Origin of the sequence: Amycolatopsis sp. NPDC058278, assembly GCF_042881395.1 — a bacterium.
Lineage (GTDB): Bacteria > Actinomycetota > Actinomycetes > Mycobacteriales > Pseudonocardiaceae > Amycolatopsis.
The window spans coordinates 1-55722 of the sequence record NZ_JBHVXZ010000011.1 but is presented as its reverse complement, the minus strand read 5'-3'; the positions used below and the strand labels follow the sequence as shown (position 1 = coordinate 55722).

53 protein-coding genes (1 of these 53 only partly in view) are annotated in these 55722 nt (G+C 73.1%); 31 read left to right on the top strand and 22 right to left on the bottom strand.

The window, feature by feature from the left end; translation table 11 throughout:
• The 4 genes from ACFVYA_RS07990 to ACFVYA_RS07975 form a co-directional block, all read left to right on the top strand.
• A protein-coding gene (locus ACFVYA_RS07990; protein WP_387043591.1) for an SRPBCC family protein crosses the window boundary here: on the top strand, positions 1-332 show its 3' portion. It extends 157 nt beyond the left edge of the window; 332 of the gene's 489 nt are visible here — the last part of the coding sequence; its start codon lies beyond the left edge, outside the window; the stop codon is at positions 330-332.
• 1 nt (position 333) lies between these two features.
• A complete protein-coding gene (locus ACFVYA_RS07985; RefSeq protein WP_387043589.1) occupies positions 334-894 on the top strand; it encodes a maleylpyruvate isomerase family mycothiol-dependent enzyme in 561 nt (186 codons plus the stop codon).
• Between the two features lie 189 nt (positions 895-1083).
• Positions 1084-4176 (top strand): discoidin domain-containing protein, encoded by a 3093-nt coding sequence (locus ACFVYA_RS07980; RefSeq protein ID WP_387043587.1) that lies wholly within the window; start codon positions 1084-1086, stop codon positions 4174-4176.
• A gap of 119 nt (positions 4177-4295) precedes the next feature.
• On the top strand, positions 4296-5615 hold the full coding sequence (locus ACFVYA_RS07975; RefSeq protein WP_387043585.1) for a cellulose binding domain-containing protein: 1320 nt from the start codon (positions 4296-4298) through the stop codon (positions 5613-5615).
• A 3-nt stretch (positions 5616-5618) separates the two neighbouring features.
• Here the strand turns inward: ACFVYA_RS07975 and ACFVYA_RS07970 are convergent, their stop codons facing one another.
• Both ACFVYA_RS07970 and ACFVYA_RS07965 read right to left on the bottom strand, forming a co-directional pair.
• The gene (locus tag ACFVYA_RS07970) at positions 5619-6371 is read right to left on the bottom strand and encodes an alpha/beta fold hydrolase (RefSeq protein WP_387043583.1); all 753 of its coding nucleotides are present in this window, start codon (positions 6369-6371) and stop codon (positions 5619-5621) included.
• On the bottom strand, positions 6371-6739 hold the full coding sequence (locus tag ACFVYA_RS07965; RefSeq protein WP_387043581.1) for a DUF1330 domain-containing protein: 369 nt from the start codon (positions 6737-6739) through the stop codon (positions 6371-6373). Before ACFVYA_RS07965 ends, ACFVYA_RS07970 begins: the two co-directional genes overlap by 1 nt.
• Before the next feature lie 71 nt (positions 6740-6810).
• On the opposite strand from ACFVYA_RS07965, the gene ACFVYA_RS07960 reads away from it, so the two are divergent.
• The 4 genes from ACFVYA_RS07960 (at position 6811) to ACFVYA_RS07945 (ending at position 9664) form a co-directional block, all read left to right on the top strand.
• Complete coding sequence (locus ACFVYA_RS07960; RefSeq protein ID WP_387043579.1) at positions 6811-7410, top strand: TetR/AcrR family transcriptional regulator; 600 nt, start codon at positions 6811-6813, stop codon at positions 7408-7410.
• Between the two features lie 32 nt (positions 7411-7442).
• A complete protein-coding gene (locus ACFVYA_RS07955; protein WP_387043577.1) occupies positions 7443-8441 on the top strand; it encodes a LacI family DNA-binding transcriptional regulator in 999 nt (332 codons plus the stop codon).
• 342 nt (positions 8442-8783) lie between these two features.
• Positions 8784-9230: an ABC transporter substrate-binding protein gene (locus ACFVYA_RS07950; protein WP_387043575.1), complete on the top strand. Its 447-nt coding sequence runs from the start codon at positions 8784-8786 to the stop codon at positions 9228-9230.
• Positions 9227-9664 carry a carbohydrate ABC transporter permease gene (locus ACFVYA_RS07945; protein WP_387043573.1) on the top strand — a complete coding sequence of 146 codons (438 nt, stop codon included), beginning with the start codon at positions 9227-9229 and terminating at the stop codon, positions 9662-9664. The genes ACFVYA_RS07950 and ACFVYA_RS07945 overlap by 4 nt, the downstream gene beginning before the upstream one ends.
• A gap of 27 nt (positions 9665-9691) precedes the next feature.
• Here the strand turns inward: ACFVYA_RS07945 and ACFVYA_RS07940 are convergent, their stop codons facing one another.
• From ACFVYA_RS07940 to ACFVYA_RS07925, 4 genes are all read right to left on the bottom strand, one after another.
• On the bottom strand, positions 9692-10702 hold the full coding sequence (locus ACFVYA_RS07940) for a DUF5914 domain-containing protein (RefSeq protein ID WP_387043571.1): 1011 nt from the start codon (positions 10700-10702) through the stop codon (positions 9692-9694).
• A gap of 108 nt (positions 10703-10810) precedes the next feature.
• Positions 10811-11701, bottom strand: coding sequence for a MerR family transcriptional regulator (locus tag ACFVYA_RS07935; RefSeq protein WP_387043569.1), 891 nt, complete (start codon positions 11699-11701; stop codon positions 10811-10813).
• Positions 11702-11883: 182 nt separating this feature from the next.
• Positions 11884-12771 carry a MerR family transcriptional regulator gene (locus tag ACFVYA_RS07930; RefSeq protein ID WP_387043567.1) on the bottom strand — a complete coding sequence of 296 codons (888 nt, stop codon included), beginning with the start codon at positions 12769-12771 and terminating at the stop codon, positions 11884-11886.
• Positions 12772-12905: 134 nt separating this feature from the next.
• Positions 12906-13781 (bottom strand): YhjD/YihY/BrkB family envelope integrity protein, encoded by an 876-nt coding sequence (locus ACFVYA_RS07925; RefSeq protein WP_387043565.1) that lies wholly within the window; start codon positions 13779-13781, stop codon positions 12906-12908.
• Positions 13782-13787: 6 nt separating this feature from the next.
• Here ACFVYA_RS07925 and ACFVYA_RS07920 point away from each other — a divergent pair, with 6 nt between their 5' ends.
• Positions 13788-14480 (top strand): CDP-alcohol phosphatidyltransferase family protein, encoded by a 693-nt coding sequence (locus tag ACFVYA_RS07920; RefSeq protein ID WP_387043563.1) that lies wholly within the window; start codon positions 13788-13790, stop codon positions 14478-14480.
• Positions 14481-14599: 119 nt separating this feature from the next.
• Here ACFVYA_RS07920 and ACFVYA_RS07915 read toward each other — a convergent pair whose 3' ends face one another.
• Genes ACFVYA_RS07915 through ACFVYA_RS07905 form a run of 3 tightly spaced genes read right to left on the bottom strand, consistent with a single transcriptional unit; the run spans position 14600 to position 18005 of the window.
• Entirely contained in the window at positions 14600-16111 is a 1512-nt protein-coding gene (locus ACFVYA_RS07915; RefSeq protein ID WP_387043561.1) for a phytoene desaturase family protein, read from the bottom strand.
• Positions 16108-17208, bottom strand: coding sequence for a glycosyltransferase (locus ACFVYA_RS07910; protein WP_387043559.1), 1101 nt, complete (start codon positions 17206-17208; stop codon positions 16108-16110). Before ACFVYA_RS07910 ends, ACFVYA_RS07915 begins: the two co-directional genes overlap by 4 nt.
• A complete protein-coding gene (locus tag ACFVYA_RS07905) occupies positions 17187-18005 on the bottom strand; it encodes a carotenoid biosynthesis protein (RefSeq protein ID WP_387043557.1) in 819 nt (272 codons plus the stop codon). Before ACFVYA_RS07905 ends, ACFVYA_RS07910 begins: the two co-directional genes overlap by 22 nt.
• A gap of 404 nt (positions 18006-18409) precedes the next feature.
• On the opposite strand from ACFVYA_RS07905, the gene ACFVYA_RS07900 reads away from it, so the two are divergent.
• The 9 genes from ACFVYA_RS07900 (at position 18410) to ACFVYA_RS07860 (ending at position 28300) form a co-directional block, all read left to right on the top strand.
• Positions 18410-19510, top strand: a complete 1101-nt coding sequence (locus ACFVYA_RS07900; protein WP_387043555.1) for a polyprenyl synthetase family protein — start codon at positions 18410-18412, stop codon at positions 19508-19510.
• On the top strand, positions 19507-20982 hold the full coding sequence (crtI, locus tag ACFVYA_RS07895) for a phytoene desaturase family protein (RefSeq protein WP_387043553.1): 1476 nt from the start codon (positions 19507-19509) through the stop codon (positions 20980-20982). The genes ACFVYA_RS07900 and crtI overlap by 4 nt, the downstream gene beginning before the upstream one ends.
• A complete protein-coding gene (locus tag ACFVYA_RS07890) occupies positions 20979-21941 on the top strand; it encodes a phytoene/squalene synthase family protein (protein WP_387043551.1) in 963 nt (320 codons plus the stop codon). The genes crtI and ACFVYA_RS07890 overlap by 4 nt, the downstream gene beginning before the upstream one ends.
• Entirely contained in the window at positions 21942-22283 is a 342-nt protein-coding gene (locus ACFVYA_RS07885) for a lycopene cyclase domain-containing protein (RefSeq protein WP_387043550.1), read from the top strand.
• Positions 22280-22600 (top strand): lycopene cyclase domain-containing protein, encoded by a 321-nt coding sequence (locus tag ACFVYA_RS07880; protein WP_285991142.1) that lies wholly within the window; start codon positions 22280-22282, stop codon positions 22598-22600. The genes ACFVYA_RS07885 and ACFVYA_RS07880 overlap by 4 nt, the downstream gene beginning before the upstream one ends.
• The gene (locus ACFVYA_RS07875; RefSeq protein WP_387043548.1) at positions 22597-23328 is read left to right on the top strand and encodes a class I SAM-dependent methyltransferase; all 732 of its coding nucleotides are present in this window, start codon (positions 22597-22599) and stop codon (positions 23326-23328) included. Before ACFVYA_RS07880 ends, ACFVYA_RS07875 begins: the two co-directional genes overlap by 4 nt.
• Positions 23325-24866: an FAD-dependent oxidoreductase gene (locus ACFVYA_RS07870; protein WP_387043546.1), complete on the top strand. Its 1542-nt coding sequence runs from the start codon at positions 23325-23327 to the stop codon at positions 24864-24866. Before ACFVYA_RS07875 ends, ACFVYA_RS07870 begins: the two co-directional genes overlap by 4 nt.
• Positions 24863-26119 carry an NAD(P)/FAD-dependent oxidoreductase gene (locus ACFVYA_RS07865; protein WP_387043544.1) on the top strand — a complete coding sequence of 419 codons (1257 nt, stop codon included), beginning with the start codon at positions 24863-24865 and terminating at the stop codon, positions 26117-26119. Before ACFVYA_RS07870 ends, ACFVYA_RS07865 begins: the two co-directional genes overlap by 4 nt.
• 306 nt (positions 26120-26425) lie before the next feature.
• Complete coding sequence (locus tag ACFVYA_RS07860; RefSeq protein WP_387043542.1) at positions 26426-28300, top strand: Calx-beta domain-containing protein; 1875 nt, start codon at positions 26426-26428, stop codon at positions 28298-28300.
• 103 nt (positions 28301-28403) lie between these two features.
• Here the strand turns inward: ACFVYA_RS07860 and ACFVYA_RS07855 are convergent, their stop codons facing one another.
• Entirely contained in the window at positions 28404-29165 is a 762-nt protein-coding gene (locus tag ACFVYA_RS07855; protein ID WP_387043541.1) for a PaaX family transcriptional regulator C-terminal domain-containing protein, read from the bottom strand.
• Positions 29166-29316: 151 nt separating this feature from the next.
• Here ACFVYA_RS07855 and ACFVYA_RS07850 point away from each other — a divergent pair, with 151 nt between their 5' ends.
• The 3 genes from ACFVYA_RS07850 to ACFVYA_RS07840 all read left to right on the top strand — a co-directional run bounded on the left by ACFVYA_RS07850 (position 29317) and on the right by ACFVYA_RS07840 (position 32676).
• Complete coding sequence (locus ACFVYA_RS07850; protein WP_387043539.1) at positions 29317-30630, top strand: MFS transporter; 1314 nt, start codon at positions 29317-29319, stop codon at positions 30628-30630.
• A complete protein-coding gene (locus tag ACFVYA_RS07845; protein WP_387043537.1) occupies positions 30627-31970 on the top strand; it encodes an alpha/beta hydrolase in 1344 nt (447 codons plus the stop codon). The genes ACFVYA_RS07850 and ACFVYA_RS07845 overlap by 4 nt, the downstream gene beginning before the upstream one ends.
• A 106-nt stretch (positions 31971-32076) precedes the next feature.
• On the top strand, positions 32077-32676 hold the full coding sequence (locus ACFVYA_RS07840; protein ID WP_387043535.1) for an NAD(P)-dependent oxidoreductase: 600 nt from the start codon (positions 32077-32079) through the stop codon (positions 32674-32676).
• 25 nt (positions 32677-32701) lie between these two features.
• Here the strand turns inward: ACFVYA_RS07840 and ACFVYA_RS07835 are convergent, their stop codons facing one another.
• A complete protein-coding gene (locus ACFVYA_RS07835) occupies positions 32702-33598 on the bottom strand; it encodes a LysR family transcriptional regulator (RefSeq protein WP_387043533.1) in 897 nt (298 codons plus the stop codon).
• Between the two features lie 34 nt (positions 33599-33632).
• Between ACFVYA_RS07835 and ACFVYA_RS07830 the strand changes: the two genes are divergently transcribed.
• Entirely contained in the window at positions 33633-34412 is a 780-nt protein-coding gene (locus ACFVYA_RS07830) for an inositol monophosphatase family protein (RefSeq protein WP_387043531.1), read from the top strand.
• A gap of 10 nt (positions 34413-34422) precedes the next feature.
• Here ACFVYA_RS07830 and ACFVYA_RS07825 read toward each other — a convergent pair whose 3' ends face one another.
• On the bottom strand, positions 34423-35589 hold the full coding sequence (locus tag ACFVYA_RS07825) for a serine hydrolase domain-containing protein (protein ID WP_387043529.1): 1167 nt from the start codon (positions 35587-35589) through the stop codon (positions 34423-34425).
• Positions 35590-35675: 86 nt separating this feature from the next.
• Between ACFVYA_RS07825 and ACFVYA_RS07820 the strand changes: the two genes are divergently transcribed.
• Entirely contained in the window at positions 35676-36332 is a 657-nt protein-coding gene (locus ACFVYA_RS07820) for a response regulator transcription factor (protein ID WP_387043527.1), read from the top strand.
• Positions 36329-37435 carry a sensor histidine kinase gene (locus ACFVYA_RS07815; protein ID WP_387043525.1) on the top strand — a complete coding sequence of 369 codons (1107 nt, stop codon included), beginning with the start codon at positions 36329-36331 and terminating at the stop codon, positions 37433-37435. Before ACFVYA_RS07820 ends, ACFVYA_RS07815 begins: the two co-directional genes overlap by 4 nt.
• A 57-nt stretch (positions 37436-37492) precedes the next feature.
• Here the strand turns inward: ACFVYA_RS07815 and ACFVYA_RS07810 are convergent, their stop codons facing one another.
• The gene (locus tag ACFVYA_RS07810) at positions 37493-38425 is read right to left on the bottom strand and encodes an alpha/beta hydrolase family esterase (RefSeq protein WP_387043523.1); all 933 of its coding nucleotides are present in this window, start codon (positions 38423-38425) and stop codon (positions 37493-37495) included.
• A 198-nt stretch (positions 38426-38623) separates the two neighbouring features.
• On the opposite strand from ACFVYA_RS07810, the gene ACFVYA_RS07805 reads away from it, so the two are divergent.
• Together ACFVYA_RS07805 and ACFVYA_RS07800 are read left to right on the top strand one after the other, a co-directional pair.
• On the top strand, positions 38624-39460 hold the full coding sequence (locus ACFVYA_RS07805; RefSeq protein ID WP_387043521.1) for a PaaX family transcriptional regulator C-terminal domain-containing protein: 837 nt from the start codon (positions 38624-38626) through the stop codon (positions 39458-39460).
• Between the two features lie 73 nt (positions 39461-39533).
• Entirely contained in the window at positions 39534-41042 is a 1509-nt protein-coding gene (locus ACFVYA_RS07800) for a hypothetical protein (RefSeq protein ID WP_387043520.1), read from the top strand.
• Here ACFVYA_RS07800 and ACFVYA_RS07795 read toward each other — a convergent pair.
• From ACFVYA_RS07795 to ACFVYA_RS07770, 6 genes are all read right to left on the bottom strand, one after another.
• Complete coding sequence (locus tag ACFVYA_RS07795; protein ID WP_387043518.1) at positions 41039-41584, bottom strand: 2'-5' RNA ligase family protein; 546 nt, start codon at positions 41582-41584, stop codon at positions 41039-41041. The genes ACFVYA_RS07800 and ACFVYA_RS07795 overlap by 4 nt on opposite strands.
• 177 nt (positions 41585-41761) lie before the next feature.
• The gene (locus ACFVYA_RS07790; protein WP_285991124.1) at positions 41762-42007 is read right to left on the bottom strand and encodes an ATP F0F1 synthase subunit C; all 246 of its coding nucleotides are present in this window, start codon (positions 42005-42007) and stop codon (positions 41762-41764) included.
• A gap of 633 nt (positions 42008-42640) precedes the next feature.
• The gene (locus ACFVYA_RS07785; protein WP_285991098.1) at positions 42641-43084 is read right to left on the bottom strand and encodes a MarR family winged helix-turn-helix transcriptional regulator; all 444 of its coding nucleotides are present in this window, start codon (positions 43082-43084) and stop codon (positions 42641-42643) included.
• Positions 43085-43163: 79 nt separating this feature from the next.
• On the bottom strand, positions 43164-43325 hold the full coding sequence (locus tag ACFVYA_RS07780; protein WP_285991097.1) for a hypothetical protein: 162 nt from the start codon (positions 43323-43325) through the stop codon (positions 43164-43166).
• A gap of 118 nt (positions 43326-43443) precedes the next feature.
• Positions 43444-44238 (bottom strand): SDR family NAD(P)-dependent oxidoreductase, encoded by a 795-nt coding sequence (locus tag ACFVYA_RS07775; protein ID WP_387043515.1) that lies wholly within the window; start codon positions 44236-44238, stop codon positions 43444-43446.
• 4 nt (positions 44239-44242) lie between these two features.
• The gene (locus ACFVYA_RS07770) at positions 44243-45043 is read right to left on the bottom strand and encodes an alpha/beta hydrolase (RefSeq protein ID WP_387043513.1); all 801 of its coding nucleotides are present in this window, start codon (positions 45041-45043) and stop codon (positions 44243-44245) included.
• Between the two features lie 135 nt (positions 45044-45178).
• Between ACFVYA_RS07770 and ACFVYA_RS07765 the strand changes: the two genes are divergently transcribed.
• The gene (locus tag ACFVYA_RS07765; RefSeq protein WP_387043511.1) at positions 45179-46138 is read left to right on the top strand and encodes a LysR family transcriptional regulator; all 960 of its coding nucleotides are present in this window, start codon (positions 45179-45181) and stop codon (positions 46136-46138) included.
• Positions 46139-46148: 10 nt separating this feature from the next.
• Here the strand turns inward: ACFVYA_RS07765 and ACFVYA_RS07760 are convergent, their stop codons facing one another.
• Positions 46149-46688, bottom strand: a complete 540-nt coding sequence (locus ACFVYA_RS07760; RefSeq protein WP_387043509.1) for an ArsR/SmtB family transcription factor — start codon at positions 46686-46688, stop codon at positions 46149-46151.
• A gap of 58 nt (positions 46689-46746) precedes the next feature.
• On the opposite strand from ACFVYA_RS07760, the gene ACFVYA_RS07755 reads away from it, so the two are divergent.
• Entirely contained in the window at positions 46747-47982 is a 1236-nt protein-coding gene (locus ACFVYA_RS07755; RefSeq protein ID WP_387043507.1) for an MFS transporter, read from the top strand.
• On the opposite strand, the gene ACFVYA_RS07750 is transcribed toward ACFVYA_RS07755, so the two are convergent.
• On the bottom strand, positions 47979-50672 hold the full coding sequence (locus ACFVYA_RS07750; protein WP_387043505.1) for a BTAD domain-containing putative transcriptional regulator: 2694 nt from the start codon (positions 50670-50672) through the stop codon (positions 47979-47981). The genes ACFVYA_RS07755 and ACFVYA_RS07750 overlap by 4 nt on opposite strands.
• A 395-nt stretch (positions 50673-51067) precedes the next feature.
• Here ACFVYA_RS07750 and ACFVYA_RS07745 point away from each other — a divergent pair, with 395 nt between their 5' ends.
• Positions 51068-52072 (top strand): SEFIR domain-containing protein, encoded by a 1005-nt coding sequence (locus ACFVYA_RS07745; protein ID WP_387043503.1) that lies wholly within the window; start codon positions 51068-51070, stop codon positions 52070-52072.
• A gap of 239 nt (positions 52073-52311) precedes the next feature.
• On the top strand, positions 52312-53040 hold the full coding sequence (locus tag ACFVYA_RS07740; RefSeq protein WP_387043501.1) for a dienelactone hydrolase family protein: 729 nt from the start codon (positions 52312-52314) through the stop codon (positions 53038-53040).
• A gap of 126 nt (positions 53041-53166) precedes the next feature.
• Here ACFVYA_RS07740 and ACFVYA_RS07735 read toward each other — a convergent pair whose 3' ends face one another.
• Complete coding sequence (locus tag ACFVYA_RS07735; RefSeq protein WP_387043499.1) at positions 53167-54915, bottom strand: protein kinase; 1749 nt, start codon at positions 54913-54915, stop codon at positions 53167-53169.
• A gap of 272 nt (positions 54916-55187) precedes the next feature.
• On the opposite strand from ACFVYA_RS07735, the gene ACFVYA_RS07730 reads away from it, so the two are divergent.
• Positions 55188-55436: a hypothetical protein gene (locus ACFVYA_RS07730; protein ID WP_387043498.1), complete on the top strand. Its 249-nt coding sequence runs from the start codon at positions 55188-55190 to the stop codon at positions 55434-55436.
• Positions 55437-55722 lie beyond the last annotated feature (286 nt).

Genomic DNA, 55722 nt, shown 5'->3' with positions numbered 1-55722 from the left:
CGAGGATCACACGGTGGGACGCGCGCACGGGCGGCGAGTGGGCCTTCGCCAACGACCGCGGGGGCGAGGAGATCGCCGCGTTCCACGGCAGCTTCCACGAAGTGCGGCCGAACGAGCGGATCGTGTGGACGTTCACCTACGACGGCGAGCCCGACGGCGTCGCCCTGGAAACGCTGACCCTGGAGGAAATCGAGGGCGGCCGCACCCGGCTGCGGGTGCTGAGCGTGGTGCCGGACTTCGCCACCCGGGACGGCATGCTGGCCAGCGGCATGGACGTCGGGGTCAACGAGGGGTACGCCAAGCTCGACGAACTGCTCGCCAAGGAGGCGTGAAATGACATCCACGGGACCCGCCCAGCGGCACGCGCAGGACGCGGCCCGCTTCACGGAGCTGACGGAGTCGGCCTCGGCCGGCGATTGGACGCGCCCCAGCCCGGTCGCGGAGTGGACGGCGCTCGACGTGGTGCGGCACCTGGTCGAGTGGCCGCGCGGGTTCCTGCGGGGCGCCGGGATCGAGCTGCCGGCGCTGACCGTCGACGCCGATCCGGCCGGCGCCTGGAAGCAGCACGTCGCCGACGTCCAGGCCATCCTCGACGACCCCGCCGGGCGGGTGCTCAGCAACCCGCACACCGGCGACCGGCCGGTCGACGAGGCGATCGACCAGTTCTACACCAACGACATCTGGATGCACTCCTGGGATCTCGCCAAGGCGCTGGGCCGCGAGCCGGACCTGGGCGAGGAGCGCTGCGCCGCCACGCTGGCCGGGATGAAGCCGATGGAGTCCTTGCTGCGCGACAGCGGGCAGTTCGGGCCGGCGGTGCCGGTCGCCGACGAGGCTCCGGCGCAGGACCGGCTGATGGGCTTCCTCGGCCGCGACCCGGCCTGGCGCCCCTGAGCCTGCCCGGCTCACCCGGCGAGGCGGACCGGCCGCGGCGGAAGACAGCGGGGTCACCCGGGCGGCCGATGGTCGGCCGTCCGGGTGGCCGGACCTCGGATACAACGTTGTAAAGCGGTATTTACAACGTTGTATCCGACCGGTTACCGTCTCTGTGCCGGGTCCCCCAGGAGCATGAGGAGCGTCAGCATGCGCTCGCTTCGACGTCTGTGCACGGTCCTGACCACCACGGTCCTCGCCCTGTCCGCCGCGGTCGTCCCCGCGGCGGCCGGCCGGGCCGGCCCACCGCCGGTGTACCCCGATGCCGGGCCTGGGACGCACCTGCTCGACCACGCCGGGAAGCTCGCCGGCTTCGGCGATCCCGGCTGGTACGAAGCCAACATCCCGTTCGTCGACCTGCCGGACAAGGCGATCGAAGACACCTACTACTACCGGTGGCGCACCTACAAGGAGGCACTCAAGTACACCGGGCCGGAGGACGGCTGGATCGTCTCCGAATTCCTCGGCCCGGTCGGGTACTCCGCTCCCGGCGGCGGGATCGACGCCGCCGCCGGGCACCACCTCTACGAAGGGCGGTGGCTGCGCGACCACCGGTACCTCGACGACTACGTCGACTACTGGCTGCGCGGCAGCGGCGCGGGCGCCAAGCCGGCGACCGACGGCCTCAACGAGAACACCACCGACTGGGCCCACGAATACTCGTTCTGGGCCGCCGACGCCGTGCTCGCCCGGGCCGCGGTCGACGGCCGGTGGGACTTCGCCGTCGACCTGCTCCCCGAACTGCAACGGCAGTGGGCCGCCTGGTCGCCGCAGTTCGACCCGCAGCTCGGCCTCTACTGGCAGGTTCCGGTCTGGGACGCCATGGAGTACACCGCGAGTTCCTACCAGAGCCCGGACCCCTACCACGGCGGCGCCGGCTTCCGCCCGACGCTCAACGCCTACCAGTACGGTGACGCGCGGGCCATCGCGAGCCTGCTGCGCCGGCGCGGCGCACCCGGAGACCGGCAGCTCGCCGACCGGTACGAGCGGGATGCCCGCGCCCTGCAAGCGAACCAGGACCGCGTGCTGTGGGACGGCGGCGACCGGTTCTACAAGCACGTCATGCGGGACGGCAACCCCGCGCGAACCAAGATCGCGGACCGGGAAGAAATGGGGTACGTGCCCTGGTACTTCCACATGGCCCCGGCCGGTGCCTCCGCCGCGTGGGCGCAGGTGACCGACCCGGCGGGCTTCGCGGCCCCCTTCGGGCCCACCACCGTCGAACGGCGGAGCCCGTGGTTCATGCACGACGCCCTGCAGGGGTGCTGCCGCTGGTCGGGTCCGAGCTGGCCCTACGCGACGAGCCAGACCCTCACCGCGCTGGCGAACCTGCTCACCGACTATCCCCCGCAGCCCTACGTCTCCGCGCAGGACTACTACGCCCTGCTGCGCGGGTACGCCCTCACCCAGCGCAAGAACGGCCTGCCCTACGTCGCCGAAGCGCACCACCCCGACGAAGACCGCTGGCTCTACGACTCCCCCGGGCACAGCGAGGACTACAACCACTCGACGTTCGACGACCTCGTGCTGTCCGGGCTGCTCGGCATCCGGCCCCAGCAGGGCGACCACGTGCGGCTCGCGCCGCTCGTTCCGTCCACTTGGGACCACTTCGCCGTCGAGAACGTGCCCTACCACGGCCGGAACCTGACCGTCGCCTGGGACCGTGACGGCCACGTCTACCGGCAGGGGGCGGGCTTGAGCGTCTGGCTGGACGGCAAGCTCGTGCTCCGCCAGAGCGGCCTGACGGCGGTCGACGTACCGGTGCGCCCGGGCAAGGCGGCCGACGCCGCCACCGTCGTCGACGACCTGGCGAACCCCGCCCGCGCCGGCTATCCGGCGGCGTCCGCGTCCCACACCTGGCCCGCGGACAGCCCGGCGAACGCGATCGACGGCCAGGACTTCGCCCTCGACGTCCCGTCGACGCGCTGGACGAGCTACGGCAGCCCGAACCGCGGCGACTGGCTGGCCGTCGACCTCGGCGCGGCCACCGACGTCTCCGACGTCCGGCTCTCCTTCTACGACGACGGTGGCGGCGTCCGCACCCCGGACGCCTACGCACTGCAGTACCGCGCGGCGGATGGCTCGTGGGCCGATCTCCCCGGCCAGCAACGAGAACCCGGCACACCGGTGCGGGGCAGGCCGAACCGCGTCCTCGTCCAGCCGCCGGTCCGCACCGACGGACTCCGCGTCCTGCCGTCCAGAGTAGACGGTGGCGCCGTCGGGATCACGGCGGTGCAGGCGTGGCGCGCCGAGGACGAGCGGCTCGACGTCCGGCTCCGAGACGGCGCGGTGAGCGTACGGCCCGGGCAGCCGGTCGAAATCAGCGGCTCGGTGAGCAGTTCGCAGGCGATGACCGTCCGGCCCGCGCTCACACTGCCCCGCGGCTGGACGGCCCAGCCGATCGGCCCGGACGGCGACCTCCGGCTCACCCCGGGACGGCCCGTGCCGCTGCGGTGGCGGGTGACGGCCCCCGCCGATGCGCCGGTCGGCACCCAGGCCCCGGTGCGGCTGCTGGTCACCACGCTCGACCACGGCACCCCGGTGCGCAGCACCGCGGACCTCGCGCGGGCGGAGGTCGTCTTCGATCCCGCCGACTTCGGCACGCCGGTCTGGGACGACGACTTCAGCGGCCCGCAGCTGAAGCCGTACCGGATCGGCGCGCGGTTCGGGGAACCGGTGCCCGAGCTGAGCCAGGCCGACGGCGCCCTGGTCGCGTCCGCGAGCCGGCAGTCCTCGGCCGTGCTCGTGGCGCCGGTGGCCGCCCCGGCCGGCGACTTCGCGGTGCTCCTCGAACCCCGCGCCTTCGCCGGGGGCGCGCCGGAGGACAGCGTGCTCCTCGGCCGCGCCGACGGGCCCGACGACCTCGCCCTGGCCTGGTACAACCACCACTTCGGCACGTCCGGCGCGGACGTGCGCGCGGGCGGCCGCGACTACGGCGACGACGTGACCGGCGGGTGCTGCGCCGCGGTCAGCTGGTCCCCGGGCGACCGGTTCGCCGTCGTGGCCGACCACCGGGGCGGCCTGACGAGCTGGCTCGGCCACCAGGGCCGGTGGCAGCTGCTGCGCACGATCCCGGCCGGCTCACCCGGCTTTCCGGGGGATCCGGGTGGCGGAGCGCCGGGGCGGAGCCCCGGTTTCAGCACAGCAGTCCTTGCCGATTGGCCGCCCGCGATCGGGCTGCGGCTGACCACGGGCCGGCTCACCCTCGACCGGCTGACCGTCGTGGCGCGCGGGCCCGTCTGACGACGAGGAGGCGATTGACAAATGGCGGGTGCGCGAGGGACTCTGGGAGCGCTTCCAGACATCGCCGCCCGGGGCCGTTCGTCCGCCGGTCGCGGTGACCGAAGGCGGAAGGAGAGTCCATGGGATCCGCCTCCCGCCGGATGGCCGCGCGCCCGGGTGTGCTCGCCGTGATCGCCGTCCTCGTCGTGGCCGTTTCCGTGCTGTGGCCGTGGAAGTCGGGTGCCGCGCCGGCGACCCCCGTGACCGGCAACGCCACCCACTTCGACGCGCTCGGCGCCCCCTACGGCGGCTGCGGCCTGCCGCAGGACGTGCTCGATTCGCCCGATTTCGTCGCCCTCAACGTCTACAACACCCCCGGCGACTACAGCTTCTACCCGCGGCCGATCCCCCCGTCCCAGGCCGCGAAGATCGGCCTCTGGGACAACGGCCGCAACTGCGGGCGGTTCGTGCAGGTCACCATCGGCGACTACTGCACCGGCGTCAACGACGGCGCACCCGGACAACCGTTCTGCCGCAACGGGTCCTGGGTGACCGACGGATACGCCGGCGCCCAGCTGACCATGGTCGTGGCCGACAGCTGCGGCGACTCGAACGCCTGGTGCCGCGACGATCCCGGGCACCTCGACCTGTCGACCGCGTCGCTCAACCGGTTCGTGAAGAACGGCGCCCCGGTCGGGGACATGAACCCCGCGCACTGGAACAACCGGCGGGTCTCGTGGTCCTACGTGACCGCCCCGAACTACACCGGCGACCTGAAACTCGGCTTCCTCCAAGGCGCGCAGCGGTATTGGACGGCCATCGCCGTTTCGCACCTGCCCAACGGCGTCCACGGCGTGGAGTTCCTCGGCGCGGACGGCAGCTGGCAGCAGGCGCAGCCGGACAGCGACCTGGGGCAGGCCTTCATCATCGGCCCGACCGCCACGGCGGGCACCGCGTACGCGATCCGGGTCCGGGACGCGAGTGACGCGCCCGTCAACGACGGCCGCGTCTACCGCTTCACGCTGCCGGACCAATGCCTTTCGGGCTGCGCGGCCGCCTACACCGGCATCAGCTACACGACCGGGACCAGCACCCCCACCACGACGCCGACCACATCGACCACCCCGACGACACCCACCACGCCGACCACCCCGGCCGGGGCGTCCTGCACGGCGACCTCCGCGGTCACGTCTTCGTGGAACGGCGGCCACCAGCTCGAGTTCACCGTCAAGAACACCGGCTCCGCCGCGCTGTCCGGCTGGACTACGGCGTTCTCGTTCGCGGGCACCCAGCAGGTGACCAACTCGTGGAACGCCGTGTCCACCCAGACCGGCCAGCAGGTGCGGGCGGCCAACGCGAACTACAACGGCACGCTGGCCGCCGGGGCGACGACGACCTGGGGCGCCGTCGTGACCGGCACCGCCCAGCCCCTGACCGCGTTGGCCTGCACCGCCCGCTGATCCTCAGCCGAGCGTCGCCCAGAACCCGGTCAGCGCCGCGGCGGCGCGGGCCGGGTCGTGGGTCATCCACCAGTGGCCCAGTCCGTCGAGGACGGCGACCCGGGCACCGGCGCGGGCGGCCGCCCGGCGGCGTTGTGCCTCCGTGCCGACGACGTGGTCGGCCGTGGCCAGGACGGCGAGCCCCGGCCGGGCCGCCGCGCGTTCCAGCGGCAACCCGAGGCCGGGCGCACCGGCCGCGGCGGCGGACCGGTACAGGCTGAGCACCGCGCGGCCCATCGCTTCGTTCTGCCCCGCCGCGACGCGGGCCGCGACCGCCCAGTCCATCCCGCGTTCCACCAGCACCGCCGTGCGCTCTTCGGGCGCGGCGCCGAACCGCGCCGCGACGTCGGCCTCGCCGACGCCCGGGGTCTGCCAGCGGCGGGCGAGTTCGTGCCACTCGTAGTCCGGGTCGAAGGTCCCGACCGTGTCGCTGACCCAGCTGCGGACCAGGTGCGGATGGCTCAGCACGACATTGACGACGTGACTGCCCCCGAAGTCGTGGCCCACCAGGTCCACCGGCTCGCCGAAGGCCGCCAGTTCGCCGGCCAGCCAGTCCCGGTAGCCGGCCGGGGTGGCGGCGAACCCGGCGGGCAGGGGCGCGCCGAAACCGGGCGGGGACAAGCAGACCAGGTCGGACCGCGACGGGGCGAGCTCGGCCAGCAGCCGGTCCCAGACCGCCGCCGTCTCCGGGTTGCCGTGGACGAACACCGCGGGCATCAGGCCGCCACCGGCGTGGTCGGCTGCAGGACCGATTCCAGCAGCGCCTCGGTGCGCAGGTGGGTGATGGCCTGGTACTCGGGGTCGCGGATCATGGCCGCGAACGCCCGCCGGTCCGGGTAGCGCACCAGGACCACCATGTCCCAGGCCTGCCCCTCCTCGGCGACGAGCGCCGGGCCGCCGTTGCCGAGGTACACCACCTGCAAGCCGTAGCGGGGGTTGAGCTCGGCACCGACGGCTTCGGCGTAGCGCTGGTAGCTTTCGCGGCCGCCGTCCGGGCGGAACCGCAGCAGGTTGAGCATCACGACCGGGCCACCCGGGTCGTCGGCGAGCAGGGCGTCGAGGGCGCGGTCTTCGATTTCGATCATCAGAACCTCCTGGAACCCACCCTACACATACTTGTTGGGTGACACGCAAGTTACTTTGCTAGGCTGCACCCATGCCCACCGCACGCCGCACCCAGCAGGAACGCCGTGACCAGGCCGAAGCCGCGCTCCTGACCGCCGCTGCCGAACTCGTCGTCGAGCAGGGCGTGCGGTCGCTGACGCTCGCCCGCGTCGGCGAACGCGCCGGGTACAGCCGCGGCATCGTCACCCACCACTTCGGCGGGAAGCAGGCGCTGGTCGAACGGCTGGCGCGGGCCACGCAGGCCGGGTTCGTCCCGGGCCTCGAAGACCTGCCGCCCGGTCTCGACCGCCTGCTGCGGCTGATCGACGGCTACCTCGGCGAGCTCGGCCGGATCGGCGTGTTCAACCAGGCTTTCCTGCTGCTGTGGGCCGAAGCCGCGACCCAGCCGGACCTGGCCCCGATCTTCCGCGAGCGGGACGCCGCCTTCCGCGCCGACCTGCGGGAAGACGTCGAAGCCGGCATCGCCGACGGCAGCATCGAGGCGAGCGTCAGCCCCGGCGAGGTCGCCACCGCCGTCGTCGGGCAGCTGCGCGGGATCGCGCTGCAGCGGCTGCTCGATCCGGGGAGCGTCGACACCGAGGCGCTGCGCCGGAGCGTCACCGGCCAGTGGCGCCGCGCCTTGACCCCTTAGGCTCGGCGTCTTACGCGGAGGGAGGTGACGGCGTGACCGAACGCGGGCGGCTGCCACGCGTCAAGCGCGTGACGATCGAGGACGTGGCCCGGGAAGCCGGCGTGGGGCGGCAAACGGTGTCGCGTGCCCTGCGCGATCTGCCGGAGATCGCCCCGGACACCCGCGAGCGCGTGCTGGCGGCGGCGACCCGGCTGGGCTACCGGCCGAGCGCGCTGGCGAAGGGGATGCGCACCCAGCGGTCGGACGTCATCGCCCTGATCGTCTCCGACATCGCGAACCCGTTCTACCCGGCCGTGGCACGCGGGGTGTACGACGCGGCGGAGGCGGCCGGCTGCCGCGTCGTGCTGTACAACACCGACGCCGACCCGGGCCGGGAACGCGACGCCATCGAGGACGCGCTGGCCCGCTCCGCGCGCGGCGTCGTCGGCTTCTTCTACGGCACCCCCGACGACGTCCTGGCCGACTACGCGCGCTCGGTCCCGCTGGTGGTCGCCGACCGGGAGCTGCCGACGGAGGTGGCGGCCTCGGTGAGCAACGACTTCGCGACCGGCACCGCGGCCGCCGTCGAACTGCTCGCCCGCAGGCCGCACGCGTGCCTCGGCATGCTGGACAGCTCGGTCGGCGTCGCGGTCGACGAGCGGCGCCTGTCGTTCGTCACGGCGTGCGCGGCGCTGGGCTTCGGCGACGTCTCGGCGCGGATCATCCAGGGACCGCCGACCATCCCGGGCGGCACGGAAGCGACCCGCCGGCTCCTTTCGGCGTGGCCGGAGGTCAACGGCATCTTCGCCTTCAACGACCTGATGGGCATCGGCGCGGTCCAGGCGGTCCTCGCCCGCGGCGGCGCGGTGCCCCGGGACTGCGCGGTGGTCGGCTTCGACGACCTGGAGATGTCGGCGTACCTGAACCCGCCGCTCAGCACGGTCCGGATCGACAAGTACGACCACGGCCAGGCCCTGGTCCGGGCCCTGCTGGCGGACACCGCCGACCGGATCTCGCTGCCGGTTTCGTTGATCACCCGCGCAACCGCCTGAGTCGAATCCGTCGAGGAACGCCCCTTGACGGGGTCCCGCCGAGGTGCGCATACTCCCGGGAACACCGGCCGGGAACATTCCCGGGAACGTTCCCGACAGCGCGGCGGAGAGGAGACAGCGGCATGGGCGCAGGCTCCTCGAAGGCCGGTGGGCTGGGCTGCCGTCGCAGGTCCCGCCGGTTCGCGGGCTTTCCGGCGGTGGGCTACCGCCCGAGCACCCGCCCCGCCGGCCGCCACCGAGCACCGGTCCACAGCGGACTCCTGCCCCCGGGGCCGGAAGGCCTCCGCTGAACCGCACTCCGGCGGTGACGGCGTCTTCGCCATCCCGCAGGACACCGCTCCGATGGGCCTGTTCTACCGCAAGGACCTCTTCGAGAAGTACCACGTGCCGGTGCCGGCGACCTGGGACGAGTACGCCGAGGCCGCGAAGGCCCTGCACGCCGCGGACCCCGGCCTCACGATCACGCACTTCCCGCAGAAGGACGTCAACTGGTTCGCCGGTCTCGTCTGGCAGGCCGGCGGGCACTGGTTCACCCAGGACGGCCGGCAGTGGAAGGTGAACTTGACCGACCCCGCGTCCACCAAGGTCGCCGGCTACTGGCAGAACCTGCTTTCGCAGGGCCTGGTCTCGAACTACCAGGGCTTCTCCGAATCCTGGAACAAGGCGCTGGACTCCGGGCAGATCGCCACGTGGACCGGAGCCGTTTGGGGCGTCGGCACCATCGCGAAAGCCGCGCCGTTGACCGCCGGGAAGTGGGCCGTGGCGCCGCTGCCGCAGTGGCCGGGATGACGAACACGGTGTGGTCGGTGCTGCTGCCGAGCACGATCAGCCCGTTCGGGGTGTACCTGGCCCGGGTCTACGCGGCGGTGTCGGTCCCGGACGAGCTCCTGGAAGCCGGCCGCATCGACGGCGCGGGCGACGTGCGCATGTTCTACACCGTCAGCCTGCGCCTGATGGCCCCGGCGCTGATCACGATCTTCCTGTTCCAGTTCGTGGCGATCTGGAACAACTTCCTGCTCCCGCTGGTCATGCTGACCAGCGACCGGCTGTACCCGGTGGCCCTCGGGCTGTACACCCTCAACACCCAGATCACCCGCGACCCCGATCTCAAGGCCATCGTGGTCACCGGCTCCCTGCTCTCCATCATCCCGTTGATCCTGGCTTTCCTGGCGCTGCAGCGCTTCTGGCGCACGGGGCTCGCGGCGGGCGCGGTCAAGGACTGACCGCAGTCACGCGAGATCCGTCCCCGATCACGCGAGATGCGTCCGCAGTGCGTAACGCCGCTCGGCGTACGCGAGGTCGTCCCGCCACAACCGGGCGGCCGCGCGGCGCATGAGCGGCCGCAGCACCGGCGCGATGCGGGCCGCCTTGGCGAAACCCGGCCGGTCGGAGGCGGCGATCGTCGCCTCGATCACCGCCGTGCGCGGGCGGCCGTCGGGGCCGGGGCCGAGCGGGGTCGCGTGCGTTTCCACCACGCTGCCCGTGCCCTCACCGTCCACAATGGTCATCAGCACGGTCCGGGGGCCCGGGCAGGTGAACTCGGCGACCACCGGGACGCCGATCTTCCCCGCGAGCCGGAACGTCACCTCGACGACGAACCGGTCTTCGGCCTCCGGGACGTCGACGCCCTCCGGCGCCGACAGCACCCGCAGCTTGGCGAACGAGTACGGGTGGAACCACGCGCCGTGCCACGGGTCGAGGCGGTTGGCGACGACGTCTTCGGGCTCGCAGACCCCGGCCAGCGTCGCCACGGCGTCGACCGTGGTCCCGGGCGGGCGGACCGGCACGATCGGCCGTTCCGTGTGCTGTTCGCCGCCGATCCGGTCGAGGCGGACCCACGCCAGCACGCCGTCGTCGTAGGACGGCAGTGCCGTCCACCCGGGACGGTCCGCGCCCACGCGCAGCCCGTGCCAGCGGCAGACCAGCTCGCCGCCGTGCACGCGCGCCTGCTCCAGGGGCGCGCCGAGGTGGGGGCACGCGCCCGGGCCGACGAGCAGCGCGCCGTCCGGCCCGCGCCACGCGACCAGCTCGCGGCCGCCCACGCGCACGCCGAACGGCCGGTCGGCGCGGATTTCGCGGCCGGCGGCGAAGACGAACCAGTTGCCCGACGGCCGGGCGCCCGCCCGCTTGACCGCGGCCTCGATCAGCGCGGGGCTGCAACCGGCGTAGGTGGGCTCCTGCCGGGCCCAGGCCGGCTCCCGGAACGGCTGCACCGGCCACCGCGCCGGCCAGCGTTCGATCACCTGCCGCTTGAGGTCCACCGGACACGCTCCCGCCCGCCACGGCCGGCCGAGGCGGCCGGCACGCGAGTCATCCTCGGCCATCTGGAGCGATTACGCAACGCTTTCGCCCGGTCCCCGGGCGCGGGTTCACGCCTTCAGGCGTTCGGTGGCCAGCTCGAGGGCGGCGGTCAGGTCGTTGACCCAGGGGATGTCCCGCTCGGTGCGGTTCTCCCAGCCCGGGCCCGCCGTGGCGATGTCGAAACCGTGCCGCCGCAGCCGCTGCAGGAGCAGGTCGTCGACGGTGTCGGCGGAGATCGACCACAGGAACACCACGACCGGGTCGAGCTTGGCGGCGATCGCGATCGTCGTCTCGGCGGGCACCATCTGGCCCAGGTGGATCGCCGGGACGCCGACCTCGACCATGGCGGCCCGCAGCACCTCCAGCGGCAGGCTGTGCCGCTCCTCCGGGCAGCAGGCCAGCAGCACCACCCGGCCGGGCGGGGTGTTCGCGAACCCGGCGCTGTAGCGCTGGAGCGCGAGGGAGATTTCGCCGGTCAGCGCCCATTCGGACTCGAAGCAGACGTCACCGCGCAGCCAGCGGCCGCCGAGGTGGCGCAGCACGGGGACGAGCACCTCGGTCCACGCCGCGGCCGGGCCGAGCGCGTCCAGCGTCTCGTCGAGCAACGCGGCCAGCGAAGCGAATTCGACGTCCTCCGCGGCACGCTCGAGCTCTTCGACGTACCGGTCGACCGACACCTCGGTGGCCACTTCGCCGACACCCGAGAACGCCGCCGCGGCGGCTTCCCTGGCGCGCATACCGCGGTCGATGAGCCGCTGCATGTACTGCAGCCGGCGGACGTCGGCGTCGGAGTACCGCCGGTGCCGCCCGTCGTCACGCAGCGTCGGGCCGACCCCGTAGCGCGCGGCCCAGGTGCGCAGCGTCACCGGCGAGACGCCGAGCAGTTCGGCGACCTTGCCGGGCGTCCACGAACCCCCGGCCCGGGGCGCGTCCCGGCCACTCACCCCGTCGACGTCCATCAACACCACGTTCCCACACGCCAGGGACGTCCGCCGGTGCGGCCACCACGCGGTGACGCCCCGGCGGAACAGCCTGCGACCGGCTGTGTCCGCTTCAACGGATACGGCATCCGGCGCCCGTCCGACGCTCCCGGCACCCCAGAAGTACCCCCCGGAGGACTCTTTGTGACTCAAGTCACAGCTTATCCGATGAGCTCCCGCCCGACGTGCGAGGAAACCACCCGCAGCGCGGCCGGCAACCCGTCGAGCACCGGGCCGACGCGGCCGCCGACCGGGTGCCAGCCCGGCCCGGCCGCGCGCACCGGCACCTCCCGGCGGGCGAGCTCGGCCAGCAGCGGGGCGTCGGCGGTATACGGCGTCATGGACCAGAGCAGCACCAGCGCCGGGTCGAGCCGGACCGCGGTCCGCACGACCACGCCGGGTGCCACCATCTCGCCGAGGAACACCACCGGGACGCCGGCTTCCCGCAGCACCGTGGCCAGCACCCGCAGCGGGAGGGGATGCCGCTCGGCCGCGCAACAGGCCAGCAGCACCGGCCGGTCCCGCGGCGGTGGCGGGAGCCGGGCCACCTGACGCTCGAGCGCCGCCGAGACCGCCCCGGCCAGCGCCCATTCGGCCGCGAAGGCGCTTTCCCCGGCCTGCCACCGCTCCCCCTGCCGGCGCAAAACCGGAGCCAGCACGTCGGCCCAGGCCGCGATCGTGCCGTGCCCGGCCAGCAGTTCGTCGAGCAAGCCGGCCAGTGCGTGGAGGTCGACGGCCGCCGCGGCGCGGTCGATCTCGTCGGCCCGGAGGCGGGACCACGCGGGGGTGACGGCTTCGGAGAGCACCAGGCCGGCCGCGGTCCCGGCCCGGACGCCCTGGTTCACCAGGACGCTCATGCGCCGCAGCCGCTGCAGCTCCCGCGGCCCGTAGAGCCGCTGGCCGCCCGGCCCGCGACGAGCCGGCCCGAGACCGTAACGGCTGTCCCACGCGCGCAGGAGGACGGGCGACACCCCGAGCGCGGTGGCGATCTGTCCCGTCGTCCACCACGAGGCCCGCTCGGTGCCCCGCGGTTCCAGTCCGGTCGTCACTCGCCCCCCGTTCCCGGTCCGGCACGCGCCGGCCCCTGGGGCCGGCCGCGGTACGACCGATGATGGCCCTATCGAATCGGTTGTGCAACGCTTTGGGGTGACAGTGCTCGGTCACCTCGAGCGGCTCAGCCGGATCAGCGCGAACATCTCGGCGTCCCGCTTGCTTCCGCATCGGTTTCGGGTGCGGCGCCGAGGCGGGTGCGCTCGGCGCTGAGGGTCACCCGGTACCCGAGCAGGAGCAGCACGTGGAGCAGGTAGAGCCACAGGATCAACGCCGACACCGCGCCGACGACCACGAGGCCGCCGAACGGCACGCTCCAGTCCAGCGGGATGGCCAGGAACAGGAGGAACCCGTGGAAGAACCCGGCGAGCACGGCGGCCACGGCGAAGGCGCCCACCACCAGCGGCCCGCGGCGCACGCCGCGCGGGGCACCGCCGGCGAACACGATCGCGGTCACCGCGGCGATGATCAGCCAGTCGATGTGGAACGACAGCGTGACGCCCCAGAACGTCGCCCAGCCGCCGCGGGTGTAGAAGCCGGCCACCGTGTCGGCGGTGGCCAGCGGCGCGATCGCCAGGGTCGGGCTGAGGACGAGGACGGGCACGAACATCAGGCGCCCGCGCCAGCCGACGAGGGCCCCGGCGGGCTGCCCGGCGACCTGGACCAGGCCGCGCAGCAGGCCTTCGCCGTAGAAGGTGGCCGGCAGCAGCGTCACGAGCAGCGCGGTCCACGGCGTGCCGAGGGCGGCCGTGGCGAGGGCTTCGAGCGCCGGACCCGGCCCGTGGCCGGGCGGCAGCGCGTCGACCCAGCGCGAAACGCCGTGCCGGACGAACGCCGGCGACCCGAGGACCGCGGCACCCCGCAGGGCGACGAGCGCCAGCGGGACGACGGCCAGCACGGCGAAGAACGTGACCCCGGCCGCCCACAAGGACAGGTCCCGGCCGCGGAGTTCCCGGCCGGCGTCCCGCAGGACGACGGCCGCGCGGCGGGCCGCTTCCCGGGCGCTCACGTCGACGTGCCGGCGCGGGAGGAGGACGACGGGGTCGCGGGCTGGTCCCGGGTGCACGAGCACGACGCCTCGGGCAGCGCGCTCGCCGTCGGCTGGCTGCGGGCGATCCACCTGCTGGCCCGTCCGGTGCTGGGCGTGCCGCCCGACGTGCTCACCGGGTGCGGGGTGCTGAGCGCGCTGGCGGCGGTCTGGCTGACCTCGCTGGGGGGTGACGCGCTGTGGCTCGCCCTGGCGGCGATCGTGGCCACGGGGGTGTTCGACGGCCTGGACGGCGCGGTGGCGCTGCGCACCGGCCGGGCCCGCCCGCTGGGCGCGGTCCTCGACGCGACCTCGGACCGCCTGACGGAACTGTGTTTCGTGGCGGTGTTGCTGGTGCTCGGCGCACCGGCGGCGTGGTGCACGGCGCTGGCGGTGCTGCTCCTGCTGCACGAGTACGTCCGGGCCCGGGCCCAGGCAGCGGGCCTGCGCGGCGCGGGGGCGATCACGGTGGCCGAGCGCCCGACCCGGCTGGTCGTGCCGGCGGTCGCGGTCACCGGGGCGGCGCTGGCTCCGGCCGGGACGCCGTGGACGGGCTGGCCGTGGGGCACGACCTGCGCGGTGCTGGGGACCGGACTGTCACTCATCGGCTTGGCCCATCTCGGGGTGGGTGTCGTGCGGGCGTTCGGGCGGACCGGGGAGCGCGGCCACGACCCCGGCTGAGGGCGGGCCTAGGGTTTCGGGGCCCCGCTTGGGGTGGCGCAGTCCGCCACAAGGGGCGCCGGCTGGGGTGGCGCCCGTCGATGCGGGGCCCGCGCCGGGTTCGCGTCCGCCGCTCACCCTCATCGGCCTCGTCCGCCTGTGCGTGCGGGTCGCCCGGCCGGCCCGACCAGCCCCGCGACGATCTCCGCCGACATCGCCACCAGCGGCAGCCCGCCGCCGGGATGGGCCGACCCGCCGGCCAGGTACAGCCCGGGCACCGGCGTCGCGTTCGCCGGCCGGAGAAGCGCCGCCCGCGGGCCGTTCGACGAGGAGCCGTAGATCGCCCCGCCCGGTGCGCCCGTGTCGCGTTCCAGGTCCGCCGGCGTGCGGATTTCCCGCCACAGCAGCCGATCGCGCACGTCCAGGCCGCGTGCGGCGAGGACCTCGAGCACGCGGTCCGCGTACCGCTCCGCCCGCCCCGGAGCCGTCCAGTCGACCCCGGCCGCCGGATCGTGCCGCGGGGCGTTCACCAGCACGAACCAGGCTTCGCAGCCGGGTGGGTGCAGCTGCGGGTCGGCGGGCGCGCAGAGGTAGACCGCCGGGTCGTCGACCGGCCGGGGCGCGCGGCCGAAGATCGCGTCGAATTCGGCGTCGTAGGCGGCCGGGAAGAGCACGCGGTGGTGGCTGGGTGCCACTGTCGTGCCGCGCAACGCGAGCAGCAGCACGAACCCGGCCAGCGACGGCTGCGTCCGCCGCAAGGCCCGCCGCGGCCGGCGGGTGCGGGGGTCGTCGAGCAGGTCGTCGTAGACGTGCGTCGCGTCCGCGTTGGCCACGACGACCGAAGCCGCGAGCCGCTCGCCGTCCGCCAGCCGGACGCCGCGGACGCCGGCCGGGCCGGTCTCGATCGCGGTGACCTCCGCCCCCGTCCGGACTTCGACACCCAGCGCGGCGAGCCGGCTCACCAGGGCCTCCCCCAGCCGGCGCAGGCCACCGCGAACGTGCCACGCGCCGAATTCCTGCTCCACGAACGGGACGACGCTCAGCACGGCGGGCAGCCGCCGCGGGTCCGAGCCGGTGTAGGTCGCGTAGCGGTCCAGCAGCATCCGGGCGCGCGGATCGCTCAGGCGGCGGCCGAGCCCGCGCAGGGTGCGCCACGGGGCGATCGCCGCCAGGTCCCGGAGGCTCCTGGCGTGCTGGAGCAGATCGCGGGTGCCGTTCAGCGGACGGCGCAGCACGGGTTCGCCGACCAGGCCCCAAAGCCGCTCCGCGTCGCGCATCAGCTCGCGCCACTCTTCGCCGGCGCCGCCGCCGAAAGCCGCCTCGAGCGCGTCGGGGACCGCCGCACGCTCGTGCGGAACGGCCAGTTCGGTGCCGTCGGCGAACCGGTAGTGGCAGGCGGGGTCGACCGGGACGAGGTCGACCAGCTCGTCCAGATCGGCGCCGGTGGCCGCGAAGAGTTCGCGGTAGACCGAGGGCAGGGTGAGCAGGGAGGGCCCGGTGTCGAAGGTGAAGCCGTCCCGGGTGAAGGTGCCGAGCTTGCCCCCGCACGACGCCGAGCGCTCCAGCACGGTGACCCGGTGCCCGGCCGCGGCGAGCCGGGCCGCGGACGCGAGGCCGCCCATGCCGCCGCCCACCACGACGACGGCGCTCACACCGACCGGCCCTTCCAGACCAGCCGGCCCGCGGCCCGCGCCCACCACGACCGCCCGATCAGCCCGGCCAGCGCGAGCACCGAGACGGGATGAGCCAGGCTGTCCGGCCACCCGCGACCGCCGGTGCGCCGAGCCGCCACGACGCGCCCGGCGACGCCCGCCGCGTACCCCACCAGTCCCGCCCGCGAGCCGCCCAAGGCCGCCACGGCGGGGAGCACCCACACCACGAGGAGCAGCCCCGCGATCGCCACCGCCGCCGGGGCCGAACCGGTCGCCGACCACAGCGACTTCGTGTAGCCCTCCCGCAGCTGCGCCCACGTCGCGTACATCCGGCACTCCGCGACCCGGCTGCCGTCCGCGACCACGCCGCGGCCGCCCGCGCGCTTCACCGCGCGCATCAGCGCGATGTCGTCCAGCACCTCGCCGGCGACCGCGGCGAACCCGCCGCACCTGCGCAGCATCGCGGCGTCGATGACGAAGAACTGCCCGTTGGCCGCGGCCAGCGACGGCCGCGGCGACGTCTCCGCGAGCCGCAGCGGCAGCAGCACCAGCCACGACCACTGCAGCAACGGCTGCACCAACCTGGCCCCGAGCCCCTCCGCGCGCTGGCGCGGAAACGGCGACACCGCGTCGAGATCCGCCTCGCGCAGCAGGGAAACCGCGGCCGCGACGGCGTGGGGAGCCAGCACGACGTCCGCGTCGACGCAGACCAGCACGCTCCCCCGCGCCCGCTGGGCCAGCTGGTGACACGCCTGCGGTTTGCCCAGCATCCCCGGCGGTGGCTCGGCGCCGGTCAGCAGCGTCACCCGCGGCCCGGCGACCCGGCGGACGACGTCCGCTGTCCCGTCACTGGAACAGTCGTCCAGGACCAGGATTTCGGCGTCGTCGAGGCCGCGCTGCGCCAGCAGGGACCGCAGGGCCGGGGTCACGCGGTCGGCCTCGTCGCGCAGCGGCAGCAGGATCGACACGGCTTCGCGGCACCGGGCCGGCCCCTCGCGCGGCGCCCGGACGATCCGCGCGTTGTACGCCGCGTGCGCGGCACCGGCCACCGCGGCGCAGGCGGCGGCGCGCACGATCAGGCGGCCACGCGAGCCCATCGGAGTCCCCTCCCCAGCCGGATCGCGAACGGCACGGCCACCGCACCCATGAGTACGCCCCCGGCGACGGCCACCCACGGCCGGCCGAAGAACGCGAAGTGCGCCCACACCGACGAAAACCACGTCCAGAGGTACAACGCGGGCGCCGGACCGGCGGCCGGGCCCGGGGTCGGGTCCGGCGGCCGGGGCACCCAGCGGTGCAGCGCGGCCTGGATCAGGACGGCGACCAGCAGCCAGCCCGCGAAGTTGGTGACCGGGATTCCGGCCACCAGCGGCAACGACGGCTCGGGCGACGACCAGATCCAGTACCCCTCGTCCACCATCTGCGGGTCGAGGAAGACGTCCCACGCCGCCAGCGCGCACGCGGCCACCGCGACCACGCCGGCCGGCTTCACGGCCAGCGCCCGGCCGGCCAGCAGCGCCGGCCACGCCATCATCAGCCAGGCGAGCGGGACGATGCCCGGCACGCCGGCGACCGGCCAGCCGAGCAGGTCGGTGTATGCGTAGCGCCCGAACGGAACTCCCGTGTGCAGGCCCGTCACCTCGGCCAGCAAGCCGCCGCCGCCCGCGACGACCGCCAGCGTGACCGCCGCCCGGGCGCCGCAGCGGGACCACGCGTCGGCGAGGGACGCCGCCGCGAAGCACAGCACCGTGAGCACGGTGAGCGGCGTACGGCCGCCGGGGTCGGTCACCGAGTAGAGGATCTGGCAGAGCACCGTCGCCGCGGCGCAGAGCCAAGCGGTCAGTGCGGGCGGGGCGGGGTGACGCCGGGTGAATGCGGCAGTCCGCGAAACCATCACGAAAGCAGAATAGACCGGCGGCGAAAGCCGTGTGCCGCTTGGCCTCGATTTTTCCGGGCGCTCCGACAATCGATGTTTGAATCGACGGTAAATGGGCACGACAATGCACGACGAGCACCCGGCGGCGCCCGGGTGTGGGCGGGGCGCCGCCGGGTGCGGGGCCCGCGGCCGAGGGTGGCACGGCGGGCCCGCCGGGACGGCGTGTGGCATCGCCATCCCGTCCACAGGGAAGTCGCTTCCGCTGCAACACCGATGCACCCCGCCGCGCAACGCTCGGCGACCGCGGGGCGAACCGGGCGGATGCGGGGGAGTTGCCGGTGTTCACCGGGTTCAAGTAGACAAGCTACACCACATGTGAAACGGTTGCGAATCGAATAGGCCGAGAGTGGGAGGGGCGCCGGATGACCGCGACCATGACGACGGGGACGGCTCGCGCGCACGACGCGCCCGCCGAGCGGCTGGACGCGCTGGGCCGCCGCTGCCTCGCCGAGGCGCACGGATTCGTGACCGAGCGGGCGAAGGAACATTTCGCCGGACGCAGCGAGGGAGCACTTGCCGAAACCGCGGTGCCGGAGTTCGTCGCGGGCGGGAAATGCCTCCGCCCGCTTTTCGCCTACGTCGGGTGGCGGTGCGGGCAACCGGAATCCGAAGCGGCGATCCGCGCGGCCGCCGCGCTGGAACTGCTGCACTGCTTCGCCCTCGTCCAGGACGACGTGATGGACGGCTCGGCGCTGCGCCGCGGCCGCACCGCGCTGCACGTCCGGTTCGCCCGCTGGCACGAGGAACAGGGCTGGGCGGGCTCGGCGCCGCGGTTCGGCGAGTCCGCCGCGATCCTGTTCGGCGATCTGTTCCTGGTGTGGTCCGAGCAGATGCTGCGCGAAAGCGGGCTGGCGGCGGAGCAGCTGGCGCGGGGCTGGGCGCACTACGACGCGATGCGGGCCGAGCTGGCCGTCGGCCAGCTCGCCGACCTGGTGAACGACGCGCGGGCGCTGCCCAGCTGGGACACCCTGCTCGACGTCCTGCGCCGCAAGTCCGGCAACTACACGGTCCGGCGGCCGCTGGAGTTCGGGGCGGCGCTGGCCGGCTGCGGCCCGGAGCTGATGGCCGGGCTGGGCGAGTTCGGCAGCCTGGTGGGCGAGGCGTTCCAGCTCCGCGACGACCTGCTGGGCGTGTTCGGCGACCCGGTCGTCACGGGCAAGCCGGCCGGGCAGGACCTGCGCGAGCGCAAGGCGTCCAGCGTGGTGGTGCTCGCCGCGGCGATGGCCGATCGACGCCGGCAGGCCGAGTTCGCCGAGCTGCTGGAGCTGGAAACGGTGGACGACGAAGCGGTCGCGCGCTGGCGGGAACTCATCGTGGCCACCGGCGCGCGGGAGCGCATGGGCGAGCTGATCCGCGAACGCGCCGACAAGGCCCTGGCGGCGATCGACCCGGCGGTGGTCCCCCGGCACGCCGGTGACCTGCTCGCGGCACTGGCGGCCCGCTGCACGGAGCGGGACCGATGAAGACCGTGCCCGGACCGACGGACCGCGTCGTCGTCGTGGGTGCCGGCCTGTCCGGCCTCGCCGCCGCCCTGCACCTGGCCGGCCGCGGCCGGGAAGTCACCGTTCTCGAACGCGATCCCGGGCCCGGCGGCCGCGCGGGGCGCGTCGAACGGAACGGCTACCTGCTCGACACCGGCCCGACCGTGCTCACCATGCCGTCGATCCTGAGCGACACCTTCGGCGCGGTCGGCGCCGACCTCGCCACCGAACTGCCGCTGACCCGGCTCGACCCGGCGTACGTCGCCCGGTTCGCCGACGGCAGCACGCTGCCCGTGCACACCGACGCGGCCGCGATGACCGAGGCGGTCCGCGACTTCGCCGGCCCCGCCGAAGCCGCGGGCTACGCCCGGCTGCGCGAGTGGCTGACCCGGCTCTACCGAGCCGAATTCGGCCGGTTCATCGACGCGAACATCGACTCCCCGCTCGGCATGCTCCGGCCGGAACTGGCCCGGCTCGTGGCCCTGGGCGGGTTCCGGCGGCTCGACGGCCGGATCGGGGGGTTCCTGAGCGACGAGCGGCTGAAGCGGGTCTTCACCTTCCAGGCGCTCTACGCGGGCGAATCCCCCATGCGGGCGCTGGCCCTGTACGCGGTGATCTCGTACATGGACACCGTCGGCGGGGTGTACTTCCCGCCCGGCGGCATCGCCGCCCTGCCGCAGGCGCTCGCCCGCGTCGCGGCCGACGCCGGGGTCAAGTTCGGCTACGGCGACGCCGTCGGCGAACTCGAACGCGCCGGGTCCCGGGTCACCGCGGTCCGCACCGCTTCCGGGGCCCGCTACCCGTGCGACGCCGTCGTCCTCACCACCGAACTGCCCGAGAGCTACCGGCTGCTCGGACGGCGCCCGCGGCGGCCGGTCCCGCTGCGGGCCGCGCCGTCCGCGCTCGTCGTGCACGCCGGCGGCCCCGCCACGCACCCCGAGGTGGCGCACCACACCATCTCCTTCGGGCACGGCTGGCGGTCGACCTTCGACGAGCTCATCTCGCAGGGCCGGCGGATGAGCGATCCGTCGCTGCTGATCACCCGGCCGACCGCGTCCGATCCCGGGCTCGCCCCGCCCGGGCGCCAGCTCTACTCCGTGCTCGCCCCGGTGCCCAACCTCGACCGCGGCCCCGCGGACTGGGCGGCCGAAACGGACTCCTACGCGGAAGAGGTCCTCGACGTGGCCCGGGCCCGGCTGCTCCCCGGCTTCACCCCGGACTTCACGCACGTCATCGGCCCGGCCGAGTGGGCGGAGCGGGGCCTGGTCGCCGGGACGCCGTTCAGCTACGCCCATTCCTTCGGCCAGACCGGGCCGTTCCGGCCGCGGAACCTCCCCCGCGGGACGGACAACGTCGTCCTGGCCGGCGGCGCCACGGTGCCGGGCGTGGGCGTGCCGACCGTGCTCATCTCCGGCAGACTGGCGGCCGACCGGATCACCGGAGGGACGCGATGACCCGACGCGAACTCGACGCCGCCGGCATCCGCGAGCCCGGGCTGCGCGCGGCCTACACGTGGTGCCGCGAGCTCAACGCCCGGCACGGCCGCACGTACTTCCTCGCGACGCGGTTGCTGACCCCGGCGCAGCGGCCGGCGATCCACGCGCTCTACGGCTTCGCCCGCTGGCTCGACGACATCGTCGACGAACCGGACGACGACGCCACGCCCGAAACCCTCGACGCCCGGCTGCAGGAGGTCGAGCAGCGTTTCCTCGCCGACCTCGACGCCGGCGCGAGCGACGACCCGCTGCTGACCGCGGTGATCGACACGGCGGCCCGGTACACGCTCGCCAAGGCGTACTTCGAGGCGTTCTTCACCTCGATGCGGATGGACCTCACCGTCACCGGCTACGCCACCCGCGAGGAGCTCGACACGTACGTGCACGGTTCGGCCGAGGTGATCGGCCTGCAGGTGCTGCCGGTGCTCGGCACCGTCGCCCCGCGCGAAGAGGCCGAGCCGAGGGCCGCCGCGCTCGGCAAGGCCTTCCAGCTCACCAACTTCCTGCGCGACGTCGCCGAGGACCTGGACCGCGGCCGCGTCTACCTGCCGGCCGACGAATTGGCCGGGCACGGCGTCGACCGCGACCGGCTGCACTGGTGCGCCGCGCAGGGGCGGGCCGATCAGCCGGTCCGGGCCGCGATCCGCGACCAGATCGCCGTCACCCGCGACATCTACGCCGAGGCCGGGCCGGGTATCGCCATGCTGCACCCGATCTCCCGCCCGTGCGTGGCCACGGCGGCGAGGTTGTACGGCGGCATCCTCGACCGCATCGAGGACGCCGGCCACGACGTCTTCGCCGGGCGCGCGGCGGTTTCCCGCGGGCAGCGGCTGGCGGTGGCGTGCGGGGCGGTCGCGCGGACGCAGTGGGCCCGGCGGCGCCACCCCGCGCCGGCACTCCCGGTGGCGGTGGGCTGAGTGGGCAAGGCCGAATACCTCCTGGTGCTGGCCGCGTGCGTCCTGGTCACCTTGCCGCTGGAACTCGCCGGGGCACGCGTCTACCGGCAGCCCCGGCGGCTCGCGCGCGCGGTGCTGCCGGTCGCGCTGGTGTTCCTCGTCTGGGACGCGCTGGCGATCGCCGCCGGGGTCTGGGACTACGCACCCGAGCACGTCACCGGGCTCCGGGCCCCCTTCGCCGTGCCGCTGGAGGAAATCCTGTTCTTCGTGGTGATCCCCGTCTGCGGCGTGCTGACCTACGAAATCGTCCAGCTCACCCTCGCGGTGCTCCGGCGGTCCGGCAGGCAGGAGGTCCGCCGGTGATCCCGTGGGGCTACACCGTGCCCGCGGCCGCCGCGGTGGCCGCGGTCGTGCTGGCCGAACTCTTCCTGCTGCGCACGGGGTTGTTCCGCCGGCCCGCGTACTGGATCACCATCGCCATCGTGACGGCGTTCCAGATCCCGGTGGACGGCTGGCTGACCAAGCTCTCCGACCCGATCGTGCGCTACGCCCCGCAGCACATCACGAACTGGCGCGTGCCCTGGGACATCCCGGTCGAGGACTTCCTCTTCGGCTTCGCGCTGGTGACCGCGGTGCTGCTCGTGTGGGAACGAACCGGCCCCCGGGAGGAGCGAGCATGAACGCGATGGCCAAGGACGGTCTCCCCCGCGGCGCGGTGCCGTCGGCCTTCGACACCGAAGCGCGGTGGTACGACCGGCTGGTGGGCGCCAATCCGGGCTACCACGAGCACCTCCGGCTCTCGGCCCAGCGGCTGGAGCTCCCGGCGGACGGGACGGGCCTGCGGCTGCTGGACGCCGGCTGCGGCACCGGCGCGTCGACGGCCGCGCTCGTGTCCGTCGCGCCCGGCGCGCAGGTCACCGCGTTCGACGCCTCCGGGGAGATGCTCGCCCAGGCCCGGGCGAAGGAGTGGCCGGACGGCGTCACGTTCGTCCACACGCCGGTCGAGGACCTCGACGGCATCTCGGGCCCGTTCGACGCGGTCCTCGCCGCGTACCTGCTGCGGAACCTCACCGAACCGACCCGGCAGCTGCGGCGGCTGCGCGGGCTGCTGCGCCCCGGCGGCCGCATCGCGGTCCACGAGTACTCCGTCCACGACTCACGGCGCGCCCGGTGGGTGTGGAACGCGGTCTGCGCGGGCGTGATCATCCCGCTCGGGAAGGTCACCACCGGCGACGCGACCCTCTACCGCCACCTGCGCCGCAGCGTCCTGGAATTCGACGGGATCGCCGCGCTCGCCCGCCGGCTCACCGACGCCGGCTTCACCGACGTCCGCACCGCCTCGATGCCCGGCTGGCAGAACGGCATCGTCCACACCGTCCTCGGCACCAACCCGCAGGAGCACCCGTGACCCGCCCCCTCGGCACCGACCGCCGGATCGAGACGCGCCCGGCCCCGCCCGGCCTGGCCGACGCCGGGCTGCTCGGCCGGCGCCCCACGGCGGCGGTCGTCGGCGGCGGCATCGCGGGCCTCACCGCGGCCACCGGGCTGGCCGAGCGAGGCGTCACGGTGACGCTCTTCGAGCGCGACGGCCACCTCGGCGGGCGGGTCGGCGGCTGGGCCGACCGGCTGCCGGACGGCACCGCGGTGACGATGAGCCGGGGCTTCCACGCCTTCTTTCGCCAGTACTACAACCTGCGGTCGCTGCTCATGCGCACCGATCCCCGGCTCGACCGGCTGACCCCGCTGGCCGACTACCCGCTGCTGGACGCCCAGGGCCGGACGGACACCTTCGCGGGGCTCCCCCGGACACCGCCGTGGAACGCGCTGGCGTTCGCCTGGCGCAGCCCGACGTTCACCCCGCGGGACCTGGTGCGCATCAACGGCCGCGGCGCCCTGCCGCTGGCGACGGTCAGCGTCCCGGAGACCTACCACCGGCTCGACGGCACCGACGCGGCGAGCTTCCTCGACGCGATCAACTTCCCCGAAGCGGCCAAGCACCTGGCGTTCGAGGTGTTCTCGCGGAGCTTCTTCGCCGATCCCCGCGAGCTGTCCGCGGCGGAGCTGGCGACCATGTTCCACCTGTACTTCCTGGGCTCCAGCGAAGGTCTCGTGTTCGACGTGCCGGCCGAGCCGTTCCCGCAGGCGCTGTGGGACCCCCTCGCCGGCTACCTGGCCGGCCGCCGCGTCACCATCCGGACCGGCACGCCGGTGGCCTCGCTCGACCGCATCTCCGACGGGTTCGCGATCACGACGGCCGAGGACACCGCGCGGTTCGACTCCGTGGTGCTCGCCTGTGACGTGCGGGGGCTGCGCGAGATCGTCGCCGCGTCACCCGGCCTCGGCACGCCGGAGTGGCGGGCCGGCGTGGCCGGATTGCGCACGGCACCGCCGTTCCTCGTCCGCCGGCTCTGGCTCGACCGGCCCGTCGATGCCGCCCGGCCGCCCTTCCTGGGCACCGGGAGCGTGCCGCCGCTGGACAACATCAGCCTGCTCGACCGCTACGAGGGCGAGGCACGGCGGTGGGCGGCCCGCACCGGCGGCTCGGTCGTGGAGCTGCACGCGTACGCGGCCACGACCGACGACCGCGAGCCGCTGGCGAAAGCCGTGGACGACCGGCTGCACGCGATCTACCCCGAGACGCTCGCCGCGCGGGTGACGGCGTCGATTTCCTTGTGGCGCGAGGATTGCCCGCTCTTCGGGCTCGGCGACTTCGCGCGGCGTCCGACAGTCGGGACACCGGACCCGGCGCTGGCGCTGGCCGGCGACGGTGTGCGGATCGACCTCCCGGTCGCGCTGATGGAACGCGCGGCCACCACCGGCTGGGCCGCGGCCAACACCCTCCTGGCGGGCTGGGGCCTCGCCGGGCACCCGCTGCGCTCGGTGCCCAACCGCGGCCGCATCCGCCTGCTGAACCGGCTCGCCGCGACGAAGCACTTCGGCGGGTGAGCGGGGTGCCGGACCACGAAGTCGTCATCGTCGGCGCCGGGCTCGCCGGGCTGGCCGCCGCCATCACCCTGCACCGGGCCGGGGTGCCGAGCACGGTGCTGGAAGCCGCGGACGACGTCGGCGGCCGCGTGCGCACCGACGTCGTCGACGGCTTCCGCCTAGACCGCGGGTTCCAGATCCTCAACCCGGCCTACCCGGCGATCCGGCGCCTGGCCGACGTCGGCGCCCTGGACCTCGGCCGGTTCTGGCGCGCGGTCCGGGTGGCCGACGACGACCGCGTCTCCCTTCTGGGGAACCCGCTGGACACGCCCAAGGCGCTGCGCGACATCGCGGCCCGGCGATACCTGTCGGCGAAGGACCTGGCCGCGCTGGGCGCGCTGTCCGCCCGCGTCGCCGCGGGTCCGGCCCGGTCGATCATCGACCGCGCCGACCGCACGACGCTCGACGAACTGCGCCACGCCGGCGTGTCGGCGCGGGCGGTGGAAACCGTGTTCCGGCCGTTCCTGTCCGGGGTGTTCCTGGAGCGCGAACTGGCCACCTCGGCCCGGTTCTTCCAGCTGGTGTGGCGCAGCTTCCTGCGCTCGGCGCCGTCGTTGCCGGCGCTGGGCATGGGCGAGCTGCCGCGGCAGCTCGCCCGGGTGCTGCCGACATCTTCCGTCCACCTGGGCACGCCGGTCGAGGAGGTCCGGCCGGGCCGGGTCCGCACGGCGGACGGCGCGGTGTGGACGGCACGCGCGGTCGTCGTCGCGACCGACGGGTCCACGGCCGCCCGGCTCACCGGGGTCGCCCGGCCGCGGTGGAACAGCGGGATGACGTGGTACTTCGCCCCACCGCGGTCACCGTTGCGCGAGCCGGTCATCGTGATCGACGCCCGTGGCGGACCGGTCACCAGCACCAGCGTCCTCAGCGAGGTGTGCCCCACCTACGCCCCGCCGGGGGCGGCACTGGTGAGCGCGTCGGCGTTGACGACGCTGCCCGAACCCGAGGTGCGCCGGGCGCTGGGCCGGATGTACCGCACGGACGCGACGCGGTGGCCGCTGGTCGCCCGGTACGAGATCGCCCACGGGCTCCCGGCGATGCCACCACCGCACGAGCTCCGGCGTGCCGTCCGCTTGGGCGAGGGCCGATACGTGTGCGGGGACCACCGGGACACGAGCTCGCTCCAAGGCGCCCTGGCGTCCGGCACCCGGGCGGCCCGCGCGGTGCTCGCCGACCTCGGCCGGTCGAGCGGGACGGGCCGAGCGGACCGCTGAGCGCGTCCCGCACTACGACATCCGGGCGGAAATTCGCTTCCCGCACGGCGAAAACCGCCGCGGCCGCGAAGATCACCCCGTACCGGGTGTGCCGGAGCGTCGCTGAACCGAGTGAACCCGCCCGGCGAGCCACGGTGTTCCGGGGCGGCGAACCCATGGTTTGCGTGGTCCCGATCCGGTTCCGTAGCCCGTTGAGCTCCTTGACACAGGGCGCTCCGAGTGACGATTCCCCTGCTGCTAACGAAATCCGGCGTTCTCCGTCTTCCCGAGGCAACCCGCAATAATCCCGCCTTCGGAAGGAAGTCCATGTCGCGGAGATCATTGTTCGTCGCGCTGATCACGGTCAGCGCCTTGCTCACCCCGGCCGCGGTGGCGGCCGCGGCGCCGCCGGGGGTCGATCCGGCCACCGTCGACCTCACGCTCTCCGCCGGGCAGAGCACCACCATCACCAAGCACGTCACCACCTCCGCCGTCCCCCCGAACCCCGACCTCGTCCTGCTCGCCGACACCACCGGCAGCATGGCCGGCGCGATCGACAACGTCCGCACGAACGCCGGTGCCATCACCGGGGACGTCCTCGCCGCGCAGCCGACCGCCCAGTTCGGCGTCGCCGAGTACAAGGACTTCACCGACTCCGTGCCGTTCAAGGTCAACCAGGGCATCACCGGCGACACCGCCGCGGTGCAGACCGGGATCAACCAGTGGACCGCGTCCGGCGGCGGTGACCTCCCGGAAGCCGACCTCAACGCGCTCTACGAACTGGCCTCCGGCGCGGTCACCTTCCGCCCGGACGGCACCCGCATCATCGCCTGGTTCGGTGACGCGCCGTCGCACGACCCCAGCGGCGGGCACACCCTGGCCCAGACCATCGACGCGCTCAAGGCGGCGAACATCCGCGTGGTCGCGGTCAACGTCGGTGCGCTGGACGCCGACGGCCAGGCGAGCGCGATCGCCACGGCCACCGGCGGCGTGCTGCTGAACAACGTGCCGTCGAACCAGGTGTCGCAGGCCATCCTCGCCGGCATCAAGTCCATCGAGGTCACGGTGACGCCGAAGGTCACCACCTGCGACCCGCAGCTGACGCTCACCAACGCCCCGGCGAGCGTCAAGGTGCCCAGCGGGGACGTCGCGACGTTCACCGAGACCGTCGCCGCCAAGGCCGACGCCGCGCCCGGCACCTACCACTGCACGGTCGACTACCTGGTCGACGGCGTGTCCCGCGGGTTCGTCGAGACGACGACGGTGCGGGTGCTCGGCCTGAGCATCAACGACGTCACGGTGAACGAAGGCTCCGGCGGCGCGCCGGTGCCGGCCACCTTCACCGTGTCGCTGCTCGGCGGCGCGAGCCCGAACCCGGTGTCGGTGCACTACGCCACCGCGAACGGCACGGCGACCGCACCGGCCGACTACCAGGCGGCGAGCGGCGACGTGACCTTCGCACCCGGCGAAACGACCAAGCCGGTGACCGTCCTGGTCAACCCGGACACCATCGACGAGCCGGACGAGACGTTCACCGTCACCCTGTCGGCGCCGTCCGGCGCCGGGCTGGTCGACCCGACCGGCGTCGGCACGATCGTCGACGACGACCGCGACGGCGTCTTCTCCTGCACCGGCACCGCCGCGAACGTCATCGGCATCACCGCGGCCGTGGCGAACCCGGCGAACCTGCCCTGCGCCGACGACAGCAAGACCGTCCTCGACGCGACGCTCAACGCCGGCCTGATCAAGGTGGAGACCCACGCGCTGACGGCCTCGACCGACCTGGCCCCCGACAACCAGTCGGCGGCTCCGGCGGCCGGTGACCACGCTCAGGCCTCGGCCAAGATCGACAAGACGGTGATCAGCACGGTCGGGCTGACCATCGAGCTGGGCGTGATCCAGTCCCAGGCGGCGGCGACCTGCCAGCCGGCTCCGGGCGGGCTGGCCCCGGCGCTGACCGGCAGCTCGAGCGTCGCCTCGCTGAAGATCAACGGCGTCCCGGTCACAGTGGGCACGGCCCCGGTGACCATCGCGCTGGTCATCGGCTCGCTGAAGCTGAACGGCCAGACCATCGCGAACGGCGTCGTGAAGCAGCAGGCCGTCGCGCTGGAAACCCCGCTGGCGAAGATCGTGCTGGCGGAGTCGCAGGCCGACGTGCACGGCACCGCCGCGCACCCGGCGGGCAACCCTTGCCGGCGTTGATCCGGTGAACCACCCGGGGCGGGCGGATTCCGCCCGCCCCGGGCCCGCCGGCCGCCACGCCTACCCGGCGGGCTGATCCGCGGTCGGCATCGGTTCGAGCGTCTCACCCGCCAACCAGCTTGCGGAACAACGTCTCCGCCTGGAAAGCGGGCCAGTCGCGGGGAAGGTGCCCGGCCGGCAGGTGCGGATCGCGGCGGACGACGTGCAGCCAGTCCGAGTGCAGCATCAGCTGCCGCGTCAGATCGTCCGGGAACGACGGCTTCCCGCCGTCCCACTTCTCCATGAAGTCGTGGTAGCGCGAGGCGATCGTCGCCGTGTCAAAGGCTTTGCGGACGAGCTCGGCCGCTTCCGTCGGCTTCGCCGGGTGCGCCGTGAAGACGGTGACGTGCCCGTCGAGGCCGAGCTGCTCGACGATGGCCGTCACGTCCCGGGCGCCGGGGGCGACCCACAAGCCGTTCTGCAGCAGGCCGAACCCGGCCCAGGTCAGTTGCCTGCGCAGGTCGTGCCGGTCGCCGCGGCGGGTGTCGGGCAAGGAGAAGCCGACCAGGGTCCAGCCGCCGTCCTCGGCCCGGTTGACCGCGCCGGTCTCCCAGATCCGCCGCCTGCCGTCCTCGAGGACCGCGGCGAGACGCTCGCTGAGTCCGAAGTAGACCTTCCGCCCGTGCCGGTGGCGGGTCAGCAAGCCGGTGCCCGCCATGCGGGTCAGCGTCGAGCGGACCGCCTCCTCCGAGACGCCGACGCGGCCGAACACGTCGATCACGCTGCCCGAATAGATCGCGCTCGCCCGGCCGAGCAGGTGGATGCCCAGGAACGTGAGCATGACGGACTTCGGGCGGGGCCCGGAGGTCTCGGCGGGGTGCGTCACGGACGCCAGCGTAACCCGGCCACTTGATGTTGTGCACAATATTGACGGCCGTCATGCCCCTGACTAACGTTGGGGCCCGCTAACCCGTCGTCCGCACCCGGACGAACCAGCCCTCCGCAGTGCCCCGCCCCCGAAGACGAGGGTGAACCTCATGAGCACTCAGCTCCGCAGAGCCGTCGCGTCCAGCTTCCTCGGCAGTCTCATCGAGTACTACGACTTCCTTCTCTACGCCACGGCGAGCGCGGTGGTCTTCGGCAAGGTCTTCTTCGCCGACCTCGATCCGGCACTGGCCACGGTCGCCAGCTTCGGCACGTTCACCACCGGCTACCTCGCCCGCCCGCTCGGCGGCCTGATCTTCGGCCACTTCGGCGATCGCCTGGGCCGCAAGCGGATGCTCGTGCTGACGATGACCCTGATGGGCGTCGCGAGCTTCCTGATCGGCCTGCTGCCCGGCTACGACCAGATCGGCCCGGTCGCCCCGCTCGGCCTGGTCCTGCTCCGCGTCGTCCAGGGCATCGCGGTCGGCGGCGAGTGGGGCGGCGCCGTGCTGATGTCCGCCGAACACGCGCGGTCCCGGCGCGGCCTGTGGGCCGGCTTCACCAACGCCGGCGCGCCGAGCGGCATGGTCGTTTCGACGCTCGTCATGTCCGCCACCGCCGGGCTCACCTCCGAAGCGGACTTCCTCGCCTGGGGCTGGCGGATCCCGTTCCTGCTCAGCATCGTCCTGCTCGCCATCGGCCTGTTCGTGCGGTCCCGCGTCGACGAGACGCCCGCGTTCCTGGCCGCCCGCAAGGAAGGACGCCGCCGGCTCCCGGTCGTCGCCGTGCTGCGGGACCACCCGCGGGTGCTGCTGCTGAGCGTCGGCGTCGGGCTCGCCGCGTTCGTCGTCCAGGCCACGCTGACCACGTTCGTGCTCGCCTACGGCGTCCAGCACGGACACCCGCGCCAAGAGGTGCTCAACGCGCTCACCCTGTCCTCGGCCTGCGCGGTGGCCGGGATACTGCTGTGGTCGGCGCTGTCCGACCGGATCGGACGGCGCCCGGTCGTCCTGGCCGGCGTGGCCGCCATGGCGATCTTCGGGTTCCTGCTGTTCCCGATGGTCCGCAGCGGCAGCGGGCTGCTGCTGGTCCTGGCGCTGGTGATCGGCCAGGGCGTGATCCACCCGATGATGTACGGCCCACTGGCCGCCCTCTATTCCGAGCTCTTCGCCACCGAAAACCGGTACACCGGCGCGTCGCTGGGCTACCAGCTCGCCGGGCTCGGCGCCGGGTTCGCCCCGCTGATCTTCGCCGAGCTCCAGCGCGCCAACGGCGGCGGTTCGACCACTCCGGTGTCGTGGACCATTGCCGCGTTCTGCGTCCTCTCCGCCGTCTGCGTGCTGGCGCTGCGGGAGACGCACCGCCGCGACCTCACGCCGGAGGCGGCCGTCCCCGCGGCCGCCCAGCGGGAAGGAAACCGACGATGAGCCGGTGGCTGCGCCGGGTCGGCGCCGTCGCCGTGACGATGCTGACCGCGTTCGGCCTCACGACGGGCAGCACGGCGCAGGCCGCCACCCCCGCGCACTACACCGGCGTGCTGCCGGACGGCGCGAGCTGGGTGGCGGACGTGCCGGGCGCCTGGAACGGGACCGTCATCCTCTACAGCCACGGCTTCGGCCCCCTGGAAGCGCGCGACGCCCCGGACGAGCCGACCGGGCAGGCCCTGCTCGCGGCCGGCTACGCGCTCGTCGGCTCCTCCTACAGCGGACCTTCGTGGTGGGCGCTCGCCTCCGCCCCGCGGGACCAGTTCGCCTCGCTCGACGAGCTCGTCCGGAAGATCGGCGAGCCCCGCCGCACGATCGCGTGGGGCACGTCGATGGGCGGGCTGGTCAGCGCGCTCGAAGCCGAGTCCGGAAACGGGCGGCTCGACGGTGCGCTGACCACCTGCGGCCTGGTCGCCGGGGCGTTGAACCTGAACAACTACCAGCTCGACGGCGAGTACGCACTGTCCCGCCTGCTCGCGCCGACGCAGCCGGTGAAGCTCGTCCGCTACGCGAGCGCCGAGGAAGCGAGCGCGGCCGGCGCGGCGCTGACGAAGATCGTCACCGACGGCCAGGGCACCGCGGCCGGCCGGGCGCGGATCGCCCTCGGTGCCGCGCTGATGAACACCCCGCCGTGGCTGACCGGGGACGCGCCGCCCGGGCCCGCCGACTACGCGGGTCAGGAACAGCAACAGCAGCAGGCCCTGGCGCAGTTCGTGCTCGGGTTCGTGATGTCCGGCCGCTACCAGATCGAACTGGCGGCCGGCGGGAACAGCGCGTTCAACGCCGGCGTCGACTACCGCGCGCTGCTGTCCGGCAGCCCGCTGGCGCGGCAGGTCCGGGCGCTGTACCGCACCGCGGGCCTCGACCTCGACGCCGACCTGGCCGAGCTGACCCGCCACGCGGACATCAAGCCCGATCGGCAGGCTGTCGGGACGCTCGCCCGCACGTCGACGGCGACCGGGCGGCTCCGCGTCCCGGAGCTCACCATCCACACCACCGCGGATCACCTGGTTCCGGTCGAGCAGGAGAACCGGTACGCCCACCGGGTCCGCGCGGCGGGCCGGGAACCGTTGCTGCGGCAGGCTTACGTCGACGCGGCCGGGCACTGCGCGTTCCGGCCGTCGGAGACCCTGGCGGCGTTGCACGCCCTGGAATCCCGCGTCGAAACCGGCCACTGGCCCGACCTCCGGCCCGAGCACCTCAACGCGGCCGCGGCCGGGCTCGGTGCGCCGGGCCGCTACCTCCGCTACACGCCGGCGCCGCTCACCGGCTCGGACCGCTGAGCCGAGGGGGCGGCCGGCTGCGCCGGCCGTCCCTTGCGTCTCGGTAAATCATTAGTTGCCGAACTTGCATTTGTAGTTAATCCGTGCTGACTCTAGCGTGGTCGGCATGAACCTCACCGTCCTCGCGGCGTCCGGCCGGACCGGACTCGCACTCACCCGGGAAGCCATGCGGCGCGGGCACACCGTCACCGCGATCGCCCGCGACCCGGACCGCATCGCCGTTCCGGATTCGGCCCGGCTGCACAAAGTGGCGGGCGACGTCGAAGATCCGGCGAGCATCGCCCTCGCCGGCTCGACCGTCCTTTCCGGACTCGGCACCGACCGGGCGGGGGTGCTGCTGGCGGGCGCGAAGGCGGTGGTCGCCGCCGGGCCGTCGCGGATCATCTGGCTCGGCGCGTACGGCACGGGCAAGTCGGCCGAGGTGGCCGGCGCCGCCGCCGGTGCCCTCGCGTCGATGCTGGGCGATCGGCTGGGCGACAAGATCGAGGCCGACGAGACGATCCTCGCCGCCGGCGGCACGGTGTTCCACGCCGGACTCCTCACCGACGGCCCGGAGAGCCCCGGGCGGCGCACGGTCGGGCTGGAAGCCGGACCACCGCTGGACTTCGCCGCGGTGATCAGCCGGGCGACGGTCGCCGCGGCGATGCTCGACGAGGCCGAAACGCCCCGCTTCCCGGGCACGATCGCGCTCCCGCTGCCTGACTAGCTCGGCCGGCGGGGAGCCGCCGGGGTCAGGCGGTGATCTCCTCGAAGGCGGCCTGCACCTGGTCGCGCAGCCAGGTGTGGGCCGGGTCCGAGTCGTAGCGCTGGTGCCAGGTGCAGCAGATCTCCGCGGCCGGGGATCCGGTCGGCAGCGGGCGGGTGATCAGCCCGAACGCGTCGATGAGCGGACGGCTGAGGACGGCCGTGCAGCTGACCAGCGCGTCGCTGCGGACGACCAGCTGCAGCGCGGTGGCGAGGGTCGCCACGGACGCGATCACGCGGCGGCGCAGGCCGTCCGCGGCCAGCACTTCGTCGATCGGTGCCGTGAGGCGGCCGCGGCGGGAGACCAGCACGTGCGGGTGAGCCGCGAACTCCCGCAGGTCGAGGCCGCCGGCCGCCGGGTGGCCCCGGCGCATCGCCACCACCAGGGTGTCGTGTCCGAGCACCGCCGACCGGAACTCCGGCAGGTGCGGCCGGCCACCGCCGATCTCCAGGTCGACGCGGCCGTGGCGCAGGTCGTCGGTGTCGGCGGAGTGCTCGGCCAGCACCCGCAGCCGCACGCCGGGAGCCTGCTCCCGGATCCGGTCGGCCAGCACCGGGACGACCGACGCGGCCGGCGCGTCGTGGCACTGGATCGTGAAGACGCGGTCCAGTTCGCCGAGGTTCAGCTCGCGGACCGGCAGGAGCACCTCGCGAGCCCGCCGGACCAGCCGGTGCACGTCCTCGCGGATCGCCACGGCGTACGGCGTGGGCACCATCGTGTGGCCGGTGCGGACCAGGATGTCGTCGCCGGTCACCGCCCGCAGCCGGCCGAGGGTGCGGCTGACCGCCGGTGACGACAGGTGCAGCCGCTCGGCCGCGCCCATGACGCTGCCCTCTTCCAGCAGCGCGTCGAGCACCGTGAGCAAGTTCAAGTCGAGTTGCACGAACGCAAGACAACCACAGGAGTTGGGACGAACCATGAGCCAGGACCTGATCACCGCCACCGCCGCTGCCGTCCGCGAGGCGGGGGCCCGGATGCTGGAGCGCTACTCCCCCGCGTCCCGCCCGTCCGGGCTGACCGAACTGCTGAAGAGCCTGCACGCCAACGACACCGCCGTCACCGACGTGCTGCGGCCGGCGTTGACCGCGATCCGGCCGGAGGCGCAGTGGCTCGACGACGAACACGGCTCCGGGCCGATGCCCGCGGGCGAGTGGTGGCTCATCGACCCCGTGGGCGGCAACATGAACGCCGTGCAGGGCATGCCCGACTGGAACATCGGCGTGAGCCTCGTCCGCGACGGGCGTCCTGTGCTGGCAGCGCTCTTCTTCCCGGTGCTCGGCGAACTGTTCACCGCCCGCGAAGGCGGTGGGGCACACTTCAACGGCGAGCGGCTGCAGGTCTCCGCCAAGACGTCGCTGGACGGCGCGCTGACGGGCACCGGCCAGGCCCAGGCCGGCCAGGACGCCGAGCTCCTGGCCCGGATGGGCCGTTCGTTCACCGCGATGTCGGAGCACGCGCTGTACGTGCGGATCTCCGTCCCGGTGAGTCACCAGCTCGCCCAGGTCGCCGCGGGCCGGATGGACCTGCACTGGCAGTTCGACAACGTCCGCTCCCACGCCGCCGGCGTGCTGCTGGTCCAGGAAGCCGGTGGCGTCGTCACCGGCCTCGACGGCGAGCCGTGGGACCTGATGAGCCAGGCGTACCTGGCCGCCGCGCCCGGGGTGCACGCCGCCGCGCTGAAGGTCCTCACCGCCTGAGCGCGCCGGGTCACGCGGTGAGGATGTCGCGCGCTTTCTTCACCACCGGCGGGGGCCCGCCGTCGTAGTCGTAGTTGCTCAGGATCACCGACACCCAGCCGGTGTCGGGGTACATCTGGAAGTCGGTCGACGTGCCGGGGGCGCCGCCGCCGTGGCCGGTCACCCACTGGTTGCCGACCAGCAACGTCACCGGGCCGTAGCACTGGAACGCGACGTGCGGAGCGCCGGGCGTCCCGCCGGGCGGCGGGCCGGGCTGCGGCGGAGGGGGCACCTTGCCGCTCAGCGTGATGCCCGTGAAGGCGCGGTCGAGCAGCGTCGAGCCCTGCAGCGCGGCGGCGAAGCGCGCCAGGTCGGCGCACGTCGTGAAGGCGTCGCCGGCGGGCGTGCCGACGTACAGCCGCTGGTCGATCGTGTCGGCGCGTCCGCCGGACGGCTGTTTCGCGTAGGGGTGGGCGATGCGGGGATCCGTGTGCCACTGCGGCCTGGTGCAGAAGTCCGTGGTGGTCATGCCGGCCGGGCGGAACACGTGCTCACGCACGTAGTCGTAGTAGGACTTCCCGGACACCCGGGCCACGATCGCGCCGAGCAGGTGGTAGGCGGCGTTGCTGTAGCGGGACCCGGCTCCGGGGGTGAACTCCGGCGAGCTGCGCCGGATGTAGTCCGTCGTGCCGTTCATCACCTGGTCGACGTCGGTCCAGGCGAGTGCTTCCTCGAGGTACCCGGGCATCGTGAAGGTGTCGCCGAAGCCGGACGTGTGGGTGAGGAGGTGGTGGACTTGGACGGTGTCGGCGATCGCGGCGGGGAACCCGCTCAGCAAACTGCCCAGCGTGCTGGTGTAGGCGAGCTTGCCGGCCTGCGCGAGCTGGGCGATGGCCACCGCCGTGAAGAGCTTCGTCACCGAGGCCATGGCGAACAGGGTGTCCGGGCCGTTGGGAGCGGCGGCGTTGGCCCGGCCGTAGGACCTGGCCAGCACCGGTCGTCCCCGGTGGACCAGCAGCAGGCTGCCGGAGAACGCGTCCACGGCCGCCTGTTCCTTCACGAACCGGTCGAACGCGCGCACGTCAACGGAGGTGGGGCCGACGGCGGGGCCGGAAGCGGCTCCGGCGACAGCACCGGTGGCGAGCAGCGCACCGGAGGCGCCGAGCAGGCCCAGTGCGGATCGTCGTGTCGTGGTCATGGCCGAAGGTCTACCGAGCACGGCCGCTGCGGGACCGATGGCCGGCCCATACGTGATCCATATGTCGCGCGCGGGACACTGGCCCGGTGCGGGTGCTGCTGGTCGAGGACGAGCAACCATTGGCCAAGTACGTCGCGGCCGGCCTGCGCAAGCACGGGTTCGCCGTCGACGTCGCGTTCGACGGGCGCTCCGCGCTGGACAAGTGCGTGGTCACGCCCTACGACGTCGTCGTGCTGGACCGGGATCTGCCCGTGGTGCACGGGGACACGGTGTGCCGCGAGCTCGCCGGGCACGGCGCGGCGCGGATCCTGATGCTCACCGCGTCCGGCACGGTCGAGGACCGGGTCGACGGGCTCACGCTGGGCGCCGACGACTACCTCGGCAAGCCGTTCGCGTTCTCCGAGCTCGTCGCCCGGGTGCGGGCGCTGTCCCGCCGCAGCGCGCCCGCGACGCCGCCGGTCCTGCGGGCCGGCGACGTGGTGCTGGATCCCGCACGGCGCACCGCGGAGCGCGCGGGCCGCCTCCTGCACCTGACGCCCAAGGAGTTCGGCGTGCTCGAGCACCTGCTCGCCGCGGGCGGCGCGGTGGTGAGCGCGGAAACGCTGCTGGACAAGGTGTGGGACGAGCACGCCGACCCGTTCACCAACGCGGTCCGGATCACCGTCGGCACGTTGCGGCGCAAGCTCGGCGACCCGCCGCCCATCGCGACCGTGCCGAGTGCCGGCTACCGGATCGTCACATGACCGCCCGCGGCCGGCTCACGATCCTTTACGCCGTGCTCGTCCTCGCCGCCGGCACCCTCCTGACCACAATCACCTACCTGCTGATGCGCCGGAACGGGGCCCACCGGGTATCGGTCATCACGCTCGGCCCGTCACCGGGGCCGGAGGGGATACCGCCCTTGCCACCCACGATCCAGGCGGTCACCCTCACCGATTTCATCACCCAGGCCGCGATCGCGCTCGCGGTGGTGACGGCGCTCGCCGCGGCCGTGGGGTGGCTGGTGGCCGGGCGGGTGCTGCGCCCCATCCGCACGATCTCCGCCACCGCACAACGGCTCTCGGCGGAGAACCTGTCCGAGCGGGTGCCGGTCACCACGCCCCTCGACGAGCTCGCCACCCTGGCCGGCACCGTCAACGGGATGCTGGACCGCATCTCGCACGGCGTCGCCGAACGCGACCGGGTGCTCGCAAGCCAGCGCATGTTCACCGCCAACGCCGCCCACGAGCTGCGCACCCCGCTGACCACGATGCGCACCGCCATCGACGTCACCCTCGACAGCCGGCCCGGTACCGGAGAGCTGCTGGCCATGGCCGGCGACGTCCGGACCGCCGTCGAGCAGAGCCGGCGCACCCTCGACGGGCTCCTGGCGCTGGCCCGCAGCCAGGCGGGCGCCGGTGTCCGGCACCGCGTCGACCTCGCCGAGGTCGTGGCGAACAGCCTCGACGGTGTCGAGCTCACCGTGCGGGCCGACCTGCGGCCCGCGCCGGTCCGCGGTGAACCGGTCCTGCTGGAACTCCTGTGCGGCAACCTGGTCGACAACGCCGTTCGCCACAACCGTTCCGGAGGTCACGTCGAGGTCGCCACCGGCGGCGGGGACGGGCGGGTGTTCCTGCGCATCGGGAACAGCGGCGCACCGATCGCGCCGGAGGCCGTCGACCAGCTCCGGGAGCCGTTCGTCCGCGGCGACGGCACCCGGATCCACACCGACCGCGGCACCGGCCTCGGACTGTCCATCGTGGACGCGATCGTCGCCGCGCACCGGGGTGAGATCACCTTCGCCGCTCGCCCGGCCGGCGGACTGGACGTCGTCGTCCACCTGCCGTCCGCCGAACACTCCGGATGAGCCGTTCCGCGGCCGGCGGGGTTCGGTCCCCGCCGGCGCGGTGGCCCGCGAAAGCGGTCACCCACTCAGCCCGAAGAAGGCGATGGCGGCGGCGGCCATCCCGGCCGCCGGCAGGCTGTGCCCGGCACCCTGGATGCTGTAGGCCTCGACCTTGACGGTGCTGTCGGCGTAGCGGCGGCGGTTCCAGCCGGCCTGCGGGGTGTCCGTGGACGTCGGCGTCTGGCTCAGGCCGAACACGTTGGTCCACTGCTCGATTTCCTCCTGCAGCAGCGAATACGGCACGAGCGTGTCGGCGGTGCCGTGCCACAGCTGGACGCGCGGGCGGGGACCGGTGTAGCCGGGGTAGGCCTGGCGGACCGCGTCACCCCACTGCTGGGGCGTGCGGTTCGCGCCGCCGCCGCCGGTGCACTTGCTGCTCCACGGCGGGAAGTCCGCGGCGTTCGCGAAACAGGTGAAGGGGACGCCCATGAACGCCGCGCCCGCCTTGAAGACGTCCGGGTAGAGGGCGAGCATTTCGTTGGTCATCATGCCGCCGGAAGAAGAACCGGTGGCGAAGACGCGGTTCGGGTCGCCGCCGTAGTGCTGTTCGGCGTAGGTCACCATCGAGACGATCGAAACCGGATCGCTGCCGCCACCCCGGCGCTTCGCCGCGTCCGACCAGGTGTCGAAGCAGTTCCCGAACCCGGCCTGCTGCTGGGCGCTGGGGTAGATGACGAGGAACCCGTAGCGGTTGGCCAGCGAGGCGAACTCGCTGCCGGAGTAGAACCCGGGCCCCGAACCGCCACAGCCGTGCATGGCGACCACGATCGCGGGGTTGGCCGGCCGGGCGTCCGGCACGTAGACGTGCATGCGCATCCCGCCCGGGTTGTTCCCGAAGCCGGTCACTTCGACCAGCGAAGCGGCCGACGCCGGGGCGGGGACGACGGCCGAGGTGACGGCCATCAGCAGGGCACTGGCCATGGTCACGAACGCCGTTCTGAATCCACTCATCGGTGACCTCCGGTCGGCGATCCCCCTCACGACCGAGGTTAGGCAGATCGACGACGACCGTCAACAATTCATCAACCATTCCGGCCGACCGAAACTTTCGAACTCGGTAATGGTCGCGAAATGCCGGACAAATCGATGATGATCGTCGTCGAAACAGCGAAGAATCCGGCCGGGTAGGTTGGACCCCGGAGGTGGCGCATGCTCGAAGCGGCCGGCTGGGCGGAGGACGAGGGCGTGCCGGGCGTGCGGCCCGAGGCCCTGCTGCTCACGCTCTTCGGCGACCACGTGCTGGACCGCGGGATCGCCGTGTCGACCGGCGGGGTCATCGCCGCGCTCGAACGCCTCGGCGTCGGCGAACACGCGACGCGGGCGACGCTGAGCCGGATGAGCCGCCGCCAGCTGCTCCGCACCGTCCGCCGGGGACGGCGGGCGTTCCTGAGCCTGACCGCGCACGGCACCGCCGTCCTGCGCGACGGCCAGCGCAAGCTCGACGGCGACGTCGTCGACCGGCACTGGGACGGCCGGTGGACGCTGCTGACGTTTTCGGTGCCGGAAACCCGGCGCGCGGACCGGTACGCCCTGCGCACCCGGCTGGGCTGGTTCGGGTTCGGCCCGCTGCGCAGCGGGCTGTGGGTCTCGGCGTCGGCCGCCGACATCGCGCCGGCACTGGCCGAACTCGACCTCCTCGACCACGCCGAGGTGTTCCGCGCGGAGCCGTTCATGTGGACCGACCCGGTGCGGATCGCCCGCGAAGCCTGGGACCTGCCCCGGATCGCGGCCGGCTACGAGCAGTTCCTCCGCCGCTGGAGCGGCAGCGCGGCCGGCGAGCCCGGCGACGAGCTGTCCCGCCGCATCCGGCTGGGCGCGGAATGGCTGCTGCTGATCCGCCGCGACCCCGTCCTGCCGCCGGCGCTGCTGCCGCCGGACTGGCCGGGCACGCGCGCCGCGGCGCTGTTCCGCACCCTGCGTCACGCATGGACGCGCCCCGCCGAGGAACTGGCGGGCGGGCTCCTCGAGTCCCTCGTCGAGGAATGACGCCCGACAGCGGTTGCCACGTTGCATGCCACGTTGCAAACTGAGGTCCCGTTCCCCATCACGGAGGTCAAAGGTGACCGACTTCGATCGACGCGACGTGCTGCGTGCCCTCACCGCGCTGGGGGTCACCGGCGTGACCGCGAGCCTCTTCGGCGGCACCGCCGAGGCGGCTGTGTCGCTCGGGGCTCCGCCCCGGGCCGGGGGCTTCGCCACCCGGACCCCCGAAAAGATGGCCACCGGCACGACCCCGCCGGACCTGAAGTTCTCCGTCACGGAGCAGTTCCGGCCGTTCGACCTGATCGCGCCGAAGTTCGTCCAGCTCGACTCCCCCGCCCGGCCCGGCGCGCTCGTCAAGACCGGCATCCGGCCGAAGGCACCGTACGGGACGGTGACCGTGCAGGTGCTCGACGACCGCGCGCCGGTCGTCGCCGGGCTGGCCGGAGCCGGGATTTCGGTGCTCGGCACCTACGACGCCGCCGCGGGCCGGGCGGGCATCGAGATCACCACGGCCGGCGGCACCACCGTGGTCAAGACCGCGCCGGCGGACCTGCGGGCGCCGTTCGGCTTCGCCGTGGTGGTCAACGAAAACGCGGTCACGGTGCTGGCCGACCGGGGTACCGGCTGGCGGCCGCTGCTGACCGAGCGCGACCAGGTCCGCGCGCGCATCGACCTGCGCGACCCGGCGGTACTGGGCCGGCTGGGGTACGCCTACGGCACCCGCGGGCCGGCGCGGCTGGGCCGGGTGCGAGCCGGGTACTACGGCCAGGCCGGCGTCCGCGACCCCCACGTCGTGCAGTACGCCGACGGCCGGCCCTACATCCGCCACGGCAAGCTCTACCTGACCATGACCAACGCCGGCCTGGGGTTCTTCCAGCAGGCGCACTGGGCGGTGTGGACGCTCGACCTGGCCGACCCGACGAAGCTGGAGCAGGTGGCGACCCTGTTCTTCGCGCGCGACGGCGTCGTGCTCGGCGACCACGCGGGCCAGATCATCTGCGACGACGACCGCTTCATCCTGCTGATGAGCTCGTGGGGCGACTTCTCGTTCAACGGCGTCCACGTGCGCCACGCGGTCACCCGCGCCGACGTGCTTTCGGGGGTGCACGTCCTGCCCACCGAGCGGCTGCCGCTGCCCACGACGGTCAGTTCGTGGGACCCGGCGCTGACGAAGATCGACGGCCGCTGGCACATCGCGTTCGTCGAAAGCCCCGCCCAGCAACCGGCTTTCGTGTTCCACCCGGCCCTGGCGGCGGCCCCGCGCGGCGCGGACTACGACCAGGGGCTGACGCTGCTGGGCGCCGACACTTCGGTCGACCAGACCGAAGGCACGATCCTGCAGCGGGTGGGCGGCCGCTGGTACCTGTTCGCCAGCGACGGCGACGCGCGGGAGTACCCGGTGTACGACCTGAGCCTGCGCAAGCTCGGCACGCTGAACGCCCCGTACGGCACCAACATCCCGCACCCGATGCTGGTCCGGATCGGCAACCGCTGGTGGCTGCCGACGTTCGACGGCACCCAGTACGCCGAAGACGTCCTCGGCTACGGCGGCCACGGCGACTTCATCCTGATGCAGTCGAGCTAGCCCGCCGCCAAGGCGAACTCGGCCACCGTGCGCCACGAACCCGGGTCCGTGTTCCCGGCGATCAGGCGCACCCGGTCGATCCCGGCCCGGATCGGCAGCTTCACCGCCACCTCGGCGGCCGCCCGGCTCAGCGCGGGCCGGTCGCCGAGGCGGGTGCTCCCGATCGTCAGGTGCGGGATCACCTCGGGATGGGCCCCGCCGTACGGCGGGCACTGCGGGAACCTGCCCCACACCCGCTCGGTCAACGCCCGGAACGGCCCGGCCGGGTCCGGAGCCAGCCAGACCACCTCCTGCCCGAACCACGCGACCCGCGAGAACACGCACTCGAACGAACCAGCCCCCGTCAGCACCTCACCGAGGTCGCCGGCCACCGCGGCGGTGATCCGATCCGGCGGGAGGAACGGGTAGAGGACCGTGACGTGGGCCGGCACGCCCCACGCCGCCGAGTGGTCCAACGCCTGCCGGTAGGGCCCCACCACCGCGTCCGCGGCCGGTACCGGCACGATCACCGCCGTTTCGGTCGCGCCCGCCAGAGTGTCCACCACCGCATGTTCGCACAACACGGCGCCTCCCGCGGATCTTTTCCCGGCGTCGAGGAGCGCAGTCCGCGATCGACCTCGCCGGCGCGGACCGGAAGCTGAAGCGTGCCAACGTATCCGTGGACAGTGCAGCGGCACGCGCCCGCGCTCGGGCGGCGGCCCGAGCGCGGGCGGGGCGATTCACCGGTTGGACGCGATGAAATACACGACGACTCCGATCAACGCGAGCACTTCGCTCAGCACGAAGGTCGAGTACCCGATCGTCTGCAGTTTCCCGCGCGCTTCCGGCTGCCGTGCGGTACCATTGATGACGGCGGCGAAGATCAGGCCGACGCCGATTCCCGGGCCGATCGCCCCCAATCCGTACCCGATGGCGGCGAGGCCGGGGTTGATGTTGGCAGCTTGGGCCAGAACTGTGTCACTCATGGAGATTCCCCTTCACATCGGTCCACGCGCACGCTCGCGTGGAACAGCGGGCTCATGCGTCACACCGGACAGGGATCAGGGCTGGGCGAAGGGCCGGAAACCGGAGACGATCGTCGAATCAAGGCAGATCTCGCCGGCGGGGCGGGATTGTCGGTAATCGAGTGGTCCGATCACGATCAGGATATCACGGGAAATCGGACTCCGCCGCCGAGAAAGCGGCCGGCTGGTCCACACCGGCGCGGCAGTGTCCATTGTGGTCGGTCACGCGCGGCGCAGCCCGGAGCGCCGCGCCGGAAGAGGTAATGACCCGCGAAGGCGCTCATGCACGCCTTCGGCCCGGCAGGCGGCGATGCGCGGGCGCGGCGCCGGGGAGGCGGGCCACCGCCCCGACGGTCCATTGTGGAGCGATCACGGCCTCGCCGCCGCTTCCCGGGCCGCGGGGTTCCCGTCGATCTGCACCCCCCTCACGGGCAGATCCGGGAAGTCTCACGGCAGCCGGGGACACCGGTGCCGCACCCGCCTCGCCGCGCGCCCGCGCCGGAGCGCGGCGGCACGGTCTTGATCAGCCCCGATGCGGCCGGGCCGGTCACCCGGCGACCACGGCGCAGCGGCAATCCTGCCGCCGGGCCGGAGTCAGGCCGACGGCTCCCCGAAGGCCTTCAGCAGCAAGCGGTGCAACGTCTCCCGCTCGCCCGGGCTCAGCCGGGCGAGCAGCTCGCCGGTCACCGCGCTCGAGACCTCCTCGACCTTGCCCACCGTGGCGTGGCCGTGCTCGGTGAGGGTGAGGACGTGCCGGCGGCGGTCCTCGGTGTCACGCTCCCGCGACACCCAGCCCGCGGCCTCCAGCCGGTCGAGCACCTTCACCAGGTCGCTGCGGTCCAGGCCGAGCCGGTCCGCGACGCGCTGCTGCGACAGCGGACCGGACTCGCCGATGCAGACCAGGACGTAGTAGTCGCGCAGAGCGACCCCGTGGCCGGCCAGCGCCGTGTCGATCCGGCCCACACCGCTGCGGTGCAGCTGGCCCATCACGTAGGTGGGCCAGCGCAGCAGCGCCTTCGGCCGATCGGGGGAGGACATGCCGGCGAGCATAGAGGCGGCCGCGGGCCGGCACAATTGTAGGTACTTCCTACAGTATGACTCCAGAACGAACTTGTGCTCAGCGCCGGCGACCCAGCGCTTCGCGTTTGACGAACCCGATCACGCCGGTCGCGACGAACAGCACGGCACCCACGATGATCAGCCAGAACAGGCTCTTGACCACGATGCCGAGCACGACCAGGACGGCCCAGACCACGAGCAGGGCGACGAGGATTCCCATGGCGATTCCCTTCTGAACTTTCTCAGGAGGGAAATACCCCGCCCGCGAGGTGCCTACTCCCGCCTCGCACGTCCGGGGCAGGCCCCGCGCGATGGCGAAACCCTCGCCGAGCCCGTGATCAATGGGTTTCCGTGGCGTAGCCGCCGTCGATGGCGAGGGTGGCGCCGGTGATGTTGCCCGCCACCCGGTCGCTGGCCAGGAAGGCCACCAGGTTCGCCACCTCCGCGGGCCGGGTGAACCGGCCGGTGACGGCGTGCCCGGCCGCCTCCTCGGCGACCGAGTCCGGGTTCGCGCCGGTCGTGGCGGCGAGGGTTTCGGCCACCCCGCCGGCCCCGAGCCACAGGTCCGTCGCGACCGGGCCCGGGTTGATCGCGTTGGCGCGGATGCCGCGGGGCCCGAACTCCTTCGACACCGACTTCGTGAAGTTGACCAGCGCCGCTTTCGCCGCGCTGTAGTCGATGACGCCGGGGTCGGGCAGGATCGCGTTGACCGAGGCGACCGTGACGATGCTGCCGCGGCCCGCGGTCACCATCGTCGGCAGCACGGCCCGCGTCGCCCGGACCGCGCTCAGCAGATTCAGCGTCACCGACCGCGTCCACTCGTCGTCGGTGACCAGCAGGAAGCCGTTCGGCCGCGGGGTGACGGCGCCGACGTTGTTGACCAGGACGTCGATGCGCCCGAACTCGGCCAGGGCCAGCTCGGCGAGCCGGCCAGGCCCCTCGGCGGTGCCGAGGTCGACGGCGAGTGCGTGCGCTTTCCCCGCCTGGACGAGGGCGTCCAGGTCCGGTCCCGGCACGCGCGCGCCGGCCACGACGTGAGCACCTTCCGCGACGAGGGCTTCGGTGACGGCCAGGCCGATGCCCCGGCTGGCTCCGGTGACGACGGCGACCGCGCCGGCCAATCCGAGGTCCACGGGCTCAGATCCCCTGCTCGCGCAGCCAGCCGAGCACGGCGTCGGCGACCTCGCGCCAGCCGCTGTCGATGGTGAGCGAGTGTCCCCGGCCCTCGAACTGCTTCAGCTCGGTGACCGCGGTGGAGTCGCGGTACTGCTTGAAGGTCGAGCGGGTGACGACGTCCGGGACGGTGTGGTCGGCCGTCCCGGAGATCAGCAGGAGCGGGCCGCGGTCCGGGCGGTGGGTGTCGACCCGGGCCTCGGAGTGCAGCACGAAGTTCGCCGCCGCGGCCTGGAACAGCGGCCGGGCCGGCGACGGGATCGTCCAGCGCCGGTACAGCGCCGCCGATTCCTCGTCGGTCAGCGCGTTGCCGAAGCCGAACCGGAACTCCTTCTCGGTCAGCGACACGGCCCGGTGGAGGTTCGCCGGATTGCCCAGGGCAGGCAGGCCCGCGCGCAGCTGGGCCAGCGGCAGCGGCAGGACGCCCTTGATCTGGGCGGGGTCGATGGCGACGCCGGCGAGGCCGATGCCCTGCCCCAGCAGCTTCTCGGTGATCAGGCCGCCGAAGGAGTGCCCGATGATCACCGGCGGCCGCTCGAGGCCGGCGATGATCGACGCGAAGTGGCCGGTGGCGTCGTCAATGCCGATGTCCGCGACGGCGTCCGGGTTTTCCCGGGCCGGCTCGACGGTTCCGGGCTCGTGCGGCCAGCCGGGTGCGACAGGCGCGTACCCGGCCGCCCGGAAGTGGTCGATCCAAGGGGTCCACGAGGTGGCGTGCAGCCACAGCCCGTGGATGAACACGACGGGGGTGCCCGGTTCGGCCATCGGATCCTCCAGTTCGTCCGGGTGGTCCCCGAAGCCAACCCGACGGGCGGGCCCGGCGTCCAAGACCCGTTGCGCCCGGATCGATAGCCGTGGTGGCATCGTTGGCGCACCCGACCCTTCGCGCGGAAGGCCCGCATGGACCTCGACCTCAGGCTGGTGCGGTACTTCGTCACCGTCGCCGACGAACTGCACTTCGGCCGGGCGGCGGCCAAGCTCTTCATCAGCCAGCCGACGCTGTCCAAGCAGATCCGCAAGCTCGAAACCGACGTCGGCGGCGCCCTGCTGGTCCGCGACAGCCGCCACGTGGCCCTGACCCCGCGCGGCGACCGGTTCCTGCACCTGGCCCGGCAGCTGCTGGCCACCGCGGACCAGATGCTGCGCGAGCCCGCCCCGCACCACCTGCGGATCGCCCACATCTTCGAGCTGGACACGAGCCGGCTGGTCGCGGACGCCTACCTCGCCGCCCACCCCGCCATCCGGCTCGTCCAGAGCCAGATGGACAGCGCCCGCCAGCTCAGGGCGCTGCTCGAGGGCCACCTGGACGTGGCGATCGTCCGCGTCACGGGGGCGATGAAGGCGGCCCACCCGGCGGGCTGGCAGCACCGGCTGCTGCGGCTGGAGCCGTTCCGCCTGGTCGGGCGGCCCGGCGACCCCCGCCGCCCGGCGGTGTCGGTGCACGAGCGTCCGATCGAGGTCTTCGCGGACGCACCCGGCACGGCGCTGTACAACGTGCACGGCCGGTACTTGAGTTCGCTGGAGCAGCACACCGGGCTGGCCCTGCGCTGGCTGGGCAACCCGGGCACGTTCGACACGTGCCACGCGGCGCTCACCCGGGCGCCGGACAGCGCTTACCTGCTGGAGTTCGAAAGCTACGCCCGGCGGTACGAAGACCTCGGGATCCCGGCGTACCGGCCGCAGGAGCTGCAGCCGGTGTACCCGTGGTCGCTGGCCTGGCGGCACGGCGAGCGGCCGGAGACCGTCCGGGGTTTCCTGGAGGTGGCGGGGCAGCTCGCGGCGAGGCTGCGCTGGCTGCACCCCGAGCGGGCGGACGGGGTGCCGCTCTGGGCGCCGCCGGAGGACCTCGCCGTCGCGTGACGGCAAGCGGCTATTCGGCCAGGCGGTGCAGCACGATCATCCCGCCGTGGGCGGGCTCGGCGGACCGTTCGTCGTCCGTGGACACGTACCGCTCGACGAGCGCGAGGATCGCGCGCTCCAGCTCGGCCGCGTCGTCGGCGGACAGGTGGACGGCGAAGCGGAGGAAGATGCGCACCGAGTCGGGGCCCGCCGCGCGCAGCTCGTCCTGGACCGCTTCGATGGGCGCCAAGGCGGCGTCGACCTCGGTGTTCGGGGGGTCGTCCAGCCACCATGACCGCGCCTTGGCGCGGTAGGGCTTCTCCAGCGCGCCGCTGTCGCCGGTGCGGACGGGCGCCGGCTCGAGCAGACCCGCCTCGATCAGCTGGCGCACGTGGTACAGGACCGTCCCGGGATCGCGGTCCAGCCGGTCGGCGAGCTGCTTGTTGGTCAGCTCGCTCTGCCAGCAGAGCCGCAGGATGCGCAGCCGCAGCGGGTGGGCCAGGGCTTTCGCCTCGCTCACCGTGGCCTCGCGCCGCGGCATCGACGCGGAAGCACCTCCGGGTTCAGCCATGGGCGAAGGCTAGTACACGGCGATGGACTTTTCTCCATCGATGTGGAATTCTCCACCAATGGGGACATCGCTCGGCGGCGGGTACTGGCGGCTGTGGACGTCGGCCGCCCTGTCCAACCTCGCCGACGGGATCCTCAAGTTCGCCCTGCCGCTGCTGGCGATCGGGTACACGCGTTCGCCGGCCCTGATCGCCGGCCTGACGTTCGCGTTCACGCTGCCGTGGCTGGTCTTCGCGTTGCCGGCGGGCGCGATCGCCGACCGCCGGGACCGTCGCTCGCTGATGCTGCTCGCGAACGTCGCCCGCGCCACGCTGCTCGCCGGGCTCCTCGTGGCCGTACTTCTCGACGCCGGCTCGATCTGGATCCTGTACGTCGCCGCGCTCGGCACCGGTATCGCGGAAACGTGCTACGACACCGCGTCCCAGGCGATCGTGCCGCAGCTCGTGAGGCGCGACAAGCTGCCGAGAGCGAACAGCCGGCTGTACGCGGCCGAGACGACGGCGCTGGAGCTCGCCGGTCCCCCGGCCGCCGGTCTGCTCGTCGCCACGGCGGCGTCGCTGTCGCTGGCCACCCCGATCGCCCTCTGGGCAGCCGCGGTCGTCGTCCTCCTGTTCGTCCGCGGCTCGTTCAAGGTGGGGACCACCGATCGGCGCCCCCGGCTGCGCACCGAGATCGCCGAGGGACTGCGGTTCGTGTGGCGCACCGGCATCCTGCGCACGTTCACCCTGATGACGGGCGTCTTCAACTTCGCCAGCAGCGCGATCCTGGCCGTGTTTGTGCTGTACGCCGTGGGCCCGGACTCGGCGATGGGGCTGTCGGGGGAAGCCTACGGCTGGCTGCTCAGCCTGGTCGCCGCCGGCTGCCTCGCCGGTTCGTTCTTCGCCGAGCCGGCCGAGCGCGCATTGGGCACGGCGCGCGCCATCGGCATCGCCTTCTTCTTGGGCGCCGCGTCCCTGGGTGTTCCGGCGTTGACGGCCGACCCGGTGATCATCGGTGCCGCCTTCTTCGCCGGCGGTGTCGGCCTCATCGTCTCCAACGTCACGACCGTCTCCCTGCGCCAGCGGATCACCCCGGACCGGCTTCTCGGACGCATCAACAGTTCCCACCGCCTCGTGGCGTACGGAACGCGGCCCCTCGGCGCGCTCGCTGGCGGGTTGCTCGCCCAGAGCTTCGGCCTGCACGCGGTGTTCGCCGTGATGAGCCTGCTGGCCGTGTCCACCGCCTTCGGCGCGACGCAGGTGACCGCGACGGCCGTGGCCGAGGCCGAACGCCAAGCCGTGCGAAGCCCGGCCTAGTCGTCGCCGAGCGCGGCCAGCCTCTCCTGCACCCGCGCGTGGCGGAACTGGTACACGCCTCCGGCCTGCCTCAGCACCCCTCGCCGGTGCGCGTCGTCGAGGAAGTGCATCAGGCGCCACGGCAAGCGGCCCGTTGCCGCGAGCCAGAGGTGGTGGACGAAGTAGTTGCCCCACGCCCGGGTCACCAGGACCGTCATGCCGATGCCTGCGCCGAAACACACGCCGGCCACGATGGGGGTCACCGCGTTCGTCGCCGCCGGGAACACCTGGCCGCCCACCAGCGCGGCCGCCACGCCGTAGCACGCCGCCGCCACGCCGCGGCCCATGAAGAACCCGAACGACGCGCCCGCCACCCCGGCCGCGATGGCCAGCGCCAGGTCGAAGCGGCCGCCCAGCACCGGGAGGAACCGCGTTTGGGCCGTGAACGCGAACGCCATCCCGTCGAACAGCCCCAAGGACACCAGGAACGACACGGACAACGCGATCGCGCCGGTCCGCTCGTTGCGCAGGATCGTGCGCGGGCTCGACACGCGGCTCGCGTCGACCGGTTTCGCCAGCCACACGTGCACCGCGAACACCAGGCCGAACACCAGCGCCAGGAAGACGACCAGACCGGCCGCCAGCGACCAGCCCAGGCCGAGCAGGACACCCACCGCGGCACCGATCGCGAAGCGGCCGGCGAACTTCCGGGCCGCGCCGGCGAACCGCAGCTCCGTGCGCAGCGGCTCCGGCGGCCGGCCGAAGCGGTGGGCCAGGCAGGCGGCGCCACCGAACGACGAGCCGTAGACCGCCGCCAGCACCGGTCCGTCGTCGACCCAGCCGGTGATCACGAAGAACACCGCGACCAGCACGCCGACCAGGACCGACCGGGTTCCGGCGGGCACCGCGCGGTACAGCTGCCACCAGGCCAGGTCACGGCTGCGCGCGCGTTCGAGGTGCCGGGCCAGGAAACCGAGCCAGCGGGTGGCCTGCTCCGCGGTGTACCGCCCGGACGGGCTCGTCTTCGGGTTCCGCCCCGGTGGCTGCGGCACCTGCGCGTAGGCGTTGGGGACGAAGGAGTCGAGCAGCTGCCCTTCGAGGGCCGCGGCGTCTTCGGCGGCGAGCAGTTCCGCGGGATCGGCCGGCGGGCGGCCGTAGCCGATCCGGGCGAGATCGACCATCAACGGCGTCCGCAGCACCCGGGCCAGCGCGGCGTCCGGATCGCGGCGCAGCCGGTCGGCGACGGGAAGCCAGCGGTCTTCGCCCTGCCGCGCGGACAGGTAGGTGATCGCCTCCTGCCGGACGACCGGTTCGAGCCGCACCACCGTGGCTCCGCCCAGCACTGTGCCGGACTCGCGCGTCGCCTGCTCGTACTCGGCGGAGCGGCAGGTGAGCACCAGCGAGCGGCCCGCGCCCACGGTCTGGTCCAGGGCGTCCAGCGCGGCGACGCGCAGGTCGGCCGGCATCTCGTCGAGGCCGTCGAGGACCGGGACCACGTGGCCGCCGAGGACGAGCCGGGTCGGGGCGTCGGTCCCGTACTCGCGGGCGTTGAGCAGGGCCGGGTGGTTGTCGGCGAGCCGGGCCGCCAGCCACCGGTCGAGGTGCTCCCGCCGCGGATCCCACGACGCCAGCGACAACAGCACCGGAACCGGGGCGTCCGGGGTGCGGGTGCGCAGCAGCTCGAGCGTCAGCATCAGGGCGAGCACCGACTTGCCCGAGCCGGGATCGCCGAGCACGACCAGCTGCCGCACGGGCAACGCGGTGAACGTCGCCGCGATGTCGCCGAGGTCGCCGCGCGGCGCGGATTTCCCGGTGCGCGCGACCGCCGACCAGCGCAGCATGATCGGCTGCGGCCGGTGCAGCGAACGCAGCTCGGCTTCGGCGCGCCACTGCCACGTGACGGCTTCGGCCAGCTCGGTGACCGCCCGGTCGAACTGGTGTTGCGCCGGGGGTTCCGGCTCGGGTTCGCCGTCGCCGGGCGTGGCCGCGGCGAGGATCTGCTCGTGGAGCCGCCGCAGGTCGGGATTGGGGTCGACGCCGAGTTCGTCGGCCAGCCGCCGGCGCAGGCCGTGGAACAGCGTCGAGGCTTCGGCGTAGCGGCCTTCCTTCGCGAGGGCGCGCATGAGCAGCAGGTGGGACAGCTCGCGCGTCGGGTGCTCGCCGCAGAACTCCGTCAGGTCTCGGACGACTTCGCCCGTTTCGCCGAGCCGCAGCCGCCATTCGGCGCAGAGTTCGACGGCGTCGGCGCGTTGTTCGTCGAGCAGCGCGGCCCGGCCGGCGAGCGTGGTCGTCCGCAGCCCGTCGAGCGCGGGCCCGCGCCACAGGGCGAGCGCGGCCCGGATTTCTTCGACGGCGTCGACGAGCTTGGCCTGCCCGGCGAGTCCCCGCGCCGCCGCGACGTGCCGGCGGAAGCGGAGGGAGTCGAGGTCGTCGGCGTCGATCTGCAGGCGGTACCCGGGACCATCGGTGACGATCGCCGCGCCGAGTTCGCCGAGCCGGGCCCGCAACCCGGAAACGCAGTTGCGCACCTGCTTCACCGCCGTCACCGGCGGCTCGTCATCCCAGAGCGCGTCGACCATGCGCTCCACCGGGACGACGGCGCCCGCGTTGAGCAGCAGGACGGCGAGCGCGCGCTGCTGCCGCGGGCTCGCCAGGGCGATCCGGCTCCCGTACGCCGTCACTTCCAGCGTCCCGAGAATCCGGAACCCCATCGCAACCCCCTGGTCGTCAAGGCCGGCCCGGCTTCCGAACGCGCAGGTGGAGCGGCGAATGCCGGCGCGAGGACGAAACGAGGACGGCGTCCGGAACCCTAGGGGCACGGTGAACGAGGGGGAATGCCGGGGCGACCCGGTGGCGGGCGCGTCGTTGGGGGTCGCGCCCTCCACCGGGACCGTTCGGCCGCGGATCACCCCCTGCCGGGTCGCCGTTCCACTTGCTCTCGGACGATCAGCGGCTGCCGCGCCCGCGCGGGCAGGGGTGCCGGGTACCGTCCGCGATCGGCCGCATACTGGACAGAAGCCGGACAATCGGCCGGGGACACTCCCCCGCCGCATTCCATGCGGTTCAATCGGGCGTAATTCGATCCGTTATTCAAAGGAATGCCTGGATGACCAACGGAGAACGCCCGAGAGTCTTCATCAGTTACGCACAGGACTCGGCAGAACACCAGGACCTCGTCCGGCAGTTCGCCACTTTCCTGCAATCCCAGCTGGGCGTGGAGGTTTTTTTCGACCAATGGGTCGACGGTTCCCGGCTGGACTGGTCGCTTTGGGCGTCCCAACACCTCACCAAGGCGGACTTCGTGCTGGCCATCGCCTCGCCCGCCTACAAGCGCCGCGCCGAGGGCGACGAGGTCGCCGACATCGGGCGGGGCTCCCAGTTCGAGGCGGCGATGATCAGGGACAACCTGACGAGGGACCTGCCACGGGAAACCCGGAGAATCCTTCCGGTGGTTCTTCCCGGACGCACGGTCGCCGAAATTCCCTCGTTCCTCAACGCCCACTCGACCACCCGGTACGAAATCACCGAGTTCACCCTCGAAGGCGCCGCGAGTCTCCTGGCCGCGTTCACCGGTGTCCCCCGCTTCGCGCCGCCGAAAATCGGCGAATGGGTGGGCTCGTGGCACGCGAACCGGCCCGCGAGCAAGCCGGCGCCGGGTCCGCAGCTGCTCACCACCGTCCTCCGGCCGGTCGCCAGCACGTCGGACATCCGCTTCACGGGCGCCGAAATCGACGGGCTGCACCGTGGGTCCAGCATCGTCTACCGGCCGCAGCTCTTCGCCAACGACCCGCAGGGCGTGGTCGAGTACAACCTGAGCCGCCGGTACCGCCGCTTCGAGGCGGTCGCCGGGGTGCTCGACGACGCCGACGAGGCCGACCAGGTCGGTTACTTCCAGGTGTTCCTCGACAACGTGCCCCAAGGGCAGTTCCGGGCGCGGATGGGCGAGCCGGCCTGGATCGAGTGCGATCTCACGAACGCGCTGCGGATGAGGCTCGTCGCTTGGCGCCCCGGGATGACCGTCCACCCGCTGGCCGCCGGGGCGGCGATGGCGGTCGGCCGGTCGAACCGGCTGCCGTCACTCGGGTGGGGCGACCCGGCACTGGTCGAATAGCCGCGGAGGGTCCGGTGGAACCATCCGCCGGGCCCCCGCGCACAGGACCAGTGCCGCAACAGGCCACGTTTGCTCTGCCGGGGAGCGGGTGTTGATCTCTGTGATACGTTCGGCGCCGTCGTGCACGACTGCGAGTTCGAGGAGGTGAGACCGATCAACGCTGTGACAGGTCGGGGCTCCCTCCTTTGCATGGCCTAGGGAGCGCCCGCACAAGGCATCCCGAAAGGCATGAAACGCTGATGCGCTTCACCTCCCAGACGTCGTCGGATGGCGTCACCGAACAGTTCTTCACCGTCGACGAGATCCCCGGCGTGCTGTGGACGCCGGAAGACGCCTCTGGTGCTCGTCCCCTGATTCTGCTGGGCCACGGCGGCAGGCAGCACAAGACGGCCCCCAGCACCGTGTCCCGCGCCCGCTGCTACGCCGCCGGGGGCTTCGCGGTCGTCGCGATCGACGCGCCCCACCACGGCGACCGGCCCCAGGACGAGGAGTTCGGCCGGATCGTGGCCGCCATGCGGGCCGGCATGGCCGCCGGTGAGAACCCGGGCGCGCTGGTCGCCGACATGCACAGCTACCTGGCCGGTCAGGCCGTCGCGGACTGGCAGGCGGTCCTGACCGCCGTCCAGAGCCTCGACCAGGTCGGCGCCGGACCGGTGGGCTACTGCGGGATGTCGATGGGCTGCGGGCTCGGCATTCCGCTCATCGCCGCAGAACCCCGGATCCGGGCCGCGGTGCTGGGCCTGCTCGGCGTGCGCGGGCTGGCCGAAGACGCCGCGCGGATCACTGCACCGGTGCAGTTCCTGGTCCAGTGGGACGACGAGTTGGTTCCGCGGGACCAGAGCCTGGCGTTGTTCGACGCGCTGGCCTCATCCGAGAAGACGCTGCACGCCAACACCGGCAAGCACGGGGACGTGCCGTCGTTCGAAGTGGACAGCTCTCTGAGGTTCTTCACCCGGCATCTGAGCTGACCTCGCGTCACTGTGCCCGGCGCGCCGGCCGGAACGCCGTTCCCGGCCGGCGCGTCCGGTCCGGACTGTCCGGCCTGGCCGAGCGAGTGCAGCTGTCCGCTCAGGGCATGCCCTCCGCACGCAGGACTAGCTGGTTGCCGTCGGTGTCGGCGCCTCGCCCGGCAGACCGAGGAGCTTGGCCTCCCCCAGGTCGAAGGCGTCGCCGCCGACACCGCTGTTGCAGGCGGGGTTCACGACCTGCCACGACAGCCGCAGCCGGAGCACGCCGCTCACGTCGACGTCGACGGGTGTCACCTTCCCGAGCTCCAAGGTCGCCGACTTCAGCTTGCGGCCGTCACCGAACACCTCGAGCTGGACCTTCAACCCCGCGTCGCCGGAGTTGTCGTCCATGCCCGCCGTGGCGGCGAACCTGCGGTACCCCTTGGAGACGTTGTACTCGATCGCGCCGGTGTCGGGACAGGAGGAGACGCTCTTCGAGACCGTGTGCAGGTAGCTCTTGCCGGCGATGTTGCCGGGCTGGGTGTCGTTCGACCAGGAACTGCCGTTGACCGGTCTCAGGTCGGACAGGTAGACCTCGACCGCCGGCTGCGCGACGGTCAGTTTGACGTGCCCGTTCAGCTGGGCGCCGGCCTTCGGGTCCTGGTCGATCACCGTGCCCGGGGCGGCCGTCTGCTCGATCGAATTGACCGTCTCGATCTGAATGCCGGTACCCAGCGCGTCCTGCGCCTCCGAAAGCTTCTTGCCGATGAGATCCGGAGCGACGGTCGGCGCCGCCGAGGTGGTGGTCGAGGCCACTTCGGAGGAGGTCTCCGAGGTCGAGGCGGCAGCCGTGACGGCCGGAGGCGCGGCCTGCGGCGCCGACGTCGAGCCGGCGCTCAGCGCGATGATCGTGCCGGCCACCACCAGGACGACTGCCCCGATCGCGAGGGGGACCGCTTTCCTCTTCCGCCGCGGAGGCGGCGGGCCGACGTAGGGGCTGTCGAACACCGGATCTCCGATCCCCGGTGACGGATTCGCCCCGGTCCGAGCCTGCTGCCGAGCGTAGGTGGGAAGGGGCGGACGCTCGAGCCGTCGCCCCACCGGGCTGTTCACCAGGTCCGGCACGATCGCGTCGAGAATCGCGGCGATCCGGTCCGCACCCGGGCGGGTCGCGGGGTCGATGGCGAGCAGTACCCGCACGACCTCCCAGAGCGGGTCCGGCATGTCGCCCGGGCGCCCGGGTTCCTCCCCCTCGCGCCGCACGTACCCACCGGGGAACGGCGCAATTCCGCAGTAGAGTTCGTAGACGAGCACCCCGAGGGCGTAAAGATCCGCCGCCTCGGCCGGCTCGCCGCCGGCAGCGACCTCGGGCGCGAGGTACTTCGACGCTTCACGCATCGACATCTGCGGCGCTTTCGGAATGATGCGGACCAGCCCGGCACCGGACAGTTTCGGGTTGCGGACGGCTCCCGAATCATCCAGCAGAACGTTTTCCGGGCACACGTCGCCGTGCACCACGCCGGCCTCGTGGATCGCGTGCAGTGCGGCGGCCACGCCGGCGACGATCCTGGCGATTTCCTTCGGCAGCAGCGTTCCCGACGCCTCGAGCCGTTCACGCAGTGATCCCCCGTGCACCAGGTCCGACACGAGCGTCACGGTGTCACCTTCGACGAGGAAATCCTGCAACGTCACCAGGTTCGGGTGCGAAAGTCCCAGCAGGACCGACTGCTCGCGCCTGAAGGCCGAGGCCGCCTCCGGCCCGCCGGACGAATCGGGCCGCACCTGCCGGCAAACGGCCTCCCGGCCGTCCGGATCCACCCCGGCCCGGACCACTCCCCGCTTTCCCCGGCCGAGTTCCGCACCGAGCCGGTACCGCCCGGCGAATTCAGGTTCCATTCGCACTCCATCCTTCAGCACTTGGCCGTACACGCAACCCATTCGGCGCGATGACCGCTAATCGGGCGGCGGGACACTCCCGCTACCGATCGGCGTGCACATTCCGGAAAGTGTCCTGGTTTTGACCACTTAATCGAAAAGGCCGCACGGTGGAGCCGTCGGCAACGTGAATCGCCGACGTGACATTTTCCGGACAAGCTCGAGCGCCCGGCAACGTTTCCCGGCAACCTCGCGACCACTCGGCAACACCCAACCCGAACCCAGGAGCCGAGATGACGACCGGACCACAACAGGCGGGCGCCCGCCAAGCCATTCCGTACAGCCACGGCAAGCGCGCGTTCTACGGGCTGACGTGGACACTGTGGACAATCGCCTTGGTCGCCGGCGCGTTCGCCATGTTCAACTCGGACATGGTCGGCCAGGGCCTGATCGCGCTCGTCTTGTCCGGCGTGACCGGGTCCTACGCGTACCGGATCTGGACGTGGCAGGCACGACGCTTGATTTTCTTCATCGTCTTCTGAGCGTTTGCCGGCAGGCGTCCGCGGTGATGGCGGACGGCACCGGCAAAATTGCCGGTCCCCACCCTCCCCCGCGACGGAAACGCCTGGTCGGGGCGCCCGCTCGAGCGTCGGCCGCAGGCCGACTTCGGTCGGGTCGGCGCACTACTGTCGACGCGGGTACCCGGCACCGGCGGCGGCCCGGCCGCCGAACCCCGGTCCCGTGGGGGGGGGGGCGGGAAACCCCCCGGCCCCCCCCCCCCGCCACAGCGCGCCGGGGAACACGGGGGGGGCGGCCGGGAGACCGGGC

Excerpts from the sequence above, each read along its gene's own strand:
- ACFVYA_RS07985 (WP_387043589.1), top strand. The coding sequence starts at position 334 with ATGACATCCACGGGACCCGCCCAGCGGCACGCGCAGGACGCGGCCCGC.
- ACFVYA_RS07980 (WP_387043587.1), top strand. The coding sequence starts at position 1,084 with ATGCGCTCGCTTCGACGTCTGTGCACGGTCCTGACCACCACGGTCCTC.
- ACFVYA_RS07975 (WP_387043585.1), top strand. The coding sequence starts at position 4,296 with ATGGGATCCGCCTCCCGCCGGATGGCCGCGCGCCCGGGTGTGCTCGCC.
- ACFVYA_RS07970 (WP_387043583.1), bottom strand. The coding sequence starts at position 6,371 with ATGCCCGCGGTGTTCGTCCACGGCAACCCGGAGACGGCGGCGGTCTGG.
- ACFVYA_RS07965 (WP_387043581.1), bottom strand. The coding sequence starts at position 6,739 with ATGATCGAAATCGAAGACCGCGCCCTCGACGCCCTGCTCGCCGACGAC.
- ACFVYA_RS07960 (WP_387043579.1), top strand. The coding sequence starts at position 6,811 with ATGCCCACCGCACGCCGCACCCAGCAGGAACGCCGTGACCAGGCCGAA.
- ACFVYA_RS07950 (WP_387043575.1), top strand. The coding sequence starts at position 8,784 with ATGGGCCTGTTCTACCGCAAGGACCTCTTCGAGAAGTACCACGTGCCG.
- ACFVYA_RS07945 (WP_387043573.1), top strand. The coding sequence starts at position 9,227 with ATGACGAACACGGTGTGGTCGGTGCTGCTGCCGAGCACGATCAGCCCG.
- ACFVYA_RS07935 (WP_387043569.1), bottom strand. The coding sequence starts at position 11,701 with ATGGACGTCGACGGGGTGAGTGGCCGGGACGCGCCCCGGGCCGGGGGT.
- ACFVYA_RS07910 (WP_387043559.1), bottom strand. The coding sequence starts at position 17,208 with ATGGGCTCGCGTGGCCGCCTGATCGTGCGCGCCGCCGCCTGCGCCGCG.
- ACFVYA_RS07905 (WP_387043557.1), bottom strand. The coding sequence starts at position 18,005 with ATGGTTTCGCGGACTGCCGCATTCACCCGGCGTCACCCCGCCCCGCCC.
- ACFVYA_RS07900 (WP_387043555.1), top strand. The coding sequence starts at position 18,410 with ATGACCGCGACCATGACGACGGGGACGGCTCGCGCGCACGACGCGCCC.
- crtI (WP_387043553.1), top strand. The coding sequence starts at position 19,507 with ATGAAGACCGTGCCCGGACCGACGGACCGCGTCGTCGTCGTGGGTGCC.
- ACFVYA_RS07890 (WP_387043551.1), top strand. The coding sequence starts at position 20,979 with ATGACCCGACGCGAACTCGACGCCGCCGGCATCCGCGAGCCCGGGCTG.
- ACFVYA_RS07875 (WP_387043548.1), top strand. The coding sequence starts at position 22,597 with ATGAACGCGATGGCCAAGGACGGTCTCCCCCGCGGCGCGGTGCCGTCG.
- ACFVYA_RS07860 (WP_387043542.1), top strand. The coding sequence starts at position 26,426 with ATGTCGCGGAGATCATTGTTCGTCGCGCTGATCACGGTCAGCGCCTTG.
- ACFVYA_RS07850 (WP_387043539.1), top strand. The coding sequence starts at position 29,317 with ATGAGCACTCAGCTCCGCAGAGCCGTCGCGTCCAGCTTCCTCGGCAGT.
- ACFVYA_RS07845 (WP_387043537.1), top strand. The coding sequence starts at position 30,627 with ATGAGCCGGTGGCTGCGCCGGGTCGGCGCCGTCGCCGTGACGATGCTG.
- ACFVYA_RS07840 (WP_387043535.1), top strand. The coding sequence starts at position 32,077 with ATGAACCTCACCGTCCTCGCGGCGTCCGGCCGGACCGGACTCGCACTC.
- ACFVYA_RS07830 (WP_387043531.1), top strand. The coding sequence starts at position 33,633 with ATGAGCCAGGACCTGATCACCGCCACCGCCGCTGCCGTCCGCGAGGCG.
- ACFVYA_RS07825 (WP_387043529.1), bottom strand. The coding sequence starts at position 35,589 with ATGACCACGACACGACGATCCGCACTGGGCCTGCTCGGCGCCTCCGGT.
- ACFVYA_RS07815 (WP_387043525.1), top strand. The coding sequence starts at position 36,329 with ATGACCGCCCGCGGCCGGCTCACGATCCTTTACGCCGTGCTCGTCCTC.
- ACFVYA_RS07810 (WP_387043523.1), bottom strand. The coding sequence starts at position 38,425 with ATGAGTGGATTCAGAACGGCGTTCGTGACCATGGCCAGTGCCCTGCTG.
- ACFVYA_RS07805 (WP_387043521.1), top strand. The coding sequence starts at position 38,624 with ATGCTCGAAGCGGCCGGCTGGGCGGAGGACGAGGGCGTGCCGGGCGTG.
- ACFVYA_RS07790 (WP_285991124.1), bottom strand. The coding sequence starts at position 42,007 with ATGAGTGACACAGTTCTGGCCCAAGCTGCCAACATCAACCCCGGCCTC.
- ACFVYA_RS07785 (WP_285991098.1), bottom strand. The coding sequence starts at position 43,084 with ATGTCCTCCCCCGATCGGCCGAAGGCGCTGCTGCGCTGGCCCACCTAC.
- ACFVYA_RS07780 (WP_285991097.1), bottom strand. The coding sequence starts at position 43,325 with ATGGGAATCCTCGTCGCCCTGCTCGTGGTCTGGGCCGTCCTGGTCGTG.
- ACFVYA_RS07770 (WP_387043513.1), bottom strand. The coding sequence starts at position 45,043 with ATGGCCGAACCGGGCACCCCCGTCGTGTTCATCCACGGGCTGTGGCTG.
- ACFVYA_RS07765 (WP_387043511.1), top strand. The coding sequence starts at position 45,179 with ATGGACCTCGACCTCAGGCTGGTGCGGTACTTCGTCACCGTCGCCGAC.
- ACFVYA_RS07760 (WP_387043509.1), bottom strand. The coding sequence starts at position 46,688 with ATGGCTGAACCCGGAGGTGCTTCCGCGTCGATGCCGCGGCGCGAGGCC.
- ACFVYA_RS07755 (WP_387043507.1), top strand. The coding sequence starts at position 46,747 with ATGGGGACATCGCTCGGCGGCGGGTACTGGCGGCTGTGGACGTCGGCC.
- ACFVYA_RS07750 (WP_387043505.1), bottom strand. The coding sequence starts at position 50,672 with ATGGGGTTCCGGATTCTCGGGACGCTGGAAGTGACGGCGTACGGGAGC.
- ACFVYA_RS07745 (WP_387043503.1), top strand. The coding sequence starts at position 51,068 with ATGACCAACGGAGAACGCCCGAGAGTCTTCATCAGTTACGCACAGGAC.
- ACFVYA_RS07740 (WP_387043501.1), top strand. The coding sequence starts at position 52,312 with ATGCGCTTCACCTCCCAGACGTCGTCGGATGGCGTCACCGAACAGTTC.
- ACFVYA_RS07735 (WP_387043499.1), bottom strand. The coding sequence starts at position 54,915 with ATGGAACCTGAATTCGCCGGGCGGTACCGGCTCGGTGCGGAACTCGGC.
- ACFVYA_RS07730 (WP_387043498.1), top strand. The coding sequence starts at position 55,188 with ATGACGACCGGACCACAACAGGCGGGCGCCCGCCAAGCCATTCCGTAC.